This is a genomic window from Pseudomonas sp. GM49, from assembly GCF_000282355.1.
Lineage (GTDB): Bacteria > Pseudomonadota > Gammaproteobacteria > Pseudomonadales > Pseudomonadaceae > Aquipseudomonas.
This window is the reverse complement of record NZ_AKJL01000329.1, coordinates 1-42,093: the sequence shown is the minus strand read 5'-3', so window position 1 is coordinate 42,093 and position 42,093 is coordinate 1. Positions and strand designations below refer to the sequence as shown.

The window sequence follows — 42,093 nt, the reverse complement described above, 5'->3', positions numbered from 1 at the left end:
GGCTCGAACACCACCGGCGCGCCGCCGCTGGCCGAGTGACCGACCACCAGGCTCGGCGCGTACTGTTCCTCCAGCAGTTTGCGGGCGACAGCGTCGGTCTTGCTGTCGTCCACCAATTGCTCGACCACGGTCTTGAGCAAGTACACCTGCATGGCTTGCAGATAACCGCACACCGCGGCGTTCTCGGCGTACTTCTCCGACAACGGTGACAACAATGGCTGCAAGGTCAGGGTGATGGTTTCTTCGTTGAGGTGGCGCAGTTGGTTGCTCGACTCACGCTTCCATTGCGGCAGGCTGGCGAGCTCTTCGTTCAGGCGCTCCTCCAGCACGGAAATATCCTCGTGGAAGCGCTCGCGCTCGGTTTCCGGCAACTGGGCGAATTCAGCTTCGTCCAACGCCTTGCCGTCGCCCATCGGGGTGAAGGCGATATTGCTGGCGTCGCGGTACAGCGCGACATCCTTTTCCAGTGCCAGACGCTCGATGACGTCCAGGGCCTTGTCGTAGCGCTGGTTGAAGGCGCGGTCGATGGCGCTTTTCTTCTGCTGGTAGGACGGATGTTCGAAGACTGCCGGAAACGTCGCCAGCAGGTTGTCGATCAGACCGTTGATATCTCCAATGAAGTTACCGGCAGTGCCCGACGGCAATTCCAGGGCACGTGGTTCGCGCGGTTCATCGAAATTGTTGACATAGACCCAGTCCGCCGGGGTCTGCAGGCGCTTGCCTTCGGCCTTGAGGTAGCGTTTGACGAACGAGAACCGGCCAGTGCCGGGCTCGCCCATGACGAATACGTTGTAACCGGGGCGTGGCATGGCCACACCGAACTGCAAGGCTTCGACCGCACGTTCCTGGCCAAGCACACCGCGAAAGGGCTCCAGATCATTGGTGGTAGAGAAGCTGAACTGTTCAGCGGAAAACGGACGGGTCAGCGCTTCGGGCGCTAGACGCAAGCTGGCAGCAACAGGATCAGGCATCGGGCTTCCTTAACAATCAGGCGGGGCAGATTGCAGCATTCTGGCGCTGCCCATGCCCGACTGGCAAGGAGTGCCGCAGACCTGTGCATAGACAATCCGAAAACCCCAGGCCGCCCGGGCTTGCGCCGCGGTTTCCCATGAATGTTTTGCAAAAAATCACGGAACCCCATGATCGTGCCTAAACTCCAGACTGCGCGGCTGGACTAATGCCCGGCCCACTGGCACCAGACGGGCCAGACCCTTTGTCTATTGGTACGCACATAAAAGAGAACAACGCTATGAAACGGATTCTTCTTGGTACTCTCTTCACCGCTGTATCCATCAACGCCATGGCTCAGGCCCCGGGCGGCCCGGATTGCGGTTGGGGCAACATGCTGTTCGAAGGTCAGCGTGGTACTCCGGCTCACTTCCTGGCATCCACCACCAACGGCACTTCCGGCAACGCAACCTTCGGTATGACCTCCGGCACCAACGGTTGCGCAACCAACGCGTCGCTGACCTATGGCGGCAAATCCTGGTTTGCCATGAATGGCATGATGAACGAGCTGTCCGAGGACATGGCCAAAGGTCAGGGCGAGGCGCTGACCACCTACGCCGTGGTACTGGGCGTGGCGCCGGAAGACCGTGCGCACTTCGCCGCCGTCACTCACGAGCACTTCCAGCAGATCTTCAGCAAGGCGGACGTTACCGCCGAAGACGTGCATACCAATACCCTGGCCGTGCTCAAAGCCGACCCTCGACTGGCCAAGTACGCCACTCAAGCTTAAGCTCGACCCGCCCCGCTTCTTTCGGGAAGCGGGTTTTGTTTTTTGGACCTGTCCCTCCTCGGGCAATGTTGCTGACTACTGTAGGAGCTGGCTTGCCAGCGATGATTTCAAAGGCGCTGTGTTTATCCAGTAAACACGCGTAATCGTTAAGGACCATCGCTGGCAAGCCAGCTCCTACAGGTAAAAGGCATCCACCTCGTTGGGTCTTTGTTTTTTTCGACTTAAGTTGCCACCTATGCTCAAACGCCTTGCCTGGCTGGCGCTGTGTGCCTGCGCCCCGCTGTCCGCCGCGCCTCACATCGATCCACAACGTTTGCAGCAACTGGCCAACGACCCTTTCTGGATATCCCTGGGCCATTACGAAACCGCCAAGCTCGGCGGCTGGCGCAGCTATGTCAGCGACAGAAAATTCTTCCTCGCCGCCGATGGCAACGAACATCCGGACCATGAACTGGCGGCGACCGTACAAGCCTTGTACGCCCCGGCCAGTGCCGGTGAACAACACGCGCAATGCGTCTACCCGGCCCGCACCCGCTGGCTGACAGAACAACTCGGCCTGAACGGCCTGCCAACACCGGACTGCACCGGGTTCAAGCAATGGTTCAAGGACGTCTCGCCCGATAGCGCGGTGATGATCTTCCCGGCGGCTTACCTGAACAGCCCGTCCTCGATGTTCGGCCACACCCTGCTGCGCATCGACCAGGCCGATGTAAAGAGCGACAAGACTTCGCTGCTCAGCTATGCCATCAACTTCGGTGCCTACATCGAAGGCTCGGACAACAGCATCCTCTATGCCTGGAAAGGCCTGATGGGCGGTTATCCCGGCCTGTTCGCGCTGGTGCCCTATCAGGAAAAACTCTCGGAATATCGCAGCCTGGAAAACCGCGATCTGTGGGAATACCGCCTGAACCTGACCCGGCAGGAAACCGCGCGCATGGTCGAGCACGTCTGGGAGCTGAAGCAGATCAAATTCGACTATTTCTTCTTCGACGAGAACTGCTCATACCGCTTGCTCGAACTGCTGCAGGTGGCCCGCCCGAGCCTGCGCCTGACCGAGCAATTCCCGCTCACAGCCATTCCGACCGACACCGTCAAAGCCGTGAAAAATGCCGGACTGGTGGAATCCATCCAGTATCGTCCGTCCCGGGAACGCGAGTTGCTCAGTCGCGCCGAGCCGTTGAACCCTGAAGAGCAGCAATGGGTGCTGAAAGTCAGCGCCGACCAGAAACAATTGCAAGCCCCGGCGTTCAAGGCACAACCCCGCGAACGCCAGGCGCTGATCATCGATGCGGCCTATCGTCTGGAGCGTTACCGAGCCAATGGTCAGGAACGCGACCCCGCGCGCGCCCAGCGCAGCTTCGAACTGCTGCGGGCGATCAACCAGAACCCGGCGCCGGAGCTGGATATCCCGCAACCCGGCCTGCCTGAAGACGGTCACGAGTCCCGCACCTGGCAGCTCGGCCTTGGCACCCGTGGAGATAAAGCCTTTGGCGAGTACGGCTTGCGCATGGCTTATCACGACCTCAATGACAACAGCGAAAGCTTTCCCCTTGGTGCGCAGATTGAAATCCTGCAATTGAAACTGCGCCAGTACGAAGGCAATGACTGGCAAGTGCAGCGACTGGACCTGGCGACCATTCGCTCCCTGACCCCGCGTAACGAGTTGCTGCAGCCACTGTCATGGCAAGTCACCGGCGGTCTGGAACGGGTACCGGGCAAGCATGATGACCAAACCCTGGTCAGCCACGTCAACGGTGGCGGCGGCGGTACCTGGCAACTGAGCGACGATCTGCTCGGCTTTGCCTTGGGCACCGCGCGTATCGAGCACAACAACGACTTCGCCGCATTCATTGCCCCGGCCGCCGGTTTCAACAGTGGTGTGCTGTGGAAAAACCCGCTGGGCAACTTGAGCCTGGAAGCCAAGGGCGACTTTTTCACCAATGGTGAAGTGCGTCGTAGCCTGAGTCTGAATCAGCAATGGGAAATATCCCGCAATCTCGGACTGCGCTTGAGCGCCCAGCGCGAGTTCAGCCATTTGGCGACCCCCGAGAACGAAGTGATGCTTGAGCTGAAGTGGTATCACTACTGACCCGAACGCACCACACATCCCTGTGGGAGCGAGCTTGCTCGCGATAGCGGCCGTTCAGCCAACACACGTGTTGAATGTCAGTCCCTCATCGCGAGCAAGCTCGCTCCCACAGGGAATCGTCGTTTCCGACGGATTGATCACACACCTTTCACAACCACCCGATGCATCCACTTCTAGACTTTCCTTATCAGCCGCGTATCGGCCTGGCAGCAGAAGGATCAGAACGCCACCCGGACCTATCACTCGCCGTAAGTCGCTTTCAGACATTTGCTGAAACCAAATACCTGCGACCATGACCTAAATCCTATACCGGGAGAATTCCATGAGCCGTGCCTTCGTCAATGAAGATAACGCCGCCGCGCAAACCGATCAGCCTGTCGAAAGGCAGGTCAGCGCGCAGCCCAATTACGTCACGCCGCAAGGCCTGATTCTGTTGCAGGGTAAAGTCGCAGAACTGCAAACCCTGCACGCCGAACAATCGGCCAGGGGCGAGCAGGCCGACAAGCAGCGCCTGGTGGATCTCGAGCGTGATTTGCGTTACTTCAAGCAGCGCCTGGGCAGCGCTCAGGTGGTACCCGCCGCGACTTCGACCGAGAAAGTGCAGATCGGCAGTTGGGTGACCTACGCCGATGAACACGCCACCGAGCGTCGGGTACAACTGGTGGGCGAAGATCAGGCCGATGCCGCCCACGGCCTGATCAATTGGGGTTCGCCGCTGGGTCGGGCACTGCTCGGTGCACGACTCAACGACGAAGTGCTGTGGCAGCGCCCCGCCGGGGATCAATTGATCGAAGTGATTCGTATCGATCCGGCGTAGGCTTCGCCTAAACCACGCCTTGGGCCAGCATGGCATCGGCGACTTTGACGAAGCCGGCGATATTCGCGCCCTTGACGTAGTTGACCCGGCCATTCTCTTCGCCGTAATGCACGCAAGCATGGTGGATCGACTGCATGATCGCGTGCAGCTTGCTGTCCACTTCGCCACCGGTCCACGCCAGGCGCATGGCGTTCTGCGACATCTCCAGCCCGCTCACCGCCACGCCACCGGCGTTGGATGCCTTGCCCGGCGCAAACAGAATGTCCGCCTCGATGAACAGGTCCACCGCCTCAAGGGTGGTCGGCATGTTCGCGCCTTCAACCACGCAGATGCAGCCGTTGCGCAGCAGGGTGCGAGCGGCTTCAGCGTCCAGTTCGTTTTGCGTCGCGCACGGCAACGCGATATCGCAGCTCAGGCTCCATGGCAACTGACCGGCGCGGAACTCCAGGCCAAAACGGCCGGCCAGTTCACGGATACGCCCACGCTGTACGTTTTTCAGCTCCAGCATCGCCAGCCATTGCTCCTCGGTCAAACCGCTTTCGCAATACAACGTGCCTTCGGAATCGGACAGCGAAATCACTTTGCCGCCCAGGTCCATGACCTTGCGCGCCGCGTATTGCGCAACGTTGCCGGAACCGGAGATCGCCACCCGCTTGCCCTCGACTGCCAAACCGCGGCGTTTGAGCATTTCCTCGGCGAAGTACACACAACCGAAACCGGTGGCTTCCGGGCGAATCAGGCTGCCGCCGTAGCTTGGGCCTTTGCCGGTCAGCACGCTGGTGAACTGGTTGCTCAGGCGCTTGTACTGGCCAAACAGGAAACCGATTTCCCGCGCGCCCACACCGATGTCCCCGGCCGGCACGTCAACGTCGGCACCAATGTGGCGGTACAACTCGCTCATGAAGGCCTGGCAGAAGCGCATGACTTCCGCATCGCTTTTGCCTTTGGGGTCGAAGTCCGAACCGCCCTTGCCGCCGCCCATGGGCAATGAAGTCAGGGAGTTTTTGAAGGTCTGTTCAAAGGCGAGGAATTTCAGGACGCCCATGTTCACCGACGGGTGAAAACGCAAGCCGCCCTTGTACGGGCCGATCGCGCTGTTCATCTGGATGCGGAAACCACGATTGACCTGGACCTTGCCCTGATCGTCGACCCACGACACGCGAAACACCACCGCCCGCTCCGGCTCGCAGATGCGCTCCAGAATGCCCGAGGTCAGGTAATGCGGATTCGCTTCAAGAAACGGCCACAGACTGCGTAGTACTTCTTCCACGGCCTGGTGAAATTCAGGTTGGTCCGGATCGCGATTTTTCAGGCGCGCAAGGAAGGATTCGACGGATTCGATCATGGAAAAGTCTCGGCAAATTTATTGTCGTTGGAAGGGATTGGGCCGGACTGTAACAAACGATTCGCGCACAAGAACAGAGCAAAATGTCGCATTTATGAAATTAAATGGTGCACAGGATATAAAACAGACTGCTTTTTGGCCTGATATTGCACCTGAATGGGGAGTCACAATTCAATTCCTGCACCATCAGGAATACCGCCTTCGCGAGCAAGCCCGCTCCCACAGGAGGTCGGTGTTGAATTGAGAGGTGTGCCTTTCACAAAACCCTGTGGGAGCGGGCTTGCTCGCGAAGTCCGCTGCTCGGTCTCACTGAAAAAACGCAAAAAAAAACGGAGCCCGAAGGCTCCGCTCTTTATGCAACCAACCCGAAATCAGGCCAGTTTCTTGTGACGCACCCGGTGTGGCTGGGCAGCCGCATCGCCGAGGCGCTTTCTACGGTCGGCTTCGTACTCGGTGTAGTTGCCTTCGAAGAACACCGCTTGCGAGTCGTCTTCGTACGCCAGGATGTGCGTCGCGACGCGGTCAAGGAACCACCGGTCGTGGGAGATCACAATGGCGGCGCCCGGGAAGTCCAGCAGGGCCTCTTCCAGGGAACGCAGGGTTTCAACGTCGAGGTCGTTGGACGGTTCGTCGAGCAGCAGGACGTTGCCGCCCTCTTTCAAGGTCAGGGCCAGGTGCAAGCGGCCGCGCTCACCGCCGGACAGGTCCTTGACGAACTTCTGCTGATCGCCGCCCTTGAAGTTGAAGCGACCGACGTAGGTACGCGACGGGATCTCGTAGTTGCCGATGCGGATCTGGTCGGAACCGTCGGAGATCTGCTGGAACACGGTCTTGCTGCCGTCCAGGTCTTCGCGGCTCTGGTCGACGCAAGCCAGTTGCACGGTTTCACCGACTTCGATGCTGCCCGAGTCCGGAGTTTCCTTGCCCATCAACATACGGAACAGGGTCGACTTACCGGCGCCGTTACCGCCGATCACGCCTACGATGGCGCCTTTAGGCATGGAAAACGACAGGTTGTCGATCAGCACGCGATCGCCGTAGCCCTTGGTGACGTTCTTGAATTCGATGACCTTGTCGCCCAGGCGTGGACCGGCCGGGATGTAGATCTCGTTGGTTTCGCTGCGCTTCTGGAATTCCTGCGATTGCATTTCTTCGAAGCGTTGCAGACGAGCCTTGGATTTCGACTGGCGGGCCTTGGCGCCTTTGCGCACCCACTCCAGTTCTTCCTTCATGGCTTTTTCGTGGGCCGATTGCTGCTTGGATTCGGCAGCCAGACGATCGGACTTGGCTTCCAGCCAACCCGAATAGTTGCCCTCGTAAGGAATGCCCGCGCCGCGGTCGAGTTCCAGAATCCAGCCGGCAACGTTGTCCAGGAAGTAACGGTCGTGCGTGATCGCTACCACGGTACCCGGGAAGTCGTGCAGGAAGTGCTCAAGCCACGCAACGGAATCGGCGTCCAGGTGGTTGGTGGGTTCGTCGAGCAGCAGCATGTCCGGTGCGGACAGCAGCAGACGGCACAGGGCCACACGACGCTTCTCACCACCGGAGAGGTGTTCGACCTTGGCATCCCAGGCCGGCAGACGCAGCGCATCGGCGGCGACTTCCAGCTGACGCTCCAGGTTGTGGCCGTCGCTGGCTTGCAGAATCGCTTCGAGCTTGGCCTGTTCGGCGGCCAGTTTGTCGAAGTCGGCATCCGGATCGGCATAGGCCGCGTAGACCTCGTCCAGGCGTGCCTGGGCGTCCTTGATCACGCTGACCGCCTCCTCGACCACTTCACGCACGGTCTTGGTCGGATCAAGAATCGGCTCCTGCGGCAGGTAGCCGATGTTCAGCTCCGGCATCGGACGGGCTTCGCCCTCGAATTCGGTGTCGACGCCGGCCATGATTTTCAGCAGCGTGGACTTACCCGAACCGTTAAGGCCAAGCACGCCGATCTTGGCGCCGGGGAAGAACGACAGAGAAATGTTTTTCAGGATTTCCCGCTTCGGCGGAACAACTTTGCCCAGCCGATGCATGGTGAATACGTATTGAGCCATGGAGAACCTAGGGTCAGTGACTGATGAATGAATAGGGTACAGGCGATGCCTGGCCAGGCTGTGCGCGTCGTCCGATTGAGAGTTTTCAATACAGACGCGCTGAAAAAGCCTAGGAGCTGGAACGCTCCCGCGTAACCCGCAAAGCTACCTTAATGACAGATGGCAGTCCAGCCGACGGGCTGGGGCTGGCACTTCGCCACAACTCAGGGCATGCTAGCCGCCCTTCGGGCGTCCGGCTTATAGTGCACGTCGCGCCAGTCCAGCCAAACCGCAGGATTACAGCTTGTCCAATGTCCCTCCGCCTCTGACTTCCAGTGCGCCGGCCACAGCGCCTGGCTCCCCCCTGCGCGGGACCTTGAAGGGCACCTTGGCGACACTCGCATTATTGCTGCTGGCCCTGCTGTTCTGGCAGTTACTCGACCAGTTGCGCGAAACCCAGAAAAACCAGCGTCAGTACACCATCGACTACACCGCCGATCTGGCCGCGCAGGTCAGCCTGAACATGGCACTCAACGCGCAGATCGCCCTCAACCTGTTGCCGATCGTCGAGCAACCGCAAGACGCCGATGAACTGCAGGCGCTGCTGCGCAAGCTGCAACAGTCGCTGCCTGATCTGCGTAGCCTGGCTTTGCTCAGCCCTTCGGGAAGAGTCCTCAGTGACAGCGCTCCCGACAGCGATGACAGCGACTACCTGGGTGAACTGGTACGCCGCAGCCACGCCCAGGCGCACTACTTCAGCAATGCCACCGACGGTTCTGTGGTGCATTTATTGTTGCATCAGGCCAGCGGCAGTTCCCGCGGCTACTGGGCCTTGCGCCTGACGCCCACCTTCTTTTCGTCCTTGACCAAGCAGAGCGAGGCTGGCGACCGCCCGTTGTGGCTGGTGGAGAACCGCATCAATCATCAAATCGTCAGCCGCGACAAAGGGCTGCCCTCGGTCAATCCGGGTACGCTGACCGAGGACGATGTCGCCAACAGCGTGCTGACGGTTCCGCTGAGCAGCAGCGATTGGCAACTGCGCGGTTTGTTCGACCGTCAGCGAGTGCTGGAAGAACTGCTGCCGGCGTTCATCGGCAAATGCCTGCTGGGCCTGGCGTTTTCCATGCTGCCGTTCATCGCCTTGCTGAACATGCGCCGGCGTCAGCGCCAGTTGAATGAAGGCCGCCGACGTTACCAGGACATTTTCGAAGGCACCGGCGTGGCTTTGTGCGTGCTCGACATGTCGGGGCTCAAGGTCTTTTTCGACAAGGCACAGCTGCAGGACAGCGAGCAACTGCAAGCGTGGCTGGCGATCCCGGAGCAACGCCGGCAATTGCTCAAGGAACTGCGGATCACCGAGGTCAACCAGGTCGCTCTGCAACTGCTGAATGTCGATAGCACCGACAACGCCTGGAAACTGCTGGTCGACGGCAATCCGCAGGACGGCACCGCCATCGGCAACCAGGTGCTCGACGCGATGCTCAACCGGCAGCAACAGCTTGAGCTGGAAATAAAGCTCCAGGACGCCAGCGGTCGCGACCAGCACCTGTGGCTGGTGCTGCGTCTGCCGCAAACCCCGGACGACTATGACTCGGTGATCCTGAGCATCACCGACATCACCAGCCGCAAGCTCATCGAACTGTCATTGCAGGAGCGCGAAGGGTTCTGGTCGGACGTGGTGCGCACCGTGCCGGATCACCTGTATGTACAGGATGTGATCAGCCAGCGCATGATCTTCAGCAACCACCATCTGGGCCAGACGCTGGGTTACAACCGCACCGAACTGCAACAGATGGGCGAATACTTCTGGGAAATCCTCCTGCACCCCGAAGACGCCGACTATTACCACCGCTCCCGCCAGGTCCAGCGCCAGGCCGGTTATCACCAGTTGATGCAGTGCCAGTTGCGCTTCCGCCATCGGGACGGCCAGTGGCGACGTTTCGAGATTCGCGAGCAGGCATTGGCGCGGGACAGGGAGGACCAGGTCACGCGGATCATCGGCGTGGCCAAGGACATCACCGACCAGATCGAAGCCAGCGAATCCCTGCGCGACAGTGAGCAGCGCTATCGCATGCTCGCCGAAAGCATCAGCGACGTGATCTTCTCCACCGACAGCCGCCTGAATCTCAATTACGTCAGCCCCTCGGTGCAAGCCGTGCTGGGTTACGACGCCGAGTGGATTTTCCAGAACGGCTGGCAATCGACCATCGCCAACCCGCAACAACTGACCGGCATCTACCACCTGATGGACCGGGTCAGCAAAGCGCTGGATCAACCGGACCACCTGGCGCTGTTACGCAGCCAGGTGCAAACCCAACTGTTCCTGTTCGACTGCCTGCGGGCCGACGGGCGCAAGATCCCGATCGAACTGCGCCTGGTATTGGTCTGGGACGAACACGGCACGTTCGAAGGCGTGCTCGGCGTCGGCCGCGACATCAGCCAGCAACGCCGGGCCGAAAAAGACCTGCGCATGGCGGCTACAGTATTCGAACACTCGACCTCGGCGATCCTGATCACCGACCCGGCCGGCTACATCGTCCAGGCCAACGAAGCCTTCAGTCGTGTCAGCGGCTATGCCGTGGAGCAAGTCCTCGACCAGTTGCCGAACATGCTGACTGTCGACGATCAGCAGGAAGCCCACCTGCGGTATGTGCTCAAGCAATTGAGCCAGCACAGCACATGGGAAGGCGAGGTCTGGCTCAAGCGCCGTAATGGCGAGCATTACCCGGCCTGGGTCGGAATCACCGCCGTACTCGACGACGAAGGCGACCTGGCCAGCTATGTGTGTTTCTTCAGCGACATCAGCGAGCGCAAGGCCAGCGAGCAGCGGATTCACCGTCTCGCCTACTACGACGCCCTGACGCACCTGCCCAACCGATCGCTGTTCCAGGATCGCCTGCACACGGCGTTGCAATCGGCCGAACGGCAGAAGTCGTGGGTGGTGCTGATGTTCCTCGACCTCGATCGCTTCAAGCCGATCAACGACTCCCTGGGCCACGCCGCCGGCGACCGCATGCTCAAGGAAATGGCCACGCGCCTGCTCGGTTGCGTCGACGATGACGACACCGTGGCGCGCATGGGCGGCGACGAATTCACCTTGCTCCTGCAACCGCGAGCTAACCGTGAAGTCGCCTTGACCCGGGCAATTCATGTGGCGGAACAGATTCTTGCCAGTCTGGTGAAACCCTTCGTACTCGAAGGCCGCGAGTTCTTCGTCACGGCCAGTATCGGCATCGCCCTGAGCCCGCAGGACGGCAACGAACTCAGCCAGTTGATGAAGAACGCCGACACCGCGATGTACCACGCCAAGGAGCGCGGCAAGAACAACTTCCAGTTCTATCAGGCGGACATGAACGCCAGTGCGCTGGAACGTCTGGAGCTGGAAAGCGATTTGCGCCATGCCCTGGAACAGAACGAATTCGTATTGTATTACCAGCCGCAGTTCAGCGGCGACGGCAAGCGCCTGACCGGTGCCGAGGCGCTGTTGCGCTGGCGTCATCCACGCCGCGGGCTGGTGCCGCCGGGGGATTTCATTCCAGTGCTCGAAGAGCTCGGGCTGGTGGTGGATGTCGGTGACTGGGTGATCAGCGAGGCCTGCCGCCAACTCAAGGCCTGGCATCAGGCCAGGGTACGGGTGCCGAAGGTGTCGGTGAACATCTCGGCGCGGCAATTCTCCGACGGCCAGCTCGGCACGCGAATCGCCACCATCCTCAAGGAAACCGGCCTGCCGCCGGCGTGCCTGGAACTGGAACTCACCGAAAGCATCCTGATGCGCGAAGTCAGCGAGGCGATGCAGATCCTCGACGGCCTGAAAAACCTCGGCCTGAGCATTGCGGTCGACGATTTCGGTACCGGTTACTCATCGCTCAACTACCTCAAGCAGTTCCCGATCGACGTACTGAAGATCGACCGCACCTTCGTCGACGGCTTGCCGTCGGGTGAGCAGGATGCGCAGATCGCCCGGGCAATCATCGCCATGGCCCACAGTCTTAACCTGGCGGTGATCGCCGAAGGCGTGGAAACCCACGAACAGCTGGATTTCCTGCGCGAGCACGGTTGCGACGAGGTGCAGGGTTACCTGTTCGGGCGCCCGATGCCGGCGGGCCAGTTCGAAGGGCAATTCAGCAATGATGCTCTGTTCATGTTCGACTGAGGTTTGCGGCGCGGCAATTGGCCTCATCGCGAGCAAGCTCGCTCCCACAGGTTTTTGGGGTGTACGCACCATGTGTGAATACCAAAGATCTACTGTGGGAGCGAGCTTGCTCGCGATGAGGCCGGCACGATCACCGCCGATCCCGTCATGAAGCCCACTTGTCTGCGACATGATGCCGTTTCATATGCCATCTAAAACCCATTGAGTTAGAATGCCCCCCTTTTCCGCCCCCGATCCTTGAGGACCGCCATGTTCAGCCGTGATTTGACTATTGCCAAGTACGACGCCGATCTCTTTGCCGCCATGGAGCAAGAAGCTCAGCGCCAGGAAGAGCACATTGAGCTGATCGCTTCGGAAAACTACACCAGCCCTGCGGTGATGGAAGCTCAAGGCTCGGTACTGACCAACAAGTACGCCGAAGGTTATCCGGGCAAGCGCTACTACGGTGGTTGCGAGTACGTAGACATCGTCGAGCAGCTTGCTATTGATCGAGCCAAAGAGCTGTTCGGCGCCGACTACGCCAACGTTCAGCCGCACGCCGGTTCGCAAGCCAACAGCGCCGTTTACCTGGCCCTGCTGTCTGCTGGCGACACCATCCTGGGCATGAGCCTGGCCCACGGTGGTCACCTGACCCACGGCGCCAGCGTTTCGTCCTCCGGCAAGTTGTACAACGCCATCCAGTACGGCATCGACGGCAACGGCCTGATCGACTACGACGAAGTCGAGCGCCTGGCTGTAGAGCACAAGCCAAAAATGATCGTGGCCGGCTTCTCTGCCTACTCGCAGATCCTCGATTTCCCACGTTTCCGTGCAATCGCCGACAAGGTTGGCGCCTACCTGTTCGTCGACATGGCCCACGTGGCCGGTCTGGTCGCCGCTGGCGTCTACCCGAACCCGGTTCCATTCGCTGACGTCGTGACCACCACCACCCACAAGACCCTGCGCGGTCCGCGTGGCGGCCTGATCCTGGCTCGCGCCAACGCCGACATCGAGAAAAAGCTGAACTCCGCGGTATTCCCGGGCGCCCAGGGTGGTCCGCTGGAGCACGTGATCGCAGCCAAGGCGATCTGCTTCAAGGAAGCGCTGCAGCCTGAGTTCAAGGCTTACCAGCAACAAGTGGTGAAAAACGCCCAGGCCATGGCCAGCGTGTTCATCGAGCGCGGTTTCGACGTGGTTTCCGGCGGTACTGAAAACCACCTGTTCCTGCTGTCGCTGATCAAGCAGGAAATCTCCGGTAAAGACGCCGACGCCGCTCTGGGCAAAGCGTTCATCACCGTGAACAAGAACTCGGTGCCAAACGACCCTCGCTCCCCGTTCGTCACCTCCGGCCTGCGCTTCGGCACCCCGGCTGTGACCACTCGTGGCTTCAAGGAAGCAGAGTGCAAGGAACTGGCCGGCTGGATCTGCGACATCCTGGCTGACCTGAACAACGAAGCGGTGATCGATGCCGTTCGTGAGAAGGTCAAGGCCATCTGCAAGAAGCTGCCGGTGTACGGCGCTTAATCAGCCCGCCAGACCGTAGCTATAAAAACCGGCCAGAGATGGCCGGTTTTTTTTCGCCCATTTTTTTATTCAGCCGGGGGGGAAAGCCTCTATACCGGGCTTACCCATCAACTGGTAAGACCGGTCATGCCAATTTTCTAATTTTTACTTGCGAAGACCCAAAAACAGCGCCTAGACTGCGCCTGCACTGGACATACCGGTAAGACCACAATAATTAAGTCCTGAAGCTGATACGCGCAGCGTACGGCAGCCAGGACACCGACCAGGATTCCTCCCATGCTCAGATGGTGCTCGCGTTCAATCTTCCTCCAAGTGGTTCTCGGACTGGTGCTCGGCATCGTCTGCGGGCTGACCCTTCCCGAATACTCCGCTCAGCTCAAACCGCTCGGTGACGGTTTTATCAAGCTGATCAAAATGCTCATTGGCTTGATTGTGTTTTGCGTAGTGGTCAGCGGCATCAGTGGTGCCGGCGACCTGAAGAAGGTCGGCCGTATCGGCCTCAAATCGGTGATCTACTTTGAAGTGCTGACCACCATCGCCCTGGTGATCGGTCTGGTGTTCGCCTTCAGCACCGGCATCGGCAGCGGCGCGAACATTCACCTGGAGCAGCTTTCCGCGGCAGACATGGGCGACATTGCCCAACGCGGCCAGCACATGCACACCACCACGCAGTTCCTGATGGACCTGATTCCGACGTCGGTGATCGGTGCCTTTGCCGATAACAACATCCTGCAGGTCCTGTTGTTCTCCGTGCTGTTCGGCAGTGCGCTGAATCTGGTGGGCGAGGCGGCATCGGGTATTTCGCGGCTGATCAATGAACTCAGCCACGTGATCTTCCGCATCATGGGCATGATCGTGCGCCTGGCGCCGATCGGTGTATTCGGTGCGATCGCCTTCACCACCAGCAAATATGGCCTGGACTCGCTGCAACACCTGGGCAGCCTGGTCGGCCTGTTCTACCTGACCTGTGTGGCCTTCGTGGCCCTGATTCTCGGCCTGGTGATGCGCCTCTCTGGCTTGAAGATGTGGCCGCTGCTCAAGTACCTGCGCGAGGAATTGCTGATCGTAATGGGCACTGCTTCGTCCGACGCTGTGCTACCGCAAATCATGCGCAAACTCGAGCATCTGGGCATCGGCAGTTCGACCGTCGGGCTGGTGATTCCCACCGGCTACTCGTTCAACCTCGACGGTTTCTCGATCTACCTGACCCTGGCCATCGTGTTCATCGCCAACGCCACCGGCACGCCGTTGGCCATGACTGACCTGCTGACCATTTTGCTGGTGTCGCTGATCACCTCCAAAGGTGCCCACGGGATTCCCGGCTCGGCACTGGTGATTCTGGCGGCAACCTTGACGGCGATCCCGGCGATTCCGGTGGTCGGCCTGGTGTTGGTGCTCGCGGTGGACTGGTTCATGGGCATCGGCCGCGCGCTGACCAACCTGATCGGCAATTGCGTCGCCACCGTGGCCATCGCCCGCTGGGAGAAGGACATCGACGTGCAGCGGGCGAACAAAGTACTTTCCGGTCAGGTGGGTTATACCTTCCAGCCGCGAAAACCGGTGGCACCGGCCCATCAGCAGGAATTCTGAATCAACGGTGTGCCGGCTGCCTCGTCGGCACACCTTCACCACTTTTTAATGCTCATGGAGCGAACAGTGATTACCTCGTCGACCGTTGTAAATTCAGTCGTAGAAAAACTTCGGGCCGCGCTGGACCGAGGTCAGTGGCGCTCCGGCGAAATGCTGCCAGGACAACGTGAACTGGCCGAACAACTGGGTATCAGCCGTCCGAGCCTGCGTGAGGCCGTCATCGTTCTGGAAACCCTCGGACTGGTGCGCTCGATGCCGGGTAAAGGCGTGGTGGTGCTTGAGGCCAATCTCGCCGACAGCCAGGTGCATGACAGCGCTGTGGCGGCAGCGAGCCTGGAAGACGTGCTGCAACTGCGCTACACCCTGGAGCCGTTCATCGTCGGCCTCGTGGCGCAGTCCATCAGCAGCAAGGAAGTCGGGCAACTGCGCCTGACCCTGATGGACATGCGCGAAGCCCTGGAGGCCAATGATAGTGAAGCCGGCGTAAACGCCTACATCGCGTTCCACGAAGAGCTGTTCACGCTGACGTCGAACCCGATCTTCCAGAGCGTGGTCCAGCAAACCAGCAATGCCCTCAAGCAAAGCGCCGAAGTGTTGCGCAACTCCCCGGAGCACCTGGCCGAACGCCTTGAAGAAAACGAAGCCGTGGTGCGTGCAATCCGCAGCAAGAACAGCGCCCAGGCCAGCGCCGAGATGCGTCGGCACATTTTGCGCGAAGGCCAGCGCATGGGCATCGAACTGAACATCCCGGAAGACAACCTCGGCAGTTGAAACCTCTTCGAACTGGAGATTGGTCATGAACAGCTTCGCCTCGCCACAAACGCTCACTAGCCTGCCCGTCCGCCCTTCGGTGGATGATCTGTATTCGCGGGTCCTCGATGCCATTTTCGAACAGCGCATCCATTCGGCCAGTCGCTTTACCGAAGAAAGCCTGGCGCAGATGTTCGGTGCAAGGCGCAGTGACATGCGTGATGTGCTGACGCGACTGTCCCATCAGCAGATCATCATCCTTCGAGTCAACCATCGTCCCCGCGTCGCCGAGCTTGATGCCGAGCAGACCCGGCAGACACTGCATGCCCGGCGGCTGACCGAGATCATGCTGGTGCGGCTAGCGTGTCAGCGACCCTGCGCGCAAGACCTGAAGCAGCTGCGGGCGCTGGTCGATAGCGAGCGTCAATGCGCTGAGCGTGGCCGGGCGATTCGTTTGTCGGGAGAGTTTCATCTGCAGCTGGCGCAAATGGCGGGGAATGCACCGCTAGCGCACTTTCTGGGCAATCTGGTGCCGCTGACTTCGTTGGCGATTGCGCAGTTTGATCTGCAGCAGAAGGATTATTGCGTGGGGCAAGTGCACATGGAGATTCTGGATGCGCTGGAGCGAGGAGATGCCGCGACGGCGCAAGCCGTGCTCAACCGGCATCTGGATTATCTGGAAGATTTGTTGCTGAGCCCTGCATCGGCACTGGGCCAACATTGTGCCGCACGTTAGACCGCCATCGCGAGCAGGCTCGCACAGGGGACTGCGCTTCAAATGTGGGAGCGAGCCTGCTCGCGATCGCGGCTTAAGACTCGCTGCAATTTCTGACTTTAATCCGCCGCCACCCGTGCAAACCCCTCACGAATCTTCTCTTCCGGCAAATCGTCAGCAATAAACACGATCACGCTTTCACGCGATTCATCGTTCCCCCACTCCGTGTCCCAATCGAATCCGTACAACTTCAGGACACCCTGAAATACCATCCGCCGCGGCTCGCCGAGGATGTTCAACACGCCCTTATAGCGCAGCAACTGCTTGCCATGCTCCTCCAGCAGCTCGTTCATGAACTCGCTGAGTTTATCGATATCCAGCGGTTTTCCAGTGCGCAGCACCAGGCTGGAAATGCGGTCGATGGACGGTGCCTGGCTGACCGGTCGCAAACTCACACCGCCACCGAGGTCGGCGTTGAGATTGAAACCACGCACGTCGAGCAATTCGGCCAGGTCGATCTTGCCGTGGTCAACCACGCGGATCGGCGCACGCCGGTTGATGCGGGTCAGGCGTTCGCTCAATGCGGTAAAGATCGGTTCATCCACCAGATCGCGCTTGCTCACCAGCAAGCGGTCGGCAAAACCGATCTGCGCCTGGGCGATGGTCTGGGTCAGGTGCAAGTCGGCATGTGCCGCGTCGACCAACGTGATGATGCCGTCGAGGATATAGCGCTCGCGCAACTCTTCGTCGATGAAAAAGGTTTGCGCCACGGGCGCGGGGTCGGCCAAGCCGGTGCATTCGATCACCAGGCGGTCGAAGGCGATGTCGCCCTGGTCCAGACGCTCGAGTAACAGATAAAGCGCTTTGGTCAGATCCGTATGGATGGTGCAGCAGACGCAGCCGTTGGAGAGCGTCATCACTTGGACCGGCTCATCACCCAACAACTGGGTGTCGATGCCGGCGTCGCTGAATTCGTTCTCGATCACGGCAATTTTCAGACCGTGCTCGGCCTTGAGCAGGTGACGCAACAGAGTGGTCTTGCCAGCGCCGAGGAAGCCGCTGAGGATCGTGACCGGGATTGGAGAGGACAAACTGGATCTCCTTTTTCACAAGATGAAAACACAACACAAAACAAATGTGGGAGCGGGCTTGCTCGCGAAGGGGTCGTGTCAGTCGACATGAATGTTGAATGACACACCGCTTTCGCGAGCAAGCCCGCTCCCACAGGGATTGCCGTCAATCCGAAAGCCGGATCAACAGCACTTCGGCCCACCCTTGCCACCGTAACGGGCTTCCTGACGCTCCCGAAAGAACATCTCATAGCTCATCACCGGTTTGTCCGGGTGTTTGGTCTGCATATGCTCGACGTAGTTGTCGTAGTCGGGCATGCCGACCATCAGGCGCGCGGCCTGACCGAGGTATTTACCGAGGCGACTAAGGTCATTGAACATGGTGCAAATCCTCGATCACGCTTCCGGCAGCGCCTGGAATGGCGATTCTTTATCCGTACGCTCCTTGCTGCCCCAAGCGGAAATACCGACCTTGAGCGCATAGAACAGGATGCTGAACACCACGAACAGGAACAGCGCAGTCAGCGTTGCGTTGGTGTAGGCGTTGAAGATCACGTGCTGCATCTGGGTGATGTCCTTGGCCGGGGCGAGGATCTGACCATTGGCCAGCGCATCGCTGTATTTTCTGGCCAGGGCCAGGAAGCCGATCGCCGGGTTGGCATCGAACAGCTTGATGAAACCCGCGGTGGTGGTGCAAATCAGCAGCCATACCGCCGGCAACATGGTGACCCAGACATACCGCTGACGTTTCATTTTGATCAGTACGACAGTACCCAGCATCAGCGCGATACCGGCCAGCATCTGGTTGGAGATACCGAACAGCGGCCACAAGGTATTGATGCCGCCCAGCGGGTCGATCACCCCTTGGTACAGCAACCAGCCCCACATGGCCACGCAACCGGCGGTGGCGATCAGGTTGGCGGTCCAGGACTCAGTGCGGCGCAAGGCCGGCACGAACGAACCGAGCAAATCCTGAAGCATGAAACGCCCGGCACGGGTACCGGCGTCGACCGCGGTCAGGATGAACAGCGCTTCGAACAGGATCGCGAAGTGGTACCAGAACGCCATGGTGTTTTCACCCGGCAGAACACTGTGCAGGATTTGTGCGATACCGACCGCCAGGGTCGGCGCACCACCGGCACGGGCCAGGATGGTGGTTTCACCGATGTCATGGGCCACGGCTTGCAGCGCTTCCGGCGTGATGGCAAAGCCCCAGTTGCTGACTGCTGTCGCTACCGCCACCACATCACCGCCGACGACCGCCGCCGGGCTGTTCATGGCGAAGTACACGCCCGGCTCGATCACCGAGGCGGCGACCATGGCCATGATCGCCACGAACGATTCCATCAGCATGCCGCCGTAACCGATGTAGCGGGCGTTGGTTTCGTTATCCAGCAGCTTCGGCGTAGTCCCGGAAGAGATCAGCGCATGGAAACCCGAGACCGCGCCACAGGCAATGGTGATGAACAGGAACGGGAACAGCCCGCCCTTCCACACCGGACCGGTACCATCGATGAACTGGGTCAGCGCCGGCATTTTCAGCTCGGGCATGGTGATCAGGATGCCAATGGCCAGGGCGACGATGGTGCCGATTTTCAGGAAGGTCGACAGGTAGTCACGTGGCGCCAGAATCAGCCACACCGGCAACACGGCCGCGACAAAACCGTAGCCGATCAGCATCCAGGTGATTTGTACACCGGTGAAGCTGAACGCCTTGGCCCACACCGGATCCGCGGCAATCTGCCCGCCGAGCCAGATCGAACCGAGCAGCAACAGCACGCCGATGACGGAGATTTCACCGATGCGACCCGGGCGGATGTAGCGCATGTACACGCCCATGAACATCGCGATCGGAATGGTCGCCATCACCGTGAAAATGCCCCAAGGGCTTTCGGCCAGGGCTTTCACCACGATCAGCGCCAGCACCGCGAGGATGATGATCATGATCAGGAAGCAGCCAAACAGCGCGATGGTACCGGGGATGCGGCCCATTTCTTCACGGACCATGTCACCCAGGGAGCGGCCGTTGCGGCGGGTGGACATGAACAGGACCATGAAGTCCTGAACGGCACCGGCCAGCACTACGCCGGCGATCAGCCACAGCGTGCCGGGCAAGTAGCCCATCTGCGCTGCCAATACCGGACCGACCAAGGGCCCGGCGCCGGCGATGGCCGCGAAATGGTGACCAAAAAGAATGTGTTTGTTGGTCGGCACGTAGTCCAGACCGTCATTGTTGAGCACAGCGGGAGTGGCCCGTCGCGCATCGAGTTGCATGACATTGTTAGCGATGAACAGACTGTAGTAGCGGTAGGCAACCAGATAGATGGCCACGGCAGCGACCACAATCCACAAGGCGTTGATTGCCTCGCCTCGGCGCAATGCCACGACGCCCAGGGCGCACGCACCTACGATTGCCAGCACCAGCCAAGGCAGATGGCGTAGCGGGCTATTATTATTTTTCATTTTATTATTCCAGCCAGAGTGGACAAGAAAGACAGCCACCCCGAGTTTAGCGCTCCTGACGGCAAAGACCATACCCCGACATTGGTCTAGACACCTGCGCGCGCTGGCCGCCTTCAAGAATGCAGGTCTATAGTCAGCGTACATCTACGAGGATCGCGCCATGAGCGAGCACCCCGCCGAACGTCGCCGCTTCAAACGTATTGCGTTCGATGCCCGAACCGAGCTGAGTCAGGGCGAATCCACCTGGTCGGTGAAGTTGATTGACCTGTCGCTCAAGGGGTTGTTGATCGAGCGACCCGATCCGTGGTTGGGCAATCCGCAGCAGGATTTTCTAGTCGATATACATCTGAGCGAAGAGGCCGACATCACCATGGATGTGCAATTGGCCCACGACGACCATGGCCAACTCGGTTTTGCCTGCCTGCACATCAGCCTGGAGTCCATCGAACGCCTGCGGCGATTGATCGAGCTCAACCTCGCTGATCCGCAGGAGCTGGAGCGAGAACTCGGTGCGCTGATCGAAATCTAGCCATCAGCGAAAATCATTGTGGGAGCGAGCTTGCTCGCGATGGCGGCTGTTCAGTCAATAAAGTGATTGTCTGAACCAATGCTATCGCGAGCAAGCTCGCTCCCACAGGTTTGTGTTCCACCTGCAAGTCACTCGAACAGTGCGTCTAGCGCCTGTTCCAAGCGAGTCACGGCAATAATCTGCAAACCCGCCGGCGCCTCTTTCGGCGCATTGCCCTTGGGCACGATGGCCCGCTTGAAGCCGTGCTTGGCAGCCTCTTTCAAACGCTCCTGACCGCTCGGCACCGGACGCACCTCTCCGGAAAGCCCGACTTCACCAAACACCAGCAGATCATGGGGCAGCGGCCGGTTGCGCAAGCTGGACATCACCGCCGCCATCAGTGCCAGGTCAGAAGCCGTTTCCAGCACCTTGACCCCACCGACCACGTTGAGAAACACGTCCTGATCGTGGGTCGGAATGCCACCGTGACGGTGCAGCACCGCCAGCAACATCGCCAGCCGGTTCTGGTCCAGCCCCAGCGTGACCCGCCGCGGGTTGGCCAGGTGACTGTCGTCCACCAGAGCCTGTACCTCCACCAGCATCGGCCGCGTGCCTTCCCAGGTTGCCATCACCACACTGCCCGGGACTTCTTCCTGGGCACGGGTCAGAAAAATCGCCGACGGATTGGAGACTTCTTTCAGGCCCTTGTCGGTCATGCCGAACACACCCAGTTCATTGACTGCACCGAAACGGTTCTTCACCGCCCGCAGCAGACGCAGGCGCCCATCGGACTCACCTTCGAAATACAACACGGTGTCGACCATGTGTTCCAGCACCCGAGGGCCAGCCAGCGCGCCTTCCTTGGTGACGTGGCCCACCAGGAAAATCGCCGTACCGCTCTGTTTGGCATAACGCACAAGCAATGCCGCGCTTTCACGCACCTGGGATACACCACCCGGTGCCGATTGCAGTTGCTCGGTAAAGATCGTCTGGATCGAGTCGATCACCATCACCTTGGGCTTTTCCTGACGGGCAGTGGCGATGATGGCTTCGATACAGGTTTCGGTCATGACCCGCAGTTGATCCTGAGGCAGCCCCAGGCGCCGTGCACGCATGGCCACTTGCTGCTGGGATTCTTCACCGGTGACGTACAGTGCCGGCATGCTCTTGGCGAGGTTGCACAAGGTTTGCAACAGAATGGTCGACTTGCCGATGCCAGGGTCGCCACCGATCAGTACCACCGAGCCATCCACCAGACCGCCACCCAGAACCCGGTCCAGCTCACTGGAAGCGGTGGAGAAGCGCGGAATTTCTTCGACACTGACTTCGGCCAGGGTCTTGATCTGTGCCTGCTGGCCGGCCCAGCCGGTACGACCGCTGGGGGCGGCTGCCCCACCACTTTCCACCATAGTTTCGGTGAGCGTGTTCCAGGCCCCGCACTCACCGCACTGGCCGGCCCATTTGGGGAAGGTTGAGCCGCACTCGGTGCAGCCGTACATGCGCTTGGCCTTGGCCATCGGAACTCCCGGCAAAAAAAACGCGATGATAGCTCAGCTGAGACGCAGGAGTGCGGCCAGATATTTTGTAAACGCTTTGTTGTTTTCAAGCCACCTCATTAAACGGGACTTATTGAAATACATTCACCTTATAAAAACCTTGTATAAGTTTTTTGCTGAACACACCCAACAAACTCCAAAGGCATACCTTGCTGCATGATTTAAAAACTTATACAAACCTTGCTCACTTAAATACTTAATGCATAACCCGGAAAACACTTACACAAAACGCAGCTATCCGCTCCTGAAACACGCGCCTGTTAGACAAGGCTCAAACTAACGAAACAGTTAATACAACTATAACTGCAATTAATCTTCAACACCTGCCCCTGATCATCAACTGCCAGATTAACTTCAACGACCGATTCAGAGAGGGTATTTCAACCCTGGTTCGCTCACGCAATCAAAGCCATACAACTGAAAAAGTGCCGTTTGCGAATCGCCACAGAAGGCTTGGTCGGCCTCCAGACGAGATCAAACGATGAATTTTTCAACCCCACACAAGTCGATTGCAGGCAAGCACAGCAGGCCGTTGATCCGAGCAAGATTCAATTTGCTGATTTACACTGCGCTCATCAACCTCATCTGTAACAAGGAAATAACCTATGGGCGTGCTAAATGAGTTCAAGGCCTTCGCGGTCAAAGGCAACGTGGTCGACATGGCCGTCGGCATCATCATCGGTGCGGCCTTCGGCAAGATCGTTACGTCGTTTGTCGGTGACCTGATCATGCCTCCAATCGGGATGCTGATCGGGGGCGTGGACTTCAGTGATCTGGCCATAACGCTCAAGGCAGCGGAAGGCGCCACCCCGGCAGTGGTGCTGGCTTATGGCAAATTCATCCAGACCATCATCGATTTCGTCATCGTCGCCTTTGCGATCTTCATGGGCGTCAAGGCCATCAACCGCCTGAAGCGCGAAGAGGCAGTGGCCCCTAGCCTGCCACCGGTTCCAACCAAGGAAGAAGAGTTGCTGGGCGAGATCCGCGACCTGCTCAAGGCCCAGAACAATCGGCCTTGACCGCAATAACGAACAAAACGGCGCCTTTGAGGCGCCGTTTTCTTACCAGAAGTTTTCCACTGCCACCTGGCCGGGTCGCCGGCTGAGGCTCAAGTGCATGTCACGCTGCTTAAGCAGCTTGCGCGTGTCATCGATCATCTGCGGATTGCCGCACAACATGACCCGTGAGTGCTCAGGCGTCAGCGCAACACCCGCGACGCACTCCAGTTCGCCGTTTTCAATCAGTGTGGTGATCCGCCCGTTCAATGCGTCAGGATGCTGCTCACGAGTGACCGTGGCGATGAATTGCAGTTTGTGTGCGTACTCAGCCAGATACTCCAGTTGTGCCAGCCCCGCGATCAGCTCCTGATAAGCCAGTTCCCGGGCTTCACGAACGCTGTAGACCAGGATAATCCGCTCGAACTTCTCCCAGACTTCGAAGTCCTGGAGTATCGACAGGAACGGCGCCACGCCCGTGCCTGTGGATAACAACCACAGATCGCGCCCATCGACAAAACGGTCCAGCGTCAGGTAGCCGAAGGCCTGGCGGTCGACCAGCAATGAATCGCCAACACCCAGGCGGCTCAGTTCGCTGGTGAACTCACCGCCCGGTACGACAATGGAAAAGAACTCGAGAAACTCGTCAAAGGGCGAGGACACCATGGAATAGGCGCGCCATACCGTACTGCCGTCAGCCTTGGTGACGCCCAATCGGGCAAACTGCCCTGCCCGAAAACGAAACCCTGCATCCCGCGTGGCACGCAGGGTAAACAGGTTCGGGGTCAACGGATGAACCTCGAGCAAGGTCTGGCGCGTAAATTTTTCTTCACTGACGGACATGGAAGGCTCCAATCAACAGATACCCCAGTGTCCCGCAAAGAAAGCAGCGTAACCACCGACAATTTGTAGTGACATTAATGATCGATGACTAAATTCGACACACAGCTGCAAGTATAAAATGACATATGGCATTTATAACTGATCCAGTGCCTAAGAACCTGGAACACACTTTTCCAACAGTCAAAAGAGCAAAACTGTCGAAGCATCGCCGTAGGAACTGTCCTACACTCCGTGACGTGCCGAATTTTGGATCCAATGCGCACCCGGAAGACACACGAATGGAGATCATTGTATGGAAATCTGGAAGGAGTCACAGCTCAAACAATTGTCACACACGCAAGAGATCAATACTGCCTACCGAATCGCACTCAACTTCGCTAGAAACCTTGGATATAAATTTTGTGGCTTTTCAATTACCTCGAACTCAGTCGGGGCCGAAGCCACTACGGTAAACCTGAACAATTTTCCCCATGAGTGGAATTTTCAATATAAAAAAAACAGCACCACGCAAATAGACCCAATAGTGGCGCACTGCAATCACTCAATGTTGCCTGTTCTCTGGAGTGAAGAGCTTTTTTCCAGGACGCCATGGCTATGGCAGTTGCTGCAGCAACAAGGCTTGCAGCATGGCTGGTCCCATGCCATCCACGATGAGAAAACCGGTCTGAGCAGTATTCTCAGTCTGGCCAGGAGCCACTGCCCGATTTCAGCCTATGAGCTGTACGAGAACCTTGGATTCTCGGTGTTCATCAGTCGCCATCTGCACGCTCTGGCGATCGGGATGCAACCGAAAAAACCGGCTCGCCCTCAGGCGCCTCCCTTGTCACGACGGGAACTCGAAGTATTGAAACTGTCGGCCGATGGCAAGACGGCCTATGAAATTGCCAGGATCCTCAATTTGAGTGAACGCACAGTCAACTTTCATGTGCACAGGGCTATCGAGAAGCTCGGCGTCAACAACAAGATTGCGGCAGTCATCGCCGCGACCCGCTCCGGAGCCATCTGAAAGCGCCCGATTGCGGGAAAACCTGCGGGTAATCCAGTCAAAAAAAACGTACCATTTGCGGTCCTTCCTGAGTGATGGCGTGTAGACCTACACGACGAAGTACACTCGGACAGCTCCGCCCGCTCCAACGCCTTCGGGCAGCGGGACATCCGTTGATTACCCAGAGCCCCGCCCCATGCCTTTGCTCGAAACACCCTTCGCCAGCCTCGACCTGATCCGCCAGCCCGAACAGCAGAACGAACCGCTGCAAGCTTTCGATGCGGCCGATGAATACCTGCTCAATCATCTGGCCGAACAACAGCCAGCGTCGGACACCCGGGTGTTGGTGCTCAATGACAGTTTCGGTGCGTTGGCGGCCAGCCTGGCGGGCAAGGTGCAGGTGGTCAGCAGCGGCGACTCGTTCCTGGCCTTCCAGGGCCTGGAAAAAAACCTGGTGCGCAACGGCCTGGCGTTTGATGCGGTGCCGAGCGTCCCCGCCAGCGAAACCCCTGTCGGGCCGTTCGACCGGGTGCTCATCCGTGTACCGAAAACCCTGGCGCTGCTGGAAGAACAACTGATCCGCCTGCAAGGCCAACTGGCACCCGGCGCCCAAGTGGTTGCCGCGGCCATGATCAAGCATCTGCCCCGGGCGGCGGGGGATTTGCTGGAGCGTTACATCGGCCCGGTGCAAGCCTCGTTGGCGGTGAAGAAGGCCCGGTTGTTGATCGCAACCGCTGAAACCAAAGTGCCCGCCGCCTCCCCCTTCCCGACCCGCTATCAGCTCGACGAACCGGCCATCGAACTGATCAACCACGCGAACGTGTTTTGTCGCGAAGGCCTCGACATCGGCACCCGGGCGTTTTTACCACATCTGCCGAAAAACCTCGGCTCGGCGCGGGTCGCCGATCTTGGTTGCGGCAACGGCGTTCTGGCCATCGCCAGCGCCCTGCAAAACCCCGAGGCCCACTACACGCTGGTGGACGAATCGTTCATGGCCGTGCAATCGGCGTCCGAGAACTGGCGTGCAACGCTGGGTGAACGGGAAGTGATCGTGCGTGCCGGCGATGGCCTGGCCGGCCAGGAACCGCAATCGCTTGACGTCGTGCTGTGCAATCCACCGTTTCACCAGCAACAAGTGGTGGGCGACTTCCTGGCCTGGCGGATGTTCCAGCAGGCGCGCGAAGCGCTGGTCGTGGGTGGCGCGCTGTATATCGTCGGCAATCGTCACCTGGGTTACCACAGCAAGCTGGCGCGATTGTTCCGTGGCGTCGAGCAAGTGGCGGCCAATCCGAAATTCGTGATTCTCAAGGCGCGCAAGTAACAGGCAAAAAAAAACCCTCCGGTCGGAGGGTCGTAAATCCGTGCCTTGAGGCCACGGGAGAGATGTCAGTGCGTGGTCAGGCCGGCAGCGTTCATGAACAGACGCATCAGGCTGGCGACGATGAACAAGGCGCCCACGCTGCCGACCCAGATCAGGGCCAACCAGCCGAGCCGCTGCCACAGCGGCTTTTTTTCGGCTTCTTCAATGTCGTGCAGGGAATGTTTGGCGGCCATAACGTCAATCCTCTTCAATATTGATGGCGTCGCATCCGACGCCATCGTCGGAGCGCCGCCCGGATCAAGCTCGCTCCCACAGGTTTTCTATAGGGCTAGTGGTAACCGTCTTCATGGGTGACCTTGCCGCGGAACACGTAGTAACTCCAGAAGGTGTAGCCCAGGATGAACGGGATGATGAACAGCGTGCCCACCAGCATGAAGCCCTGGCTTTGCGGCGGCGCGGCGGCGTCCCAGATCGAGATCGACGGCGGGATGATGTTCGGCCACAGGCTGATGCCTAACCCGCTGTAACCGAGGAAGATCAGCACCAGGGTCAGCAGGAACGGCGTGTAGTGCGCATTGCGGGCCACGGCGCGGATCAGGCCGTACATCGTGACCAGCACCAGAATCGGCACCGGCATGAACCAGAACAGATTCGGCATGGTGAACCAGCGTGCGGCGATTTCTGCATGGGCCAGCGGGGTCCAGATGCTGACGACGCCGATCACCGCCAGCAGCACGAAGGCCAATGGCCGTGCCAGGTCATGCATCTGTTCCTGCAACTTGCCTTCGGTCTTCATGATCAGCCAGGTGCATCCGAGCAACGCATAGGCCACCACCAGCGCCGCACCACAGAACATCGTGAACGGCGTCAGCCAGTCCAGTGAACCACCGGCGAACTGCCGGTTGACCACCGGCAAGCCATCGATGAACGCGCCGAGCGCAACGCCCTGGAAGAAGGTCGCAGTGAGCGAGCCACCGATGAACGCCTTGTCCCACAGGTGGCGCTTGTCGTCCCTGGCCTTGAAGCGGAACTCGAAGGCCACACCGCGAAAAATCAACCCGATCAACATCAGGATCAGCGGCAGGTACAACGCCGAGAGCACCACCGAATAGGCCAGCGGAAAGGCGCCGAACAACGCTGCGCCACCCAACACCAGCCAGGTCTCGTTGCCGTCCCAGACCGGGGCGACGGTGTTCATCATCACATCGCGATCCGTCTTGCCCGGAATGAACGGGAAGAGAATGCCGATGCCCAGGTCGAAACCGTCCATGACCACGTACATCATGATGCCGAAGATGATGATCACGGCCCAGATCAGCGGAAGATCAATACCCATGATTCAAATCTCCTTCGTCAGGCTGTGGCCGGCATCGGCGTGATCGTCGTCGGCGGCGGACAACGGACGGGCCGGTGTGCGTTTCTGGCCGGGGCCGCCGTCGTTGGTTTCCTTGCCTTCGTCGATCTTCGGCCCCTTGCGCACCAGGCGCATCATGTAGCCAAGACCGGCGCCAAACAGCGCGAAATAAACCACGACAAACAGGATCAGGGTGATGCTCATCTGCATGAAGCTATGGTTGGACGACGCATCCGCCGTACGCATCAGGCCGTAGACCACCCACGGCTGACGGCCGATTTCCGTGGTGAACCAGCCGGCGAGGATCGCGATCAGGCCTGACGGCCCCATCCACAACGCCAGGTACAGGAACGGCCGCGAGGTGTAGAGGGTGTCGCGCTTGCGCAGCCACAGACTCCACAAACCGGTGAAAATCATCAGGAAGCCCAGGCCCACCATGATCCGGAACGACCAGAACACAATGGTCGAATTTGGCCGGTCTTCAGGCGGGAACTCCTTGAGCGCCGGCACCTGTTTATCCAGGGAGTGCGTGAGGATCAGGCTGCCCAGATACGGGATTTCGACGGCGAATTTGGTTTTCTCCTCCTTCATGTCCGGCCAGCCGAACAGGATCAGCGGAGTTGCCTCGTTGCCCTTGTTTTCCCAATGGCCTTCGATCGCAGCGATTTTCGCTGGCTGATGCTCAAGTGTATTGAGGCCGTGGAAATCACCGATGACCGCCTGGATCGGCGCGACGATCAATGCCATCCACATGGCCATCGAAAGCATTTTGCGGATCGCCGGGTTGTCCTTGCCGCGCAGCAAATGCCAGGCCGCGGAGGAACCGACGAAGAAGGCCGTGGCGACGAAGGCTGCCGTGGCCATGTGCATCAGGCGATATGGGAACGACGGGTTGAAGATCACCGCCAGCCAGTCGGTGGGTATGACCTGACCGTTGACGATCTCAAAGCCCTGCGGGGTCTGCATCCAGCTGTTGGAGGCCAGGATCCAGAAGGTCGAGATCAGTGTGCCGATGGCGACCATGACCGTGGCAAAGAAGTGCAGCTTGCGCCCGACCTTGTTCCAGCCAAACAGCATGACGCCGAGGAATCCGGCTTCGAGGAAGAACGCCGTGAGCACTTCATAGGTCAGCAACGGCCCGGTCACGGAACCGGCGAAGTCCGAGAAGCGGCTCCAGTTGGTGCCGAACTGATAGGCCATCACCAGACCGGAAACCACCCCCATGCCGAAGTTAACGGCAAAGATCTTCGACCAGAAATGGTAGAGGTCACGGTAGGTGTCGTTATGGGTTTTCAACCACAGGCCTTCGAGTACCGCCAGGTAACTCGCCAGGCCGATGGTGATGGCCGGAAACAGGATGTGGAACGAGATGGTGAACGCGAACTGAATTCGGGCGAGATCAAGTGCCTCTAAACCGAACATAAGTCTTCCTCTGTCAGGTAGTACGGCTGCTGGCTGGAAGCCTGCACCCACGGCCCCCACGGATATGGAGTGTGGCGAATCTCTGTTTGTTCTTTTTTTGTACGCATCACAACGCAGGGAGTCTGGCCTTGCGGCCGCCGGATCAATTCCTTTTGCGGGTTTTGATCTGGATCAATCAACGTTGAAAGAGTAGTCCCAATTTCGGGGATGAACCGCGTGGTCTTTTGCCGCGTGACAAGTTGCCTCATGGCCTTGGTCACGAGCTGAAATACATTTCCTGTGGGAGCAGGCTCGCTCCCACAGTTAATGGCAGTGTTCTCGATATCGATGTCTGGCTAACTAATTTTTTTGTCACGGCAACTTTCTGTTACAGGTTGGTGATAATCTCGCCGTTCCCCCTCCCCAGATTCCCCCGCAGATGCCCAGCCAAGAGCCCTTGCTGTTACGTCACCATCGCCCATTTCTCGCGTTCTGGCTGGCCAGGATATTTACCGCCAGCGGCTTCCAGATGCTCACCGTGGCCATCGGCTGGAACCTGTATCAATTGACCGGCGACGTGCTCGACCTGGGTCTGGTCGGCCTGGTCGAGTTCGCCCCCCGCGTGCTGTTCATGCTGCACACAGGGCACGTCGCCGACCGCTATGACCGGCGCAAGGTCGCGGCGATCTGCCAGTCCTTGCAGGCATTGATCGCCCTGTCGCTGGCCATCGGCAGCGCGACCGACCACGTCACCCGGGAGATGATCTTTATCCTGGCCTTCCTGCTCGGTGCCGCTCGCTCCTTTGAAATGCCGACCACCCAGGCCCTGCTGCCAAGCATCGTGCCCAGCGCGCTGTTTCCCCGCGCGGTGGCCGCCGCCCAATCGGCCCAGCAGTCGGCCACCATCGTCGCCCCGGCCCTCGGCGGTTTGCTCTACGCCTTCGGCAGCGTCTGGGTGTATGGCCCGACGGTGCTGCTGTACGTCATCGCCTGCTCGCTGATGCTCAACCTGCCGGCCCGGCAGACGCCGCTGAACAAAGGCAAGGCCACGCTGGATTCACTGCTCGCGGGCATTCGCTTCATCCGCAGTCGTCCGGACATTCTCGGGGCGATCTCCCTCGATCTGTTTGCGGTGCTGTTGGGAGGAGCGACGGCGTTGCTGCCGGTGTTTGCCAAGGACATCCTGCTGACCGGCCCGTGGGGGCTGGGCCTGCTGCGCTCGGCACCGGCAGTGGGTGCGCTACTGATGTCGCTGTTCCTGGCGCGGTTTGCAGTGGAACGCAATGTCGGGCGGGTGATGTTCACCGCCGTGGGCATCTTCGGCGTGGCAACCATCGCCTTCGGCCTGTCGACCTCGTTCTGGTTTTCCCTGGCGGTGCTGGTGGTGTTGGGCGCGGCAGACATGATCAGCATGGTGATCCGCGCCTCGTTCGTGCAACTGGAAACCCCGGACGAAATGCGTGGCCGGGTCAGCGCTGTGAACGGCTTGTTCATAGGTGCCTCGAACCAGTTGGGCGAATTCGAATCGGGCCTGACTGCCCACTGGTTCGGCACCGTGCCAGCCGTGGTCATGGGCGGGATCGGTACCCTGGTGGTGACCGGAGTGTGGGTCAAACTGTTCCCGACCCTGGCCAGCCGCGATCGCATGCACGTGGCTAAAGATGAAGAGAAGGAAGAAGCGAAAGTCTAAGCAGGCTAAACCAACAACTCCCCCGCCACCGCCGCACGTGTGGCTTTTCCGCAGAGTTGTTCCACCAGCGTCAGGGCAAATGCCAATGCGCCAGCCGAGCCCTGGGCGGTGATGCAATTGCCATCGACCACCACCGGTTGATCGACGAAGTTACAGCCCAACAGTTGATGGCTGGCGGATGGCAGACAGGTCATGCGCCGTTGACGCAATACACCAAAGGCTTGCAGCGCCACGGCGGGCGCTTCGGCGATACCGGCGAACAGGCGACCGGCTGCCGCCTGATCCTTGATCAATTGTTGCAGGGGTTGGTGTGCTGCCAAGTGCTGCGCCCCCACCGCGCCACCCGGCAAGGCGATCAGGTCGAAGGGTTGCGCCAGCAAGTCCACCAGCATCGCATCGGACGTCAGGCGAGTGCCGCGGGCGCAGGTAAGCATGCGCCGCCCTTCGATACTGGCCACCACCACTTCTATTTTGGCGCGGCGCAGTACGTCGATCAGGGTCACGGTTTGCAGGTCATCGGTGCCCTCGGCGAGGGCTATCAAGGCTCTAAAGGTCATCGGGTACTGTCCACGGAATGATCTTTTAAGCGTAGTCAGCTTTCCCGCGCCTTGTTCGGGACATGTGGCTACTGGACGTAAAGCTGCGTCGACATCGTATTGCCGGGCGCATTGATCGAGGTATTACTGAAGGTCAGTGTGCCTTCCTGCTTGCCAGCCAGATCGAGGGCATACAAATAGCCGACGGTTTTCTCGCCAGGCGTACAACTGGTCAAGTTGCCATTCTTGAACGCGCAGACCGGTGTACGCGTGCCGTTCACCTCAAAACCGTCCAGGGCGACATGGGCCTCGCGTCCATAACCCACTTCCAGCACGTACACCGTGATGTTCGGGCCATTGTGATCGCAGCGAGTCCGGGTTTGCCCTTCGTCGATATTTTCAACGCCACAGGACGGCGACGCGACTTTGAGCACTTTCAATTGCGTCAGTGGCGCAGCCGAGGCCGCCACGACCGTTTGGGTCCCGAGAAGCAACGCCATCAATACGCCGAACACGCTAACCAGACGCCTTTTCATGCAGTACCTTTCCACCCCGAAAAACCAGCGCGCAGTATGGCGCACTTGGCTTTGTCGCAAAACATCGACGACGATCACCGCCATAAGCAGCCATATTCCCAAGCTACTGGTATGATGCGCGGCTTTTTCCGGCCCACAGTAATTTCCAGGCGCGTTCTGCTGCCTGTGCTTTGCTGTTGAGGTCGATACATTCACGGCGCCCGGCGCGCCACGGGGAGCAGACATGCTGGAAAGGCTGTTTCAACTCAAGGCACACAACACCAACGTGCGGACCGAGATTCTGGCGGGCGTCACGACCTTTTTGGCCATGGCCTACATTCTGTTCGTCAACCCGAGCATCCTCGGCGAGACCGGCATGGACAAGGGCGCGGTGTTCGTCGCCACCTGTCTGGCAGCCGCCATAGGCTCCACGACCATGGGCCTGATCGCCAACTACCCGATCGCCCTCGCGCCAGGCATGGGTCTGAACGCCTTCTTCACCTATACCGTGGTCCTGCACATGGGCCACACCTGGCAAGTTGCACTGGGCGCGGTGTTCATCTCGGCGGTGTGCTTCTTCCTGCTGTCGATCTTCCGCATCCGTGAATGGATCATCAACAGCATCCCGCTGCCGCTGCGCTCGGCGATCGCTGCCGGCATCGGCCTGTTCCTGGCGCTGATCGCACTGCACAACGCCGGTATCGTGGTCAGCAACCCGGCGACCATGGTCGGCCTCGGCGACCTGAAACAACCGGCTCCGATCCTCGCCACCCTCGGTTTTGCCCTGATCGTCGCGCTTGAAGCCCTTGCCGTGCGCGGTGCAGTGCTGATCGGCATTCTGGTGGTGACCATCGTTTCGATCGTGATGGGCTTCACTCCGTTCGGCGGCGTGATGTCGATGCCACCATCGCTGGCCCCGACCTTCCTGCAACTGGACATCAAGGGCGCACTGGACATCGGTCTGGTCAGCGTGATTTTTGCGTTCCTGTTCGTCGACCTGTTCGATAACTCCGGCACTTTGATCGGTGTGGCCAAGCGTGCCGGTTTGATGCGCAAAGACGGCCACATGCCGAAAATGGGCCGCGCGCTGATCGCCGACAGTACTGCGGCGATGGCCGGCTCCCTGCTGGGCACCTCGACCACCACCAGCTACATCGAATCCGCCGCCGGTGTGAGTGCCGGTGGCCGCACCGGCCTGACCGCCATCGTGGTGGCGATCCTGTTCCTGCTGGCGCTGTTCTTCTCGCCACTGGCCGCCAGCGTTCCTGCCTTCGCTACTGCACCGGCCCTGCTGTTCGTCGCCGTGCTGATGACATCCGGCCTGGCCGAAATAGACTGGGACGACATCACTGTTGCCGCTCCCGTGGTGATCACCGCGCTGGCAATGCCATTCACTTACTCCATCGCCAATGGCATCGCCTTCGGTTTCATTTCCTGGACCGCCATCAAGCTGATGTCCGGTCGTGGCCGTGAACTGAACCCGGCGCTGGTGATCCTGTCGATTCTGTTCGTGATCAAGCTGGGTTGGTTCAACGCATGACTTTTGATTCCCAGGCCTACGCCGTTCAGCTCGAAGAAAAGGTCACGCGCTTGCGTGACCTGCTGGCCCCGTTCGATGCGCCCGAGCCAGCCGTTTTCGATTCGCCGCTGAAAAACTTCCGCCTGCGCGCCGAGTTCCGCCTGTGGCGTGAAGCCGGCGAGCGTCATTACGCGATGTTTTCCCAGGAAGACAAACGTACGCCAATCCTGATCGAAGAGTTCCCGATTGCCAGCCTGCGCATCAACCAGTTGATGCCGCAGCTAAAGGCTGCATGGCAAGCCAGCGCCGCCCTGAGCCACAAGCTGTTTCAGGTCGAGTTCCTGACCACCCTGGCCGGCGATGCGATGATCACCCTGTGTTATCACCGCCCGCTGGACGAGCACTGGCACGCCGCGGCTTCGAAACTGGCCGCGGACCTGAACGTCAGCATCATTGGCCGCTCCAAGGGCAAGCGCGAAGTCATTGGCCACGATTACGTGGTCGAGCAACTGGACGTCGGCGGCCGCACTTTCAGCTACCGCCAGCCGGAAGGCGCGTTCACCCAGCCCAACGGCACGGTGAACCAGAAGATGCTCAACTGGGCGTACGATGCGCTCGGGGATCGCGCCGATGATTTGCTGGAGTTGTATTGCGGCAACGGCAACTTCACCCTGCCGCTCGCCACCCGCGTACGCAAAGTGCTGGCCACCGAAATCAGCAAGACCTCGGTCAACGCGGCGCTGAGCAATCTCAGCGAAAACGCGGTGGATAACGTCACCCTGGTGCGCTTGTCCGCCGAAGAGCTGACCGAAGCCCTGAATGAAGTGCGCCCGTTCCGCCGCCTGCACGGCATCGACCTCAAGAGCTACGAGTTCGGCAGTGTGTTCGTCGACCCGCCCCGCGCCGGCATGGACCCGGACACCTGCGAACTGACGCGGCGCTTCGACAACATCCTGTACATCTCCTGCAATCCGGAGACCCTGGCAGCCAACATCGCCCAACTGCACGACACCCACCGCATCAGCCGGTGTGCGATGTTCGACCAGTTCCCGTGGACCCATCACATGGAATCCGGGGTGATGTTGACCCGGCGTTGATGGCATCTGCCAGGCACAAAAAAGCCGTCTTCACGACGGCTTTTTTGTGGGCACTTACACGACAACATCGACCTTGCGCGGGCGCCCGCCTTTCCTGCCGTTGGCCCGCGCGGCTTCAGACTTTGCGGCGCTGCTCTGGCGACCATTGCGCGAAGCGACGACCGAGGCCGCCATGGCCATCAGCGGCTTGCTCGCAGAAATCATCCCGGCGATAGATACATGCAGATCCTTGTCTTCATGGCACAGTGCAGTACCCGCGTAGCCGACAGTCAGACTGGCGTAGTCCTCGGCCTCAAAATCATCGAACTCCGGATAGTTGGCCACGGGCAACAATACGCCGCTGCCGTCTTCGAAGACCACTGCCAGACAGGGGGCCAGACAGAGAGCCAGGTAGGTAACCGCTGTCGCTTGCAGGCTGTTTTTTCTGCGTGACTCGCCACGCTCAATGGCTTTGCTCAGGCTGCTTTCCGTTACGGGATTATCGGCCTGAACCTTGGCTCTTATCGTTTTCATAACTCGATCTCCACACTTTCCTGTGCACCGATCAGGGACAGCAACGTCTTGTTCGATTCAGGTACGTAGCAAGCCGATCCAATCATATTGGTCGTGCTGACAACCTTTTTCACCACAACGACTTCGTTGCTTTGCCAGTCCCACAGTTGATTATCAAGACAGACCGTTTGTAGTTTTCGCCACCAGACGCCGCGGGCGCGCTGCAAATGGGCAGGTTGCTTGAGCGACTGGCGCAAACCCTCAAGCACCGCCAACGGTGGCCGACGCGAAAGCGGAACAACATCCCAGAGCTCGACGCCGTTATGCCAAAAGCTGAACCTGAATCTCGCACTCCACGTACCCGCGTCCACATGCGCATGAGGCGGACAATGCTCGTCTCGCAACATGATCACTACCGACAGTCCTTTGAAACTGCATACCTTCATATTAACCCATCCGTTAGGTTAATGGATCCGAGGACCCGACACTCCGTGGAAAAACCGACCACTGGCATTGGCGGCCGAATCATTTCTTCCGTCATCAGGCTAGCGTCCTGGCAATTCCCGGACCTGCGGAACACCACGCGATTTGGTAAGAAATCCTTTCTTTACAGCGCGGGCACCTGATAAATACTGATCCAGCTTCTTCATTTGATCCCCGGTGTAATCAATCATGCAGCGACAATTCGACGATCTTCAGTTGGGCAGCATTGAGCTGTTTTGCCTGGCCGCCGAGGCTGGCAGTTTTACTGCCGCGGCGCTGGTGGCAGGTGTCACGCCCGCTGCCGTGAGCCGATCGGTGTCGCGCATGGAAGAACGCCTGGGCGTGCGCCTGTTCGCGCGCACCACGCGTAGCGTGAAGCTCACTGACAGTGGTCGCCGTTATTACGAAGAATGTCGCCAGGCCCTGGCGCAACTGGTCGAGGCTCAGCGTGAGGTGATGGGCCAGCAGCAAGTGCCGTCCGGTACTTTGCGCATCAGTATTCCGACCACCTACGCGCATCATCGAATCCTGCCGCTGTTGCCCGGGTTCCGCGCGCGCTATCCGGCGGTGAAGGTCGAGTCGCATATCAGCAATCGCAACATCGATTTCGTCGGCGAAGGCTACGACATGGCGATTCGCGTGCGAGCCATCCCGGACTCAGGGCTGATCGCCCGCCCGCTGGAAGATGCCGCCCTGGTGATGATCGCCAGCCCTGATTACCTGAAACGGGCCGGCACTCCGCAGACCCTCGACGATCTCGAACAGCACGAATGCATTCAGTACGAATTGCCCAGCAGCGGCCGGCGCATTGCCTGGTTGTTCAACGATGAAGGCGTGCCCCGGGAGATTCTGGCCGAGGGCAACCTCAGTTGTTCCGATGATGTACTGGGCGGTGTCACTTTGGCCAAACACGGGGCGGGGTTGTTTCAGACCTATCGTTTTATCGTGGAAAAGGAACTGGCCGACGGCTCGCTGGTGGAAGTGCTCAAGCCCTATGGCGGGCGCTCGAGGCCGTTTACCTTGCTGTACCCGCAAAGTCGCCATGTGCCGTTGCGATTGAGGGCGTTTATCGATTTCCTCGTGGAGCACCTGCCGCGCTGACCTGCGAAAGCGTCCGATCACCGCCCACAAACAGCCAGCATGCCTTCACTTCAATTGACCAAATTAACCAGTTAGTACAATTTATCTCCACAGGCTGAAACACTCGGCCGATTCCAAAAATAATAAGTGGAGAGATTCCGATGTCCCCTATCGTTCTGGTGCTCAACGGCCCGAACCTGAACCTGCTCGGCACCCGTGAACCCGCGACTTACGGCCACGAAACCCTGGCAGACATATCGACCATGTGCGCACGTGCCGCCGAAGAGTTCGGCCTGGCAGTGGAGTTTCGCCAGACCAACCATGAAGGCGAACTGCTCGACTGGATTCACGCCGCCCGCGGTCGTTGCGCCGGGATCGTCATCAATCCTGCTGCATGGACTCACACCTCGGTCGCCATCCGCGACGCCCTGGTCGCCAGCGAACTGCCGGTAATTGAAGTCCATCTGTCCAACGTGCATGCCCGCGAGCCATTTCGCCACCACTCGTTCGTATCCGCCATTGCGACGGCGGTGATGGCCGGTTTTGGCAGTCACGGCTATCGCCTGGCGCTGGAACACTTCAGTCATCGTTTGAAGGGGTGATCGCCGTGACTCAGAACCACGTGATACTGGCCGGGCTGATCGGTGCCGGCATCCAGGCTTCCCGCACACCGGCCTTGCACGAGCATGAAGGCGATTCCCAGGGGCTGCGCTACCTCTATCGCCTGATAGATCTTGATCAGTTGAAACTCGACAGCAACGCCCTGCCCGACCTGCTGATGGCTGCCGAACGGATGAACTTCACCGGGCTGAACATCACCTTTCCATGCAAGCAGGCGATCATCCCGCTGCTCGACGAACTCTCGCCGGAGGCCCGCGGTATCGGCGCGGTCAACACGGTGGTGCTCAAGGACGGCAAACGCATCGGCCACAACACCGACTGCCTGGGCTTTGCCGAGGGTTTTCGCCGGGGCTTGAAGGGCGTTGCCGTTGAACGTGTCGTACAGATGGGTGCCGGTGGTGCAGGTGCGGCGGTGGCCCACGCGTTGTTGAGCGAAGGCGTACAACAACTGAGCATTTTTGACGTGGACATCCGCCGCGCCCAGGATCTGGCCGACAATCTCAATCAGCATTTCGATGTAGCTCGAGCGGTGGCCGGGTATGACCTGCCCAGCGCCATGGCCCAGGCTGACGGCCTGGTGAACACCACGCCAATGGGCATGAAAAAACTGCCAGGCATGCCGGTGCCGGTCGAGCTGCTGCGGGCCGAATTGTGGGTGGCGGAGATCGTTTACTTCCCGCTGGAAACCGAATTGCTGCGCAACGCCCGCGCCCTCGGTTGCCGGACGCTGGACGGTGGCAACATGGCGGTGTTTCAGGCGGTGAAGGCGTTCGAATTGTTCAGCGGCGTGGTACCGGATGCCCAGCGAATGCTTGAGCATTTCCAGAGCATGAATGACTGACGCAACTTGTAGGAGCGAGCTTGCTCGCGATGGACGTTAACGATGATGCGGGCTGCCTGGCTGAACGCGGCGCTCTTGCATCCATCGCCAGCAGGCTGGCTTCCTACAAAGGCGATTCACACAGCTGAATCACGCCTGCAGGTACCGCAGAACCGCCTCGCAAATCATCTCGCGATGACGCTGCTTGATGCGCTCATCCGGCAAGTCGATCTGGAAAATCTCACCTACGGTATGGCGGTTCGAGACGCGATAAAAGCAGAACGAACTGATCAGCAGATGCACATCCAGCGGCACCAGGCCGGCGCGGAAGACACCCTCTTCTACGCCACGACGCAAAATCACATCAAGGGAATCGAGAACGGTGTTGTTCATCGCCCTGATCGCCTCGGAACGCTTCACATACTCGGCGTTGTGGATGTTTTCGATACTGACGATGCGCACGAAATCGACGTTGCGATCATGGTGATCGAAGGTGAACTCAACCATCCGCCGAATCGCTTCCACCGGCGCCAGTTCGGTCAGGTGCAGGCGGCTTTCGGTGCTGCGGATATCGCCGTAAAGCTTCTCCAGGACCTCGACGTAGAGCTGCTCCTTACTGCCGAAGTAGTAATAGATCATGCGCTTGGAGGTGTGGATGCGCTCGGCGATGGCATCGACGCGAGCACCGGAAAGCCCCTGTTGGACGAATTCGACGATCGCCTCCTGCAGGATGTTCTCGCGGGTCTTTTCCGGATTGTTCTTGCGACTCTTGCGCGGCTCGACACCCGGTTCTACGGAGGCTGCGGGGAGTTCTGAGTTCATTGTCATTGCGGGCTCACGGCCATCACTGCACAGGCTGGCGATTATGGGCTGCGCGACACGGTGAAGGAAGCCGCGCAGCCCACGTTTAATCCCGCGTTTACGAATTTCCTACAACTTCGCCTGACGCAGTGCACCGCTACGGGATTTGGCCATGGCCGCCAGGCGCACCGCGACGTTGGCCGCGCCGTAGCCGGCATAAGCGTTTTTACGCTGGATGATCTCAAAGAAGAATCGCCCCTCGAACGGCTCGGTGTACACATGAAACAGTTCACCGCCCTGGGCGTCGCGGTCGTACAACACGTTGTAGTAGGCCAGTTCGCTGAGGAACTCTTCGTCAAAATCGAACCGCGCCGCCAGGTCATCGTAGTAGTTGAGCGGGATATCCAGCAGCGGCACGCCCGCCTCTTTTGCACGGCTGACCTGGGCAAAGATGTCATCACAATCAAAGGCGATGTGATGCACACCGGAGCCGCGATAACTCGACAGAGCGTGTGAGATCGCAGTGTTACGGTTCTCGGAAATGTTCAGCGGCAGGCGGATCGAACTGTCGCGACTGCGCAAGGCGCGGCTCTTCACCAGACCATAAGGATCCGGCAGCACGACTTCATCGTCCGCCTCGAAATCCAGCAGGCTCTTATAGAACAGCACCCAGCTGTCGAGGCTGTCGGCCGGCAGTGCCATGGCCATGTGGTCGATACGTTTGAGGCCGCCGCTGACCGGCGCTTGCGGGTACAGATTGAAGTCAGTGCCATAAACGTCGGCGTGCTGATCCACCAGATAAATCAGGCTGCCATCCGGTGCACGCACCGCCGCCAGCTCCAATTCGTTGGGGCCGACCAGTCCGCGATAGGGCTGGCCCTTGTAGGCCACGGCTCGGGCCAATGCGCTCGCGCTGTCCTTGACCCGCATGGCGGTCGCGCACAACGAAGGACCGTGGGCTTCGAAAAAGCTGTGGCCGAAGGAGTAAGGTTCTGAGTTGAGGATCAGGTTGATATCGCCCTGGCGCAGCAGACTGACGCTCTTGGAGCGATGCTGCCCGGCCTTGACGAACCCCAGTCGTTCCAGCCAATGGGAGAGCTTGGCGCCGAGGCTTTCGTCCACGGCAAACTCCAGAAACTCGATACCGTTGTACTCGCTGGCCTTGGGTGTTTCGAACAGAATCCCGGGGTTGGCCGCAGGCTTGTCTTGCTGCGCCAGACGCTCGCGGGTTTTCTCTTCAAGGTACAACAACGAGCGCAAGCCGTCGGCGGCGTTGGCTCGTGGCGGGGCTGCGCGGAAGCCATCGTTGAAGATTTCCAGCGACAATGGCCCGGTGTACCCGCTCTTGATGATCGGTGCGAGGAACCCCGGCAAGTCGAACTCACCCTGGCCCGGGAAGCAGCGAAAATGCCGGCTCCACTCCAGCACGTCCATGGCCAGGATCGGTGCGTCGGCCATTTGCACGAAGAAAATCTTGTCGCCGGGAATCTCGGCGATTGCACCTGGATCGCCCTTGAGCGACAAGGTGTGAAAGCTGTCCAGCAACACGCCAAGGCTTGGGTGATCGGCCTGACGCACGATGTTCCACACCTGTTGATACGTGTTCACATGCCGCCCCCAGGCCAGCGCTTCGTAACCGATGCGCAGGCCGCGTGCCCCGGCATGCTCAGCCAGCAGCCGCAAGTCGTCGACCAGAATCTGTTCATCACCGATGGACTCGGCCGAGGCGTTGCTGCACACCAGCACCAGGTCAGTGCCCAGCTCCTGCATCAGGTCGAACTTGCGCTCGGCGCGTTCCAGATTGCGCGACAGACGATCACGCCGACAGCCCTCGAAATCGCGGAACGGTTGAAACAGGGTGATGGCGATTCCGAGATCGGCGCACATCTGTTTAATTTCCCGCGGGCTGCCGTCGTAGTAGAGAAGGTCGTTTTCGAATATCTCGACGCCGTCGAATCCGGCGGCGGCAATGGCCTCTAGTTTTTCCGGCAGGGTGCCGCTCAAAGACACGGTGGCAATGGAACGCTGCATATTTAGGCTCCCGGTGGAGGCTTCGGCTACAGGGAATTTGCGCCGCTTTTAAAAGAGTGAGCGGATTATTGAGCCGGGTTGCCCATTGAGCAATTTAAAGTGTACTACCCAGTTAGTTTTGTGTTCGATTATCGAACACAATGGTGGTTGGCGAATTGACGATTTTTTGTCCACTGCCCAACATCGTCCTCACATTAAGTCCGGACACGCAGCACCGGCCGCGATGTCCAAAACACCAAATAACAAATTCAAAAAACGGGTGGTACACATGATTCCTTCCCAAAGCTCACGCATGGCTCCGGCCATGAACATCACTGCCGGTGGCATCGGCGACAAAATCCGCGGCGCCATGGCGGTCGGCAAAACCCGTTGGGGCATGCTGGCGCTCGTGTTTTTTGCCACCACCCTGAACTACATCGACCGCGCCGCCCTCGGCGTGATGCAGCCAATCCTGGCCAAGGAAATGAGCTGGACGGCGATGGACTACGCCAACATCAACTTCTGGTTCCAGGTCGGTTACGCGATCGGTTTCGTGTTGCAAGGCCGTTTGATCGACCGGGTCGGTGTCAAGCGCGTGTTTTTCTGCGCGGTGCTGCTCTGGAGTCTGGCGACCGGCGCCCACGGCCTGGCCACTTCGGCGGTCGGCTTCATGGTTTGTCGCTTCATCCTCGGCCTGACCGAAGCGGCCAACTACCCGGCTTGTGTGAAAACCACACGGCTGTGGTTTCCGGCCGGCGAGCGTGCCGTAGCCACCGGCATTTTCAACGCCGGCACCAACGTCGGCGCGATGTTCACGCCGATGCTGCTGCCACTGATCCTGCACGTCTGGGGTTGGCAAGCCGCGTTCCTGTGCATGTCGGCACTGGGCGGAATCTGGCTGCTGTTCTGGGGGCTGAAGTACTTCAACCCGGAGGATCACCCAAGCGTCAAACAGTCGGAACTGGACTACATCCAGCACGAAGTCGAACCGGAACAAACCCGCGTACCGTTCTCGAAAATCCTGCGCATGCGTGGCACCTGGGCCTTCGCCCTCGCCTACTCGATGACCGCGCCGGTGTTCTGGTTCTACCTGTACTGGCTGCCGCCGTTCCTCAACCAGCAATACAATCTGGGCATCAACGTGACCCAGATGGGTATCCCGCTGATCATCATCTATCTCACCGCCGACTTCGGCAGTGTCGGCGGCGGCATCCTCTC

Annotated in this window: 36 protein-coding genes; 19 read left to right on the top strand and 17 right to left on the bottom strand. The window is 59.4% G+C overall.

Annotation, left to right across the window (positions count from 1 at the left end):
- A partial coding sequence (locus tag PMI29_RS01110; RefSeq protein WP_008004318.1) for a Lon-like protease helical domain-containing protein occupies positions 1 to 971 on the bottom strand: 971 nt, incomplete at its 3' end.
- Between the two features lie 278 nt (positions 972 to 1,249).
- Between PMI29_RS01110 and PMI29_RS01115 the strand changes: the two genes are divergently transcribed.
- The 3 genes from PMI29_RS01115 to PMI29_RS01125 all read left to right on the top strand — a co-directional run bounded on the left by PMI29_RS01115 (position 1,250) and on the right by PMI29_RS01125 (position 4,644).
- On the top strand, positions 1,250 to 1,738 hold the full coding sequence (locus tag PMI29_RS01115; protein WP_007970900.1) for a DUF3015 domain-containing protein: 489 nt from the start codon (positions 1,250 to 1,252) through the stop codon (positions 1,736 to 1,738).
- 235 nt (positions 1,739 to 1,973) lie between these two features.
- The gene (locus tag PMI29_RS01120) at positions 1,974 to 3,827 is read left to right on the top strand and encodes an Lnb N-terminal periplasmic domain-containing protein (protein WP_008004315.1); all 1,854 of its coding nucleotides are present in this window, start codon (positions 1,974 to 1,976) and stop codon (positions 3,825 to 3,827) included.
- A 322-nt stretch (positions 3,828 to 4,149) separates the two neighbouring features.
- Entirely contained in the window at positions 4,150 to 4,644 is a 495-nt protein-coding gene (locus PMI29_RS01125; RefSeq protein WP_008004311.1) for a GreA/GreB family elongation factor, read from the top strand.
- A gap of 7 nt (positions 4,645 to 4,651) precedes the next feature.
- Here PMI29_RS01125 and gdhA read toward each other — a convergent pair whose 3' ends face one another.
- Positions 4,652 to 5,989 carry an NADP-specific glutamate dehydrogenase gene (gene gdhA / locus PMI29_RS01130; RefSeq protein ID WP_008004309.1) on the bottom strand — a complete coding sequence of 446 codons (1,338 nt, stop codon included), beginning with the start codon at positions 5,987 to 5,989 and terminating at the stop codon, positions 4,652 to 4,654.
- Between the two features lie 371 nt (positions 5,990 to 6,360).
- Positions 6,361 to 8,025 (bottom strand): energy-dependent translational throttle protein EttA, encoded by a 1,665-nt coding sequence (ettA, locus tag PMI29_RS01135; RefSeq protein WP_008004307.1) that lies wholly within the window; start codon positions 8,023 to 8,025, stop codon positions 6,361 to 6,363.
- A 283-nt stretch (positions 8,026 to 8,308) separates the two neighbouring features.
- Here ettA and PMI29_RS01140 point away from each other — a divergent pair, with 283 nt between their 5' ends.
- The 5 genes from PMI29_RS01140 to PMI29_RS01160 all read left to right on the top strand — a co-directional run bounded on the left by PMI29_RS01140 (position 8,309) and on the right by PMI29_RS01160 (position 16,736).
- Positions 8,309 to 12,157, top strand: coding sequence for a sensor domain-containing protein (locus PMI29_RS01140; RefSeq protein ID WP_008004305.1), 3,849 nt, complete (start codon positions 8,309 to 8,311; stop codon positions 12,155 to 12,157).
- A gap of 249 nt (positions 12,158 to 12,406) precedes the next feature.
- Positions 12,407 to 13,660, top strand: coding sequence for a serine hydroxymethyltransferase (glyA, locus tag PMI29_RS01145; RefSeq protein ID WP_007990482.1), 1,254 nt, complete (start codon positions 12,407 to 12,409; stop codon positions 13,658 to 13,660).
- 276 nt (positions 13,661 to 13,936) lie between these two features.
- Positions 13,937 to 15,250, top strand: a complete 1,314-nt coding sequence (locus PMI29_RS01150) for a C4-dicarboxylate transporter DctA (protein ID WP_008004303.1) — start codon at positions 13,937 to 13,939, stop codon at positions 15,248 to 15,250.
- Between the two features lie 66 nt (positions 15,251 to 15,316).
- Positions 15,317 to 16,021 (top strand): FadR/GntR family transcriptional regulator, encoded by a 705-nt coding sequence (locus PMI29_RS01155; protein ID WP_008004301.1) that lies wholly within the window; start codon positions 15,317 to 15,319, stop codon positions 16,019 to 16,021.
- 25 nt (positions 16,022 to 16,046) lie between these two features.
- Positions 16,047 to 16,736: a GntR family transcriptional regulator gene (locus PMI29_RS01160; protein WP_008004299.1), complete on the top strand. Its 690-nt coding sequence runs from the start codon at positions 16,047 to 16,049 to the stop codon at positions 16,734 to 16,736.
- Positions 16,737 to 16,834: 98 nt separating this feature from the next.
- On the opposite strand, the gene yjiA is transcribed toward PMI29_RS01160, so the two are convergent.
- The 3 genes from yjiA to PMI29_RS01175 all read right to left on the bottom strand — a co-directional run bounded on the left by yjiA (position 16,835) and on the right by PMI29_RS01175 (position 20,248).
- Entirely contained in the window at positions 16,835 to 17,806 is a 972-nt protein-coding gene (gene yjiA, locus PMI29_RS01165) for a GTPase (protein ID WP_008004297.1), read from the bottom strand.
- Between the two features lie 162 nt (positions 17,807 to 17,968).
- Complete coding sequence (locus PMI29_RS01170) at positions 17,969 to 18,166, bottom strand: YbdD/YjiX family protein (RefSeq protein WP_007895266.1); 198 nt, start codon at positions 18,164 to 18,166, stop codon at positions 17,969 to 17,971.
- Between the two features lie 15 nt (positions 18,167 to 18,181).
- Complete coding sequence (locus tag PMI29_RS01175; protein ID WP_008004295.1) at positions 18,182 to 20,248, bottom strand: carbon starvation CstA family protein; 2,067 nt, start codon at positions 20,246 to 20,248, stop codon at positions 18,182 to 18,184.
- A 160-nt stretch (positions 20,249 to 20,408) separates the two neighbouring features.
- On the opposite strand from PMI29_RS01175, the gene PMI29_RS01180 reads away from it, so the two are divergent.
- Entirely contained in the window at positions 20,409 to 20,777 is a 369-nt protein-coding gene (locus PMI29_RS01180) for a PilZ domain-containing protein (protein WP_008004293.1), read from the top strand.
- 128 nt (positions 20,778 to 20,905) lie between these two features.
- Here PMI29_RS01180 and radA read toward each other — a convergent pair whose 3' ends face one another.
- Positions 20,906 to 22,273, bottom strand: a complete 1,368-nt coding sequence (radA, locus tag PMI29_RS01185) for a DNA repair protein RadA (RefSeq protein WP_008004292.1) — start codon at positions 22,271 to 22,273, stop codon at positions 20,906 to 20,908.
- A gap of 644 nt (positions 22,274 to 22,917) precedes the next feature.
- Between radA and mscL the strand changes: the two genes are divergently transcribed.
- Positions 22,918 to 23,331 carry a large-conductance mechanosensitive channel protein MscL gene (gene mscL, locus PMI29_RS01190; RefSeq protein WP_008004290.1) on the top strand — a complete coding sequence of 138 codons (414 nt, stop codon included), beginning with the start codon at positions 22,918 to 22,920 and terminating at the stop codon, positions 23,329 to 23,331.
- Between the two features lie 42 nt (positions 23,332 to 23,373).
- Here the strand turns inward: mscL and PMI29_RS01195 are convergent, their stop codons facing one another.
- Positions 23,374 to 24,150, bottom strand: coding sequence for a ferredoxin--NADP reductase (locus PMI29_RS01195; RefSeq protein WP_008004287.1), 777 nt, complete (start codon positions 24,148 to 24,150; stop codon positions 23,374 to 23,376).
- Between the two features lie 292 nt (positions 24,151 to 24,442).
- Here PMI29_RS01195 and PMI29_RS01200 point away from each other — a divergent pair, with 292 nt between their 5' ends.
- Together PMI29_RS01200 and PMI29_RS01205 are read left to right on the top strand one after the other, a co-directional pair.
- Complete coding sequence (locus PMI29_RS01200; RefSeq protein ID WP_008004286.1) at positions 24,443 to 25,156, top strand: helix-turn-helix transcriptional regulator; 714 nt, start codon at positions 24,443 to 24,445, stop codon at positions 25,154 to 25,156.
- A gap of 175 nt (positions 25,157 to 25,331) precedes the next feature.
- Positions 25,332 to 26,456 carry a methyltransferase gene (locus PMI29_RS01205; protein WP_008004284.1) on the top strand — a complete coding sequence of 375 codons (1,125 nt, stop codon included), beginning with the start codon at positions 25,332 to 25,334 and terminating at the stop codon, positions 26,454 to 26,456.
- Positions 26,457 to 26,521: 65 nt separating this feature from the next.
- Here the strand turns inward: PMI29_RS01205 and PMI29_RS31615 are convergent, their stop codons facing one another.
- From PMI29_RS31615 to PMI29_RS01215, 3 genes are all read right to left on the bottom strand, one after another.
- On the bottom strand, positions 26,522 to 26,689 hold the full coding sequence (locus PMI29_RS31615) for a DUF2474 domain-containing protein (RefSeq protein ID WP_007975773.1): 168 nt from the start codon (positions 26,687 to 26,689) through the stop codon (positions 26,522 to 26,524).
- Positions 26,690 to 26,784: 95 nt separating this feature from the next.
- The gene (gene cydB / locus PMI29_RS01210; RefSeq protein WP_008004281.1) at positions 26,785 to 27,792 is read right to left on the bottom strand and encodes a cytochrome d ubiquinol oxidase subunit II; all 1,008 of its coding nucleotides are present in this window, start codon (positions 27,790 to 27,792) and stop codon (positions 26,785 to 26,787) included.
- A gap of 3 nt (positions 27,793 to 27,795) precedes the next feature.
- Complete coding sequence (locus PMI29_RS01215; protein ID WP_008004279.1) at positions 27,796 to 29,232, bottom strand: cytochrome ubiquinol oxidase subunit I; 1,437 nt, start codon at positions 29,230 to 29,232, stop codon at positions 27,796 to 27,798.
- Positions 29,233 to 29,650: 418 nt separating this feature from the next.
- On the opposite strand from PMI29_RS01215, the gene PMI29_RS01220 reads away from it, so the two are divergent.
- Entirely contained in the window at positions 29,651 to 30,901 is a 1,251-nt protein-coding gene (locus PMI29_RS01220; RefSeq protein ID WP_008004277.1) for an MFS transporter, read from the top strand.
- A 5-nt stretch (positions 30,902 to 30,906) separates the two neighbouring features.
- Here the strand turns inward: PMI29_RS01220 and PMI29_RS01225 are convergent, their stop codons facing one another.
- On the bottom strand, positions 30,907 to 31,458 hold the full coding sequence (locus PMI29_RS01225; RefSeq protein ID WP_008004276.1) for a DJ-1 family glyoxalase III: 552 nt from the start codon (positions 31,456 to 31,458) through the stop codon (positions 30,907 to 30,909).
- A gap of 68 nt (positions 31,459 to 31,526) precedes the next feature.
- Entirely contained in the window at positions 31,527 to 31,973 is a 447-nt protein-coding gene (locus tag PMI29_RS01230) for a DUF4879 domain-containing protein (RefSeq protein WP_033052786.1), read from the bottom strand.
- A gap of 223 nt (positions 31,974 to 32,196) precedes the next feature.
- Between PMI29_RS01230 and PMI29_RS01235 the strand changes: the two genes are divergently transcribed.
- Entirely contained in the window at positions 32,197 to 33,492 is a 1,296-nt protein-coding gene (locus PMI29_RS01235; protein ID WP_008004270.1) for an NCS2 family permease, read from the top strand.
- A complete protein-coding gene (trmA, locus tag PMI29_RS01240; protein WP_008004268.1) occupies positions 33,489 to 34,568 on the top strand; it encodes a tRNA (uridine(54)-C5)-methyltransferase TrmA in 1,080 nt (359 codons plus the stop codon). The genes PMI29_RS01235 and trmA overlap by 4 nt, the downstream gene beginning before the upstream one ends.
- A 54-nt stretch (positions 34,569 to 34,622) precedes the next feature.
- On the opposite strand, the gene PMI29_RS01245 is transcribed toward trmA, so the two are convergent.
- Both PMI29_RS01245 and PMI29_RS01250 read right to left on the bottom strand, forming a co-directional pair.
- Positions 34,623 to 35,081, bottom strand: coding sequence for a DUF2442 domain-containing protein (locus tag PMI29_RS01245; RefSeq protein ID WP_008004267.1), 459 nt, complete (start codon positions 35,079 to 35,081; stop codon positions 34,623 to 34,625).
- Positions 35,078 to 35,506 carry a hypothetical protein gene (locus tag PMI29_RS01250; RefSeq protein ID WP_008004265.1) on the bottom strand — a complete coding sequence of 143 codons (429 nt, stop codon included), beginning with the start codon at positions 35,504 to 35,506 and terminating at the stop codon, positions 35,078 to 35,080. Before PMI29_RS01250 ends, PMI29_RS01245 begins: the two co-directional genes overlap by 4 nt.
- A 226-nt stretch (positions 35,507 to 35,732) precedes the next feature.
- Between PMI29_RS01250 and PMI29_RS01255 the strand changes: the two genes are divergently transcribed.
- The 3 genes from PMI29_RS01255 (at position 35,733) to PMI29_RS01265 (ending at position 38,085) form a co-directional block, all read left to right on the top strand.
- Positions 35,733 to 36,644: a LysR family transcriptional regulator gene (locus tag PMI29_RS01255; protein ID WP_008004263.1), complete on the top strand. Its 912-nt coding sequence runs from the start codon at positions 35,733 to 35,735 to the stop codon at positions 36,642 to 36,644.
- 140 nt (positions 36,645 to 36,784) lie between these two features.
- A complete protein-coding gene (aroQ, locus tag PMI29_RS01260) occupies positions 36,785 to 37,225 on the top strand; it encodes a type II 3-dehydroquinate dehydratase (RefSeq protein WP_008004262.1) in 441 nt (146 codons plus the stop codon).
- Between the two features lie 5 nt (positions 37,226 to 37,230).
- A complete protein-coding gene (locus tag PMI29_RS01265) occupies positions 37,231 to 38,085 on the top strand; it encodes a shikimate dehydrogenase (RefSeq protein WP_008004260.1) in 855 nt (284 codons plus the stop codon).
- A 129-nt stretch (positions 38,086 to 38,214) separates the two neighbouring features.
- Here PMI29_RS01265 and PMI29_RS01270 read toward each other — a convergent pair whose 3' ends face one another.
- Both PMI29_RS01270 and quiC read right to left on the bottom strand, forming a co-directional pair.
- On the bottom strand, positions 38,215 to 38,892 hold the full coding sequence (locus PMI29_RS01270) for a TetR/AcrR family transcriptional regulator (RefSeq protein ID WP_008004259.1): 678 nt from the start codon (positions 38,890 to 38,892) through the stop codon (positions 38,215 to 38,217).
- 102 nt (positions 38,893 to 38,994) lie between these two features.
- A complete protein-coding gene (gene quiC / locus PMI29_RS01275) occupies positions 38,995 to 40,896 on the bottom strand; it encodes a 3-dehydroshikimate dehydratase QuiC (RefSeq protein ID WP_008004257.1) in 1,902 nt (633 codons plus the stop codon).
- A 268-nt stretch (positions 40,897 to 41,164) separates the two neighbouring features.
- On the opposite strand from quiC, the gene PMI29_RS01280 reads away from it, so the two are divergent.
- Positions 41,165 to 42,093 (top strand): MFS transporter (locus PMI29_RS01280; protein WP_008004255.1); only part of this gene is annotated, 929 nt, incomplete at its 3' end.

Bases quoted from the DNA above. Each gene is read 5' to 3' on its own strand.
- PMI29_RS01115 (WP_007970900.1), top strand. From the start codon at position 1,250: ATGAAACGGATTCTTCTTGGTACTCTCTTCACCGCTGTATCCATCAAC.
- PMI29_RS01120 (WP_008004315.1), top strand. From the start codon at position 1,974: ATGCTCAAACGCCTTGCCTGGCTGGCGCTGTGTGCCTGCGCCCCGCTG.
- PMI29_RS01125 (WP_008004311.1), top strand. From the start codon at position 4,150: ATGAGCCGTGCCTTCGTCAATGAAGATAACGCCGCCGCGCAAACCGAT.
- gdhA (WP_008004309.1), bottom strand. From the start codon at position 5,989: ATGATCGAATCCGTCGAATCCTTCCTTGCGCGCCTGAAAAATCGCGAT.
- ettA (WP_008004307.1), bottom strand. From the start codon at position 8,025: ATGGCTCAATACGTATTCACCATGCATCGGCTGGGCAAAGTTGTTCCG.
- glyA (WP_007990482.1), top strand. From the start codon at position 12,407: ATGTTCAGCCGTGATTTGACTATTGCCAAGTACGACGCCGATCTCTTT.
- PMI29_RS01150 (WP_008004303.1), top strand. From the start codon at position 13,937: ATGCTCAGATGGTGCTCGCGTTCAATCTTCCTCCAAGTGGTTCTCGGA.
- PMI29_RS01160 (WP_008004299.1), top strand. From the start codon at position 16,047: ATGAACAGCTTCGCCTCGCCACAAACGCTCACTAGCCTGCCCGTCCGC.
- PMI29_RS01170 (WP_007895266.1), bottom strand. From the start codon at position 18,166: ATGTTCAATGACCTTAGTCGCCTCGGTAAATACCTCGGTCAGGCCGCG.
- PMI29_RS01175 (WP_008004295.1), bottom strand. From the start codon at position 20,248: ATGAAAAATAATAATAGCCCGCTACGCCATCTGCCTTGGCTGGTGCTG.
- PMI29_RS01180 (WP_008004293.1), top strand. From the start codon at position 20,409: ATGAGCGAGCACCCCGCCGAACGTCGCCGCTTCAAACGTATTGCGTTC.
- radA (WP_008004292.1), bottom strand. From the start codon at position 22,273: ATGGCCAAGGCCAAGCGCATGTACGGCTGCACCGAGTGCGGCTCAACC.
- mscL (WP_008004290.1), top strand. From the start codon at position 22,918: ATGGGCGTGCTAAATGAGTTCAAGGCCTTCGCGGTCAAAGGCAACGTG.
- PMI29_RS01195 (WP_008004287.1), bottom strand. From the start codon at position 24,150: ATGTCCGTCAGTGAAGAAAAATTTACGCGCCAGACCTTGCTCGAGGTT.
- PMI29_RS01200 (WP_008004286.1), top strand. From the start codon at position 24,443: ATGGAAATCTGGAAGGAGTCACAGCTCAAACAATTGTCACACACGCAA.
- PMI29_RS01205 (WP_008004284.1), top strand. From the start codon at position 25,332: ATGCCTTTGCTCGAAACACCCTTCGCCAGCCTCGACCTGATCCGCCAG.
- PMI29_RS31615 (WP_007975773.1), bottom strand. From the start codon at position 26,689: ATGGCCGCCAAACATTCCCTGCACGACATTGAAGAAGCCGAAAAAAAG.
- cydB (WP_008004281.1), bottom strand. From the start codon at position 27,792: ATGGGTATTGATCTTCCGCTGATCTGGGCCGTGATCATCATCTTCGGC.
- PMI29_RS01215 (WP_008004279.1), bottom strand. From the start codon at position 29,232: ATGTTCGGTTTAGAGGCACTTGATCTCGCCCGAATTCAGTTCGCGTTC.
- PMI29_RS01220 (WP_008004277.1), top strand. From the start codon at position 29,651: ATGCCCAGCCAAGAGCCCTTGCTGTTACGTCACCATCGCCCATTTCTC.
- PMI29_RS01225 (WP_008004276.1), bottom strand. From the start codon at position 31,458: ATGACCTTTAGAGCCTTGATAGCCCTCGCCGAGGGCACCGATGACCTG.
- PMI29_RS01230 (WP_033052786.1), bottom strand. From the start codon at position 31,973: ATGAAAAGGCGTCTGGTTAGCGTGTTCGGCGTATTGATGGCGTTGCTT.
- PMI29_RS01235 (WP_008004270.1), top strand. From the start codon at position 32,197: ATGCTGGAAAGGCTGTTTCAACTCAAGGCACACAACACCAACGTGCGG.
- trmA (WP_008004268.1), top strand. From the start codon at position 33,489: ATGACTTTTGATTCCCAGGCCTACGCCGTTCAGCTCGAAGAAAAGGTC.
- PMI29_RS01245 (WP_008004267.1), bottom strand. From the start codon at position 35,081: ATGAAAACGATAAGAGCCAAGGTTCAGGCCGATAATCCCGTAACGGAA.
- PMI29_RS01250 (WP_008004265.1), bottom strand. From the start codon at position 35,506: ATGAAGGTATGCAGTTTCAAAGGACTGTCGGTAGTGATCATGTTGCGA.
- PMI29_RS01255 (WP_008004263.1), top strand. From the start codon at position 35,733: ATGCAGCGACAATTCGACGATCTTCAGTTGGGCAGCATTGAGCTGTTT.
- aroQ (WP_008004262.1), top strand. From the start codon at position 36,785: ATGTCCCCTATCGTTCTGGTGCTCAACGGCCCGAACCTGAACCTGCTC.
- PMI29_RS01270 (WP_008004259.1), bottom strand. From the start codon at position 38,892: ATGACAATGAACTCAGAACTCCCCGCAGCCTCCGTAGAACCGGGTGTC.
- quiC (WP_008004257.1), bottom strand. From the start codon at position 40,896: ATGCAGCGTTCCATTGCCACCGTGTCTTTGAGCGGCACCCTGCCGGAA.